The following is a 57,671-nucleotide window of genomic DNA, read 5'->3' on the forward strand; positions in this document are numbered from 1 at the left end:
TCCGGCGGTTCAGATGCTTCCTGAACCTCCTGAGCCGCTGGCCTGTAAGCCGTTGTGCCGTCTCAGTGGTTGCGCATTATAGACAGGCGACCCGGGAACGCAAGCAGTAATATCGACTTTTTTACTGCCTGCTTAAAGTTCGTGCGAAACGCTGTTTTTTAGCCCTGTTTAATCCGTGCTGGCAGCGCTTTCAGGCTGTCCAGTACCCAATCCGCCGCTTGCTCACCTTCAGCCGTCACCGGTTTACCGCTGCGGACCAGCACCTTTTTTCCGATCCCGGCAGCAAAAGCAGCCTGCATATCCTCAATCTTATCGCCAACCATATATGAAGCGGCCATATCAATGTTCAGATCCTGTTGAGCCGTCAGGAGCATACCCGGCTGGGGTTTGCGGCAGTCACAAGACTGTCGGAACGCTTCTACTATTGCATCCGGGTGGTGCGGACAGAAGTAGATGCCGTCCAGGTCCACTTCACGGTCAGCCAGTGACCAGTCCATCCACTCGGTAAGGTGCATAAACTGATCTTCGGTGAACATACCGCGCGCAATACCAGACTGGTTAGTCACCAGGACCAGCGCGAAGCCCATTTCCTTCAGTTCACGCAAGGCATCAATCACGCCGTCGATAAACTCAAAGTTGTCACTTTCAAAAACGTAACCGTGATCCACATTAATAGTGCCATCACGATCGAGGAAAATTGCGGGGACTTTCTCAGTCACGTAGGAACTCCTGCTTCAAAATTTGCCGTAGTGTATCGCATCATTGCGCTAAAAGAGAGAATGCCCGTTTGAATGACTTCGATTGATTTAGACGTCTGGATGCCCTACCATCCATTCAGTCCCGGTAATCAGGGATACCGTTTTTATTGAACGCCACGGATAACTCCCATCACGATAATAAATAAATCAATGATTAAACTTTCAAATATCACCAAAGTATTCCAGCAAGGGTCACGCAGCATTACCGCCCTGTCCGATGTCAGTCTGCATGTGCCTGCCGGACAAATTTATGGCGTGATCGGCGCTTCCGGTGCGGGTAAAAGCACCCTGATCCGCTGCGTCAATTTACTGGAGCGCCCTACGTCCGGCAGCGTGCTGGTTGATAACCAGGATCTCACTACGCTGTCGGAAGGGCAGCTCACCCTGGCGCGCCGCCAGATTGGCATGATTTTCCAGCACTTTAATCTGCTGAACTCGCGCACCGTTGCCGGTAATGTGGCGCTCCCGCTGGAGCTGGGTAACCTGTCGAAAGCCGAGATCAAACATCGCGTTACTGAACTGCTGGATCTGGTCGGCCTGGCTGACAAGCATGATTCATGGCCTGCCAACCTTTCCGGCGGGCAGAAACAGCGTGTGGCAATCGCCCGTGCGCTGGCCAGTAACCCGAAAGTGCTGCTGTGCGATGAAGCCACCAGCGCGCTGGATCCGGCCACTACCCGCTCCATCCTGGAGCTGCTGAAGGATATTAACCGCCGTCTGGGGATCACCATTCTGCTGATCACGCATGAGATGGATGTCGTAAAACGTATCTGTGACTGTGTTGCAGTGATCAGCAACGGACAGTTGATCGAGCAGGATACGGTGAGCGAAGTTTTCTCTCATCCGAAGACGCCGCTGGCACAGCAGTTTATCCAGTCAACGCTGCATCTGGACATTCCAGAAGATTACCTCAAGCGTCTGACGCCGGAAGCCAGTCCTACGACCGTTCCTTTATTGCGTCTGGAGTTTACCGGTCAGTCGGTCGATGCGCCGCTGTTGTCTGAGTCAGCCCGCCGCTTCAATGTGAATAACAATATTATCAGTGCGCAGATGGATTACGCCGGAGGCGTGAAGTTCGGCATTATGCTGGCTGAGATCCACGGTGACGCAGCCGACACCCAGGCTGCCATCGCCTTCCTGCAAGAACACCATGTAAAGATAGAGGTATTAGGTTATGTCTGAGGCGATGATGTGGTTAATGGGCCGCGGCATCTGGGAAACCCTGATGATGACCTTTGTCTCCGGCTTTTTCGGTTTTGTGCTTGGCCTGCCGGTCGGCGTTCTTCTGTATGTTACCCGCCCGGGGCAGATCGTGGCGAACGCAAAGCTTTACCGCGTGCTGTCAGCGGCGGTCAACATCTTCCGTTCTATCCCGTTCATTATCCTGCTGGTCTGGATGATCCCCTTCACCCGCATTATTGTCGGCACCTCGATCGGCCTGCAGGCAGCGATTGTTCCGCTTACCGTGGGTGCTGCACCTTTTATTGCGCGCATGGTAGAGAACGCCCTGCTTGAACTGCCCACCGGTTTAATTGAGGCATCACGCGCCATGGGGGCTACCCCACTACAGATCATCCGCAAGGTTCTGTTACCGGAAGCACTCCCTGGTCTGGTGAATGCCGCTACTATTACTCTGATTACCCTGGTCGGCTATTCTGCAATGGGTGGTGCTGTCGGTGCAGGTGGTCTGGGTCAGATTGGCTATCAGTATGGTTATATCGGTTATAACGCGACGGTGATGAACACGGTATTAATCCTGCTGGTTGTTTTGGTGTATTTGATTCAGTTCTGCGGCGATCGCATCGTTCGTGCGGTCAGTCACAAGTAAACACAACAGTAATTTCTCTCTATTTAAGGAAGGGATATGTCTTTTAATGTTAAAACGCTTGCCGCTGTCGGCGCGCTTATCGGTACCCTGGCACTGGCTGGCTGTGACCAGAAAGAGAAAGATCCAAACCACATTAAAGTGGGTGTGATCGTCGGGAGCGAACAGCAGGTTGCCGAGGTGGCAGCAAAAGTCGCTAAAGATAAATATGGTCTGGACGTTGAGCTGGTGACCTTCAACGATTATGTACTGCCTAACGAAGCGTTGAGCAAAGGCGACATTGATGCAAATGCCTTCCAGCACAAACCTTATCTCGATCAGCAGATCAAAGACCGTGGCTACAAGCTGGTGTCTGTCGGCAGCACGTTTGTCTATCCGATTGCCGGTTACTCTAAGAAAATCAAATCGCTGGATGAACTGCAGAACGGTGCCCAGGTCGCAATCCCTAACGATCCTACCAACCTGGGCCGTTCTCTGCTGCTGCTGCAGAAAGTGGGTCTGATCAAACTAAAAGACGGCGTTGGCCTGCTGCCAACCTCGCTGGATGTGGTTGAGAACCCGAAAAACCTGAAGCTGGTCGAGCTGGAAGCGCCACAGCTGCCACGTTCTCTGGACGATCAGCAGATCGCGCTGGCCGTCATCAACACCACCTATGCCAGTCAGATTAACCTGACACCGGCAAAAGACGGTATTTTCGTGGAAGACAAAGACTCCCCTTACGTGAACCTGATCGTCGCCCGTGAAGATAACAAAGACGCGGAAAACGTGAAGAAATTCGTCCAGGCCTATCAGTCTGATGAAGTGAATGACGCCGCGAACAAAGTGTTCAACGGTGGCGCAGTCAAAGGCTGGTAAGTTGCAACTGCGGGTGGTGCCTGCCACCCGCATTCTCATCGTCTCATTATCATACGTGCTTTAGTGCATGCTCTCCGCTTGTTATTTCTGCTCTGGCTTGGTTCAATAACGCCACTTTTACCGAACGTGAGGAATTCCCCATGCGTGTTTTACCGCTCTGTCTGTTAGCACTGTCGCTGACAGGGTGTTCGTTGCTGCCTAAACCCTATGAGCCCGTTAAACCATTTCCGCAGTCAACGCAAAACGACTCATCTCACTCTAAACCCGCAGCCCGCCCTGCTCCGGTAAAACTGTATACGGATGCAGCCGATCTGGTGAGCAAACCGTTCCGCGACCTGGGGGAAGTGTATGGTGATGATTGTCAGAGCAACGCACAGGATTCGCCACCCAATCTTGCGACAGCACGCAAACGCATGCAGATACGAGCCTCCGGCATGAAAGCAAATGCGGTACTCGTCCATAAATGTGAAATTGTTAGCGGCGCTCAGGGCTGCCTGCGTCAGGCCGTATGCCAGGGTTCTGCCCTGAAGGTCTCCAGCCAGTAACCCCCGCTTTTGTTCTGTACCGGGGGCAGTTGCGACCCCTGGTCCTGAACACCTACTGCCCCGAATCGGTGAAAGACAGCCCGCCTCAACCTATAAGATAATCCCTATATTTATCTTTGTATTCAACAAGTTATTTTATAAAAAAACCGATAGTGATAAACTCGCCACTTCAAATAACACTATACAAAGGAATTGTATAATGCGTAAATTAGCCTTTATTTTGGTATCATTAGCCCTGACTGGTTGTGCGCACACAGCAGACCAGAATGATCAAAAAAAATCCCAATCAAAACCCGAGGCAAAAAGCACTATGTCGGTTGTGACCTCTCACACCCCAGTAAAACTGCTGAGTCACCCTGACGAACTCGCGGGCAAACCTTTCCTGACATTAGGCCGGGTTACCGGTTCAGCCTGCCAGACCAGAGCCGCAGATTTTCCTACTGACATGAACATTGTGCGTCATCAGCTGCAGACCAAGGCGGCTACGCTTCACGCCAATGCTGTGCTGCTGAATAATTGTGAAATCACGGCCAGCATTGAGGGCTGCTATCGTCAGACCCTGTGCCAGGGTTCAGCCCTGAGAGTCGCCCAGTAGTGACCACATTTTCCTTCCAGCAAATCGGCAAGATTCATTCCCCGTGGAAGGAAAAGTTTGCTGTTCCCCGCCAGCCTGGCTTAATTCAGGATGGCGGCGGAGAGCTCCATTTCGATGCGCCTTATAATCATCCCGATGCGGTACGTGGCCTGGAAGCCTTCAGCCACCTGTGGCTGCTGTTTATCTTCCACCAGACGATGGAAGGCGGCTGGCGTCCAACGGTACGTCCCCCACGTTTAGGCGGTAATGCGCGTATGGGGGTCTTCGCCACCCGTTCAACCTTCCGTCCTAACCCGGTCGGGATGTCTCTGGTGGAACTGAAAGGAATTCGCTATGAGCGACAGCAGGTCATCCTCGAATTGGGCAGCCTTGACCTGGTTGACGGTACCCCTGTCGTTGATATCAAACCCTACCTGCCGTTTGCCGAAGCATTACCTGACGCACGCGCCGGTTTTGCCCAGCAGGCCCCTGTTGCCGATATGCCGGTGAGCTTTAGCCCCCATGCACGGATGCAGCTGATGCAGCACCAGCAGCGCTTTCCCCATCTTGAACGTTTTATTCATCAGGTTCTCGCCCAGGATCCGCGCCCTGCCTATCGCAAAGGCGAAGAGCCCGAGCGTGAATATGCTGCATGGCTGCTGGATTTCAACGTCCGCTGGCGTGTTATCCACCCAGGCACAGAAGTTATCGCCATCGACCCGCGTTAATTTCTCCCGGCACCTTTTGACTCTCCTGTCACACTGATACACTAGCGTCCACGTTTTTTTGGCTCTCTTTCCGTTCATATGGAATCGTAACTCATGCGTACTACTCAATATTTGCTCTCCACTCTGAAGGAGACACCTGCCGATGCCGAAGTGATCAGCCACCAGCTGATGCTGCGCGCTGGCATGATCCGTAAACTGGCATCCGGTCTTTATACCTGGCTGCCAACCGGTTTACGCGTGCTCAAAAAAGTTGAAAACATCGTGCGCGAAGAGATGAACAACGCCGGTGCGATTGAGATCTCTATGCCGGTTGTTCAGCCGGCAGATTTGTGGCAGGAGAGTGGCCGTTGGGAGCAGTACGGGCCGGAGCTGCTGCGCTTCGTTGACCGTGGTGAGCGCCCTTTTGTTCTGGGTCCGACGCATGAAGAGGTGATCACTGACCTGATCCGTAACGAACTCAGCTCTTACAAGCAGTTGCCGATAAATCTGTTCCAGATCCAGACCAAATTCCGTGATGAAGTGCGCCCGCGTTTCGGCGTCATGCGTTCGCGTGAATTCATCATGAAAGATGCCTACTCGTTCCACACCACCCAGGAATCCCTGCAGGAAACCTATGAGGCGATGTATCGCGCCTACAGCCAGAGTTTCACCCGCATGGGCCTCGACTTCCGCGCTGTTGATGCGGATACCGGCTCTATCGGCGGCAGTGCCTCACACGAGTTCCAGGTTCTGGCACAGAGCGGTGAAGACGATGTGGTGTTCTCTACCGAGTCTGACTACGCCGCTAATATTGAAAAAGCGGAAGCGGTCGCACCGGCCGGTGGCCGTGCGGCTGCCACCCAGCCAATGGAGCAGTTCGCAACGCCCGATGCGAAAACCATTGCTGAGCTGGTCGAACAATATGGCCTGCCTGTTGAAAAAACCGTCAAAACCCTGATGGTACACGCAACCAAAGAGAGCGGTCATAGCCTTGTTGCCCTGCTGGTGCGTGGCGATCACGAGCTGAACGAAATCAAAGCAGAGCATCTTGATATCGTTGCCTCACCGCTGACCTTTGCAACCGAAGACGAGATCCGCACGCTGGTGAACGCCGGTCCTGGCTCCCTCGGCCCGGTCGGGCTGAATATGCCCATCATCGCAGACCGCAGCGTTGCGGCGATGAATGACTTTAGCGCCGGTGCCAATGTTGACGGGCAGCATCTTAAAGGCATTAACTGGGAGCGCGATCTGCCGCTGCCGCGCGTCGCGGATATCCGCAACGTGGTTGAAGGCGATGCCAGCCCGGATGGAAAAGGCACGCTGCTGATCAAGCGCGGTATTGAAGTCGGTCATATCTTCCAGCTCGGCACCAAGTACTCTGAAGCGATGAAAGCGTCCGTACAGGGTGAAGATGGCCGTAATCAGATTATGACCATGGGCTGCTACGGGATTGGTATTACCCGCATCGTGGCGGCAGCGATTGAGCAGAACCATGACGAGCGTGGGATCATCTGGTCACCGGCGCTGGCACCTTTCCAGGTGGCGATTCTGCCGATGAACATGCAGAAGTCTTTCCGCGTGAAAGAACTGGCTGAAGAGTTGTATGCCACCCTGCGCGCCAGAGGCATTGACGTTATCCTCGACGACCGTAAAGAGCGCCCTGGCGTGATGTTTGCCGATATGGAACTGATTGGCGTGCCGCACAGCATCGTGATCGGCGACCGCAACCTCGACAGCGAAGAAGTGGAATACAAATCGCGTCGTAGCGGTGAGAAGCGCATGATCAAAACCAACGAAATCGTTGATTTCCTGGTGAGTGAACTGGCGGTTTAACCCGCTGACGCAGGCCGGAAAGACGGGCTGAGGTTACCGTTTCACTGATAAAAAAAGCCACCGCATGCGGTGGCTTTTTCATTTTAGGGTTGAACGACGTTTGCCTGCTCATGCAGCGCCCGCACCGTCTGGTGCCGCTGCCAGTAGTAACCCAGGGCATTTTTAAACCCTTCTATTTCCTTATTCAGGCCCGGCAGTGGGATCTCACTGCGCTTTTTGCCCTGTGCATTGGGTTGCACATGTTGCAGATACAACACTTCTTTCGTGAACCGTTTGATAACATTGATATTCTTGATGTTATCCCACGGCAGCAGTTCAGCCGTCTGCGGTTTAACAATGCCCAGATAAGTCAGTTCTATCGTACTGCCGTCTTTCAGCGTCCACGAGACCGGCGGGAAGTACTTAACAACCAGCGCCGTCTCCTCTTCCCCTTCAGGCTGATAGCGCCATGCCAGGCTCTCTTCATGTGCCGACGAGAAATCACGCTCGTATTTCTGCCACAGTTGCTGTTCTATTTCCGCTGCCACTGGCATCAGATCGACCCAGCTCTCTGCCGGCAACTCCGCCGCAATGGCAGCATAACCGGTTTCGTCAACGGTATAGCCCACGTTGTGCATACGGTCCGCCAGCGGTGGGTGTGAATCAAACGGGTGCGGCACGTTTGACTGACGCATCATACCGATAAAGTCAGGCGAGCTGACGTGCTGTGGCAGGCCCTGGGCAATCGCTTTACTGATCCCCAGCTCATTTTCATGCAGGGTTTTATTATCAAATAGCGTTTGCTCAACTTCGCTGCGGTAGCTGGCATACGCAGAAATCTTAATCAGTGACTCAACAATCGCGGCGGGGGTTACCAGGGTGGCAGCATTGCGGTCGGCAATGAACTCACGCTCACGGCTGTTACGCTGCCATGCCAGTTCAAACAGCATGCGATACAGGCAGAGAGGATAGTAAACCATCACGGTGGAGATATCGTTGCGCATCAAATGGATGTATTGATCGAAACGGTGCAGTTTGGGCCCCAGTAAGGCACCCGATGCGGTATCCCCCTCATGCAGGTGCGTGAGCTCATGCACCATCACCCCGTCGGCCTGCGAGGTGGTTAGCTGACGCAGCAAGGGGATACTGACGTAGAGCTTGCGGCCCTTCAGCATCTGCTGGTTGACGCTTAACGGTGCTTCAGTTACGTAAAAGTTAGTATCGATACCCGCAATAATATGGTCGGGGGGTGCCGTCCCTACCCGGGAAGCCAGCGCATCAATACGGGACCACAGCGCGGGTGCCGCGTCACGGGTTACGACTTCACCTTCAACATCGTCTTCTGCCGGCAGCTTTTTAAAGATGCCTTTGATCATATAAAACATCGCGGCCAGCACCAACAGCCCCATCGCCATGACCAGCTTCGGATAATAGGTTTGAGTAAAGAAAGCCGTTCCCCAGAAAGAAAGCCAGACCAGCATCCCACCCTGAACCAGCACTTCCAGCGCGCTCGTCAGCATCAGGAAGGGACGAGCCAGCTTCAGGCTTTGCAGCTGTCCCTGACGGTTTTTAAAGGCCAGCATGGTGAACAGGACGATCATCAGCAGAATGACAACGCCACCAGCCAGGGTCCAGAAAGCGACTTTGTCCATCATCCAGAACTGCCAGAGTTCTGACTTTTCTGCACAGACCGCATTCTGATAGTCGCGGAGATCGTCCGGCACCGCACCACAAACGCTGGAAGGCGGGTTCTGTTGCAGGAATTCCGTCAGTTTATTCACATCCTGACTCTGACTGCGCGCATCATCAATAAAGATTTGACTATATTCCTGATCGAGCTGACGCGTGCCGTATTCAGCAAATACCAGCGTAATAGCGGGGATCAGGAAAAGCGTCACTAAAACCCATAGGAATACTTTCGCATACCCTTTTTTCAATGCCATTAATTCGTTCAAAATAATTAACCCGCAAACTGTGTGTGAGAAGACAAAGCTGCTTATATCAGGCAATACCTAAAGGGGAATCTACCGACATTAATGGAAATGGCGTGAGATCCGTCTCTGGCGTGCGTCAGCTATAGAGTGTTAATAAGGTGGTAATACAGGCGTATAAGACGATATTTCAACAAAGTGAACAAGAGGTTAACGGCTTTTTAGGATTATTTACCTGAATTATTCTCTTTTTTCCTGTTGCGGAGATAAATATATTCTGTAAAAGCATTTTTAATTTGACTTAATTCCTACAAAGCCCCTTAAAGGGGCTTTTTTATTATATTCGCGTATTGTTACGTGCCCGTTTTATTTGCCGTCAGACGCCATGCGTGTGAACTTTTCATCGCCATTCCGCGACCGGCAATGGCTTCCAGGCCATTCTCAATCGGGCGAAAACGCAGTTTCTCGCCGTTAATAGCGACCAGCGTCAGCGTATCTGCGGTGCGGGCCCACTGGCCATACTGCGCGCTGCGCAGGGTATGCTCCCCTGTTGCACGCTGCTCCAGGACATAGCTGCCATCGGTGGCCAAAAACAGCGAGGACTCGCTGTCCTCACAGGCGGGTCCACACGGTAGCAGGCCGGTGTAACTCTGCTGCATGGGCTCCAGCGGCGTGGGTTGCTGTGCGTTCTGCCGGTTATGGCAGCCCAGCAGCCCTCCCAAAGCCAGAGTGGCAAATAATGTGAGAACAACTGCTTTCATGGTCGCTCCTGCATAAATAGATAACGATTCAGTCGCCGCGAACTTTACCGCGCAGCGATTTGGTTGAGGCTTTACGGGCTTTACCTTCCAGCCGGCGTTTTTTTGAAGCCATCGTCGGACGCGTAGCGCGGCGGGTTTTCTCTACCACGGTTAACTCCTGAATCAGGTTTTCCAACCGTTTGAGTGCCGCTTCGCGGTTCATCTCCTGGCTGCGATACTCCTGGGCCTTGATAATCACGATACCTTCCGGGGTAATCAGATGATGGCTGACCGCCATCATCCGCTCCTGATAAAACAGTGGCAGGCTGGATGCGCGAATATCAAAACGCAAATGGATCGCCGTCGAGCTTTTATTCACGTTCTGGCCACCGTTACCCTGCGCTCTGATCGCGGTGATTTCGATTTCGGCATCTGGAATAGTGACGCTACGTGACAATACAATCATACCCTTTTTCCTGCCTCCAGCCATGAATCAAACTGAATTTCCAGATGACTGCTGTCATCGGACAGCCAGATGGTGCCGTCCTGAATGGTGGCCTGCAACGTCATGGATCGTGAGGCCAGCTTAATCAGGGCACTGAGCTGTTCATCATTCAGGTAACGTATCGTCAGGTTATCATGCTGAGACAGCTTGCTCTGATGTTGCTGCCACCACGGCTGTGCGGCTCGCCAGTTATAGGTATACAACCAGACGTGCTGAGAACGGCTACAGGCTTTCTTGATCCTGCGCTCATCCGGCAAACCGAGGTCAATCCACACGTCAATACCGCCGTGATCGTTCAACTGCCAGATTTCAGGTTCGTCTTCTGCACTTAGTCCGCGGGTGAAGGTCAGGCGCTCATGCGCATGAACCAGCCAGGCCAGCAGGCGCAGCATCATGCGCTCTTCCGTTTCCGAAGGGTGACGGGCCAGCGTCAGCGTCTGGTCAATAAACACGTTACGGTCCATGTCTGCGACGTTAACCGTGGCTTTATAAATTGTTGCTTTCAGTGCCATAAGGATCCTTATCTCAGTTGCCCGCTATTGTAACCTGATGATGCAGCAAATCACCCGCTCACAGGCTGATTTCCCGTAAATGGCTGTGCTATAGTCGGATAATCGCCAGAGAAAACTCTGAAGGGGGTGCATGTGCAAAAGTATTGTGAATTAGTTCGCCGGAAATATGCCGAAATCGGCAGTGGCGATCTGGGATACGTGCCTGACGCACTCGCGTGCGTGTTGAAAGCACTTGATGAGGTAGCGGGCAATCCTGAGCTACACTCTTCCATCAGGGAAAAGGCAGCCTTTGCTGCCGCAAACTTATTGGTGAGCGACTATGTTGACGAAAGATGAAGCCTACAGACCGATCAACTGCGATGACTATGACAACCTGGAACTCGCCTGCCAGAATAACTGGATGCTGACACTGGCGTTAAAAGACGGTGAGCAGCTCAAGGCCAAAGCCAAAGATATGGTGTCGCGTAAGAACGTTGAGTACCTGAGCATTGAGATTGCCGGGGAAAATCGCCATCTGCGCCTTGACCATATCGCCAGCTTCAGCCACCCGGATCTCGGCACCGTGGTGGTCAGCGAATCAGACTAGTCACTTCCTGCCAGGCGGATCGCCGATCCGCCTTCCCTCTCAGGGTTTCAGCCCCGCATAGTACGCCGCCAGATCCTCAATGTCCTGATCGCTCAGTCCCGCCACAAAAGCTTTCATCACCTCTGCCTGTCCGCCGCTGCGGCCGCCGCTTTTGTACGCCTGTAGCGCCTGCGCCAGATAGGGTTGATGCTGCCCGGCAAGATTGGGGTAGATTGGGGCTGCAGCTTTTCCTTCCGCGCCGTGGCAGGCAAGACAACGGCCCGCTTTCTCCTGTCCGGCACTGCTGTTGCCCGCTGCCAGCACAGGCGCACTACCGATCAGCAGCAAAGCCGCTATGTTTCTGACGTAGTTCATTGCACTCTCTCGTCCTGTTTTATCGACACCAGTCCACTGACCAGCCGTTATCGGGGCTATCCGGGGCACCCTCGCGGGTGACAAAAACCCCCGCAGCCGCCATCAGGCGCTCGCCATAAAAAATCAGCGGCGTACGCTCACGCGCCCAGGGAGGAACAGCCAGTTCATGCCAGAGTTTTTTTAACGGCCGGCTGCCTGCCCGGCCGACAATATGAAACGCCCCCTGCGCCTTAAAACGCACGCTGACCGGTTCGTCCGGCTGCGGAAGGCGCAGTGTTACCGTCTCGCCGACCGGCCGCAGCAGCCCAAGACCTTCCGGCAAAACGAGTGGGCATGAGATATCTGTCCATGTCAGCCGGACTGCTGCCAGCGACGGCATCAGCGGCAGCCAGTAAAGGCGGTGGCGATAGCGACGCACCTCATACCCGCCCAGCCGGAGGCGCGGTTCAGCATCCTCACGGCTACAGGCCACTTCCTGCCAGAGACGGCGCAGGGCATCACGCGACGGCATACTGCCCTGATGACAGGCAATCCAGCGCCGCAACAGCGCAAAGCGCCGGGGCTCACTCATCTCAAGCAACGGGGCAACTGGCAACGTACCGGTGGAATCCATTAGCGATGACAGTGACTCCGCCAGCAGTTCGTCCAGTAACTGCTCCTGCTCACCGCACAGCGAGGCGCTGCGGGCAACGGCGTGGGAAAAATGTGGCCAGCGGGCATTCAGTAACGGCATGACTTGCAGGCGCAAAAAATTGCGGTCATAGCGCGGGTCGGCGTTACTTTCATCCTCAATCCACGTCAGGCGGTGTTCCTGCGCCCAGTCTTCCAGCTGCAGGCGACCGAACGACAGCAGCGGCCGCAGGTGGCGATGCTGCCCCATCTGGCGGTGTGCTGGCATGGCGGCCAGACCCGCCGGACCGCTACCCCGCTTCAGTGCCAGCAACAGGGTTTCACTCTGGTCATCCTGGTGCTGGGCAGTTAACAGCGTTTCTCCCGCCTGAAGCTGTTGACTGAAAACCTGATAGCGTGCGCCGCGTGCCGCGGCCTCAATCCCGCCGTGGCGCGTATCGACCGTAACATGGCAGACCACCAGCGGCACCTGCCACTGCAGGCACTGTTGCCGGCAGTGGGCCACCCAGTCATCCGCACGCGGGCTGAGTCCGTGATGGATATGCACCGCCCGCAGCTGCAAGGCAGGACGCTGGCGTCGTAACAGCACCAGCTGATGCAACAGCACGCTGGAGTCCAGCCCGCCGCTGTAAGCCAGCAGCACGCTGTGCTCGTTAACCAGTTGGGCTTCAAGATGGGCAATCGATGACATGGTCATTCCAGAATACAGGGGAGGCTATTATAACCCCATCAATCCTGATATATCTCCAGCGGCAGTCCATCCGGATCGTTAAAGAAGGTAAAAAGTTTGCCGGTGAGCGGATCGATACGCACCGCTTCACAGCGCACGCCCTGGTCTTCCAGAGACTGCTTCGCGGCCTCAACGTCATCGACACTGAAGGCAAGATGGCGCAAACCGCAGGCTTCCGGCTGGGTAGGACGCGCCGGTGGCTGGGGAAATGAGAACAGCTCAATCACATACTCACCGTTCAGCGTCAGATCGCCCTTCCAGGAGTCACGCTCTGCGCGATACACCTCTCCCATCAGGCCGAAACCCAGAATATCGCAGTAAAACGCCTTACTCACCGCATAGTCGCGGGCGATGATCGCTACGTGATGGATTTTTTTTAACTGTAATGCTGACATACTGGCTCCTGATTAATCAATGCCTGACGACCCTACCCGTCAGGCACCAGAGCAGCAAGGGTAAAATTCTGGATCTCCGGCTACATTCCGACGTCATTTTTCAGCACACGCACGCGATACTGGCCTTCGTCCGTCAGCGTGGTGCCGTGAATATCAGTTTCGAACCCCGGATAATGCTTACCAATGGCACACAGCATCAGCAGAAAATCGAGCACCGCCCGGCTCTCTTCGGTGATCATCTCACCGGGCATCACCACCGGCACACCAGGAGGGTACGGCAGGATCATATTGGCGGAGATGCGCCCGACCAGCGCAGAGATATCCACCGTTTCGATATTGCCCTTTACCTGCTGCTGGAACATCTGGTGCGGCGTCAGTTTCATCTCCGGCAGCGTGGCAAACGCCTTCAGCATCAGACGCGGCAGATCGTGCTGACGGATCAGCGTGTGGATCCCCTGGGCCAGATCCTGAATACGCATATTGCGATAGAAGTCAGGATCTTCCGCATACAGATCCGGCAGCATGTTTTTGACCCGCAGATTAAGATCGTAGGATCGCTTAAATTCGGTCAGACCGCGCAGTACGCTCATCGCTTTGGTTTTATCAATGCCGATGCTGAACAGGAACAGCAGGTTGTAGGGCCCGGTTTTCTCCACCACCACACCGCGCTCATCGAGGAATTTCGCCACCAGCGCTGCAGGTATCCCCTCTTCGGCCATGTCGCCCAGCTCACTCATCCCCGGTGTCAGGATGGTCACTTTGATCGGATCAAGGTACATATGATCGGCATCCGCATCGCGGAAGCCGTGCCACTCCTCTTCACCGGGCTGGATCGGCCAGCATTCCGGCTCATCCACGCCTTCCGGCTGCCAGATGTCAAAGAACCAGCCTTCTGACTCTTCGCGCAGGCGCTGGACTTCGCGACGAAAATGCAGGGCCCGCTCCACCGAACGGTTAATCAGGCGCTTACCCGGATTACCCCGCAGCATCGCCGCCGCCGTCTCGATGGAAGCGACGATGGCATAGTTGGGCGACGTGGTGGTGTGCATCATATAGGCTTCATTAAAGGTCTGTTCGTCGTAATCCCCTTTAATATGGATCAGTGAGGCCTGAGAAAATGCCGCCAGCAGTTTATGGGTAGACTGGGTTTCATAGATGACCTTGCCCGGCGTTCGCTCCCCGCTCATGCCGCTCAGCCCCTGATAGATAGGGTGGAAGTTGGTATAGGGCACCCAGGCAGAATCAAAGTGAATGGACGGCACGTCCAGTGTCTCTTTGATATAACGGGTATTGTACAGCAGCCCGTCATAGGTGGAGTTGGTGATCACCGCATGGACCGGCCAGCTGGCACGCGGCGTCTGTGCCACCTTCAGCGCAATACTCTCTTTCGTAAATTCGCGCTTCGGGATACCGCCGAGAATACCGAGTGCATTCCGCGTGGGTTTTAACCAGATGGGGATGATATCGCTCATCATCAGTAGATGAGTTAATGACTTATGACAGTTACGATCCACCAGCATCGTACTGCCCGACGGGGCGGCATACATCCCGACGATCTTATTCGACGTGGAGGTACCGTTGGTGACCATATAACTCTGCTCGGCACCAAACGTGCGTGCGACATACTCTTCCGCTTCGAGATGTGGGCCGGTATGGTCCAGCAACGATCCCAGTTCAGTGACGGATATCGAGATATCGGCCTTCAGGGTATTAGCCCCGAAAAAGTCGTAAAACAGACTGCCCACCGGGCTTTTCTGAAACGCCGTGCCCGCCATATGCCCGGGGGTACAGAAGGTATATTTTCCCTCTTTAACGTAGGTAAACAGGGCTTTGGTCAGCGGAGGCGTGATGGTATCGATATATTCGTCAGTATAATGACGGATGCGCTGGGCGATCTCTTCCGCTGCGTTCAGGGCGTATTCGAAGAACCAGATGGTCATGCGCATTTCATTAATGCTGACGTCCATCGTTGAGTGGGTGTTAATAAAGGCATAAAGCGGAAGATATTCGTTTAACTGGTTAATTTCACAGCACAGCTCCAGACTGTGTTCATCCCAGTCAAACACCACGCCGCAGATGCGCGGGTTGTGTTCAATCAGCTTCAGCAGGTCGCTGGCGTCGTGCGGATAAATGGTCTGAAAACCCTGGCTTTTTAAGGTAGTGTCCAGCTCACGGATGGGTTCATCTTTATAAAAGGCGTTATGCGGTCCCATGATCGCGATAATATTCAATGTGGTCTCCTGGTCTGTTTGCTCCAGTGTGTAAGCATAGTGGACGCAAAACAAAAAGGGCCAGACGATGTCTGACCCTTTGGGTAACGAATGGTGAACAATCAGGCGTAGCCGTAGCTCATCAGACGCTGATAGCGGCGATCGAGCAGCTCTTCTTTAGAAAACGTATCCAGATCGGCCAGATCGGCCAGCAGCTGGGCCTTCATCGATACGCCGATTGCCAGCGGATTACGATGCGCGCCGCCCAGAGGTTCCGGGATGACGGTATCAATCAGCTTAAGCTCTTTCAGACGCGGTGCAATGATGCCCATCGCTTCGGCGGCCAGCGGCGCTTTGTCGGCGCTTTTCCACAGAATCGACGCACAACCTTCTGGTGAGATCACCGAGTAGGTACTGTACTGCAGCATATTCACTTTATCGCCAACGCCGATAGCCAGTGCACCACCGGATCCCCCTTCACCGATCACGGTGCAGATGACCGGCACGGTGAGTCCAGACATCTCACGCAGGTTACGGGCGATAGCTTCAGACTGACCGCGCTCTTCCGCACCGACGCCAGGGTAAGCACCCGGGGTGTCAATAAAGGTGATGATCGGCATATTAAAACGCTCGGCCATCTCCATCAGGCGCAGTGCTTTACGGTAGCCTTCAGGCGCAGGCATGCCGAAGTTACGACGGATTTTCTCTTTGGTTTCACGCCCTTTCTGATGACCAATAATCATCACCGGACGCCCCTCCAGACGCGCGGTGCCACCGACGATAGCTTTATCGTCGGCATAGGCACGGTCGCCCGCCAGCTCGTCAAAGTCCGTGAACACATTGCGAACATAGTCCAGCGTATACGGGCGCAGCGGATGACGCGCAAGCTGCGCAATCTGCCAGGCACCTAAATCTGAGAAGATTTTACGGGTCAGCTCAACGCTTTTATCGCGCAGACGCTGAATCTCTTCATCCAGATTAATATCCAGTTTTTCATCCTGACGGCCAACCGACTTGAGCGAATCAATCTTCGCTTCAAGTTCTGCGATTGGCTGTTCGAAATCCAGGTAATTAAGACTCATAATAATCCTGTTTTAGTCAAACTCCAGTTCCACCTGCTCCGATCCTATCAACGATCGCAGATCGTTCAGCAAACGATCGCTCGGCGACACGCGCCAGGTTGCACCGAAGCGCAACTTCGCCCGCGCATCCTCTCTCTGATAGTAGAGATGTACCGGAATTGTCCCCGAACGATGGGGTTCCAGGGATTGACGGAGACGGTTCAAAAGCTGGTCATCAATTTGCCTGTCCGTCAGCGAGATAGCAAGCCCGCGTGCATATTTTTCACGTGCTTCATCAATGTCCATCATATCGCGGGCCATCATTTTAAGCCCGCCGTTGAAGTCATCGAAGCTGACCTGCCCACTGACGATCAGGATACGGTCCTTCTCCAGCATATGCTGGAACTTATCTAACGCATCTGTAAACAACATCACTTCCAGACGACCAGAACGGTCATCCAGCGTGCAGATGCCAATACGGTTGCCGCGTTTTGTTACCATCACACGGGCCGCCACCACCAGACCGGCTGCCGTGGTCATCTTACCACGCTCGGTCGGGTGCATGTCTTTCAGGCGCAGTCCACCGACATAGCGCTCAATTTCTTTCAGGTACTGGTTGATTGGATGACCCGTTAAGTAAAGCCCTAACGTTTCCCTTTCGCCATCCAGCTGGATCTGTTCCGGCCAGGGAGTGACATCCGAGTAGGACTTCTCCACCTGTTCCGGGGCTTCAGCCAGCACGCCAAACATATCGGCCTGACCGATGGCTTCCGCTTTCGCATGCTGATCGGCCGCTTTCAGTGCATCCGGTAGCGCACTCATCAGTGCCGCACGGTGCGGGCCCAGGCGATCAAAGGCACCGGACATAATCAGCTTTTCCAGCACCCGCTTATTCAGCTTCTTCGTATCTGTTCGGGCGCACAGGTCAAACAGTTCGCGGAAGTAACCGCCTTCATTACGGGCTTCAATAATCGCTTCGATTGGGCCTTCACCCACGCCCTTGATCGCGCCAATGCCGTAAACGATTTCACCCGCATCGTTAACGTGGAACTGATACTGCCCGGAGTTGATATCCGGTGGCAGCACTTTCAGTCCCATCCGCCAGCACTCATCGACCAGGCCAACTACTTTCTCAGTATTATCCATATCAGCGGTCATGACCGCCGCCATAAATTCAGCCGGATAGTGTGCCTTCAGCCACAGCGTCTGGTAGGAAACCAGCGCATAGGCGGCGGAGTGAGACTTGTTAAACCCGTAACCAGCGAACTTCTCCACCAGGTCAAAAATTTTAATTGCCAGCTCACCGTCGATGCCGCGCGATTTCGCGCCGTCTTCAAAGCCGCCGCGCTGCTTGGCCATCTCGACCGGGTTCTTTTTACCCATTGCACGACGCAGCATATCGGCACCGCCGAGGCTGTATCCCGCCAGCACCTGGGCTATCTGCATCACCTGTTCCTGATAGAGGATGATGCCATAGGTCGGTTCCAGCACAGGCTTCAGTGACTCATGCTGCCACTGAATATCCGGATAGGAGATCTCTTCACGCCCGTGTTTACGGTCAATAAAGTTATCCACCATGCCGGACTGCAGCGGGCCGGGGCGGAACAGGGCGACCAGTGCGATCATATCCTCAAAGCAGTCTGGCTTCAGGCGTTTGATCAGGTCTTTCATGCCGCGTGATTCAAGCTGGAAGACCGCAGTAGTCTCCGAGCGTTGCAGCATATCGAAACTTTTTTTATCTTCAAGCGGAATTGCCGCGATATCGATCGGTGGCTCACCCTGCTTTTCGCGGCGGGCGTTAATCATCGCCAGCGCCCAGTCAATGATCGTCAGGGTGCGCAGGCCCAGGAAGTCAAACTTCACCAGGCCGGCATATTCCACGTCGTTCTTATCAAACTGCGTAACCGGATGGTTGCCATTTTCGTCGCAGTACAGCGGCGCGAAGTCGGTAATTTTGGTCGGCGCGATGACCACGCCCCCGGCGTGTTTACCGGCGTTACGCGTCACCCCTTCCAGGATGCGCGCCATATCAATCAGCGCCTTAACTTCTTCATCTGCTTCATAAATTTCAGGCAGCTGAGGTTCGGCGGCAAAGGCCTTTTCCAGCGTCATCCCCGGGTCGGGCGGCACCAGTTTAGAGATGCGATCGACAAAACCATAAGGATGGCCAAGCACGCGCCCTACGTCGCGGATCACTGCTTTGGCGGCCATCGTACCGAAGGTAATGATCTGCGATACGGCCTGACGGCCATACATTTCTGCCACGTGCTCAATCACCAGATCGCGTTTTTCCATGCAGAAATCGACGTCGAAGTCAGGCATTGAAACACGTTCAGGGTTGAGGAATCGTTCAAACAGCAGATCGAATTCCAGCGGGTCGAGGTCAGTGATTTTCAACGCATAGGCCACCAGCGAGCCCGCACCCGATCCACGTCCCGGGCCCACCGGGACATCGTTATCCTTCGACCACTGGATGAATTCCATCACGATCAGAAAGTAACCAGGGAACCCCATCTGGTTAATCACCGTCAATTCAATGTCCAGACGTTCGTCATATTCACCGCGGCGCTCGGCGCGAACCTGCTCGTCCGGGAACAGGAACGCCAGACGTTCCTCAAGTCCTTCTTTTGATTTTGCCACCAGAAAATCTTCTGTGGTCATCTCACCGGTGGGGAACTGAGGCAGGAAATACTCACCCAGACGGATGGTGACGTTGCAACGACGGGCAATTTCCACGCTATTTTCCAGCGCTTCCGGAATGTCCGAGAACAGCTCGCACATCTCCTCTTCACTGCGCATGTACTGCTGCGGGCTGTAGTTGCGGGGACGTTTAGGATCGTCGAGGGTAAAGCCGTCGTGAATGGCAACGCGAATTTCATGAGCGTCAAATTCCGTTTCCGTCAGGAAACAGACTTCGTTAGTGGCCACCACCGGCACGCCCTGCGCGATCGCCAGCTCTACCGCCGCGTGGAGATACGTCTCTTCATCCTGACGGCCCGTACGGATCAGCTCAAGGTAGTAGCGATCGGGAAAATGGTGCTGATAAAAGGCCAGACACTCGATCACCTGCGCCGTGTTACCGCGCAGCAGCATTTTGCCAACATCGCCACGCCGCCCACCGGACAGCAGAATGATGCCCTGCTGATGTTCCACCAGCCAGTCACGATCGATTGTCGGGCCTGCGGGACCATAACCCCGCTGGTAAGCGCGGGAAATCAGCAGCGTCAGGTTTTGATAGCCTTCGTTATCGGCGGCCAGTACGGTGATTTGAGACAGCTCATCACCCATGGCTTCGCTGCTGACGTTGAAATCGGCACCGATAATGGGCTTGATACCCTGACTGTGAGCGGTACCGTAGAATTTCACCAGCCCGCACAGATTCGTGAAGTCAGTGATGCCGATGGCCGGCATCCCCATTTTTGCCGCGTTTTTCACCAACGGGCCAGTTTTCGCTAGCCCATCGATCATGGAGTAGTCACTGTGAACGCGTAAATGAATAAAACGAGGTTCGGCCATCTGAGATTCCGTTAAAACCAGGGATAAAAATTACAGCGTACGAACAACCGTTGCGCTGACGTCGGCATCCAGCAGCGCGTTACGCACAGGAACAAAACTGCGACGGTGCAGTGGCGTCGCGCCAAACCGGGCCAGTTTTTCCATATGCAGAGCGGTCGGGTAACCTTTGTGCTGGGCAAAGCCATATTCAGGGTAAAGCCGGTCCAGCTCGGTCATTTCACGGTCGCGCGTCACTTTCGCAACGATCGACGCGGCACTGATCTCACGCACCAGGCTATCGCCTTTAACCACGGCCTGACTGGGCATGGCCAGGACCGGGCAGCGGTTGCCATCTATCAGCACAAAGTCCGGCGTCAGATGCAGTCCTGCCACGGCACGCTGCATCGCCAGCATGGTGGCGTGAAGGATATTAAGCTGGTCGATTTCCTCCGGTTCAGCGCGTCCCAGGCTCCAGCTTAACGCTTTCTCGGTGATCTCATCAAACAGCGCCAGACGGCGTTTTTCCGACAGCTTTTTAGAGTCGGCAAGGCCGGCAATCGGCCGGGCCGGATCGAGGATCACCGCTGCCGTAACCACCGCGCCTACCAGGGGGCCACGCCCCACTTCATCCACACCGGCTATTAGCGTGGCGTTGGGATAGATAAATTCATTCATGGACACAGCTCCAGTACAGCCGCAGCAGCCTGCTCATCGGCGTTCCAGCGGATCTGATGATGCAGTTCAGCAAAGGTCGCCAGCAGCGCATCGCGGGTTTTACCTGCAGCCAGCAACGGCTCCAGCGCGGCGGCCAGCCGGTCAGGCTGACACTCATCCTGCAGCAGCTCTTTCACCAGCTCACGTCCCGCCAGCAGGTTAGGCAGCGAGACATACTCCGTTTTGACCAGGCGCTTCGCCAGCCAGAAGGTGAACGGCTTCATACGGTAGCCAACCACCATAGGGCATTTTGCCAGCATACACTCCAGCGCGGCGGTACCGGACGCCAGCAGTGCGGCATCGCTGGCCACCATGGCGGCCCGCCCTTTCCCATCCAGCAGGTGCATGATCAAATCAGGAGCCACTTCGGCTTTAATTTTCTCAAACTGTTCGCGACGGCGCGGGTTAACCAGCGGCACGACAATTTCCAGCGCCGGGTATTTAGCCCGTAATAATACCGCTGTTCGCAGGAAATCGGCACTCAGCATTTCTACTTCGGCCCCGCGGCTGCCAGGGAGCAGCGCCAGACACAGTGCGTCCGGGGCAATACCGAGCTCACGCCGTGCCGCCTGTTTATCCGGTTCAATCGGCATGGCATCGGCCATCGTATGGCCAATAAAGCGGCACGGCACGTTGAAACGATCGTAAAAGGCTTTTTCAAACGGCAGGAAGGCCAGCACCAGGTCCGTCGAGCGGCCAATCTTAAACACGCGCTTCTGCCGCCATGCCCAGACGGAGGGGCTGACGTAGTGGATCGTGCGGATGCCCTGCTGTTTCAGCTTACCTTCAAGGGTGATATTAAAATCTGGTGCATCAATGCCGACAAAGACATCGGGCCTGAGCGTAGTAAAGCGGCGGGTGAGGTCACGGCGGATATGCAACAGGCGACGCAAGCGGCCCAGCACCTCAACGATGCCCATCACCGCCAGCTCTTCCATTTCGTACCAGGCTTCACAGCCTTCGGCCTGCATCAGCGGTCCCGCCACGCCGACAAAACGGGCGTCAGGATGCTTTTCTTTCAGCGCACGGATAAGACCGGCACCAAGAATATCGCCGGAGGTTTCTCCGGCGACAAGGGCAATCGTTAAGGGATGCTTTGGCATGAGTTAACGAATCAGACCCCTTGTAGAACGGGCAAAGAAGTCGTAAAACGGCTGCACTTCCGGATGTGCCTGGGCGATCTCAGCGATCTCCGGTTTCACTTCGTCCAGCGTTTTCCCACTGCGGTACAACAGTTTGTACGCCGCGGTAATCGCATGGAGCGCATCTTTGCTGAAACCACGACGCTTCAGCCCGACCAGGTTGATACCAAACGGTGTCGCGTGGTTACCCTGAGCAATCACGTAAGGAGGAACATCCTGCGCGACACCCGAACAGCCACCCACCATGACATGAGCACCGATAATGCAGAACTGGTGCACCGCCGTCATACCACCAATAATCGCATGGTCGTCAACGGTAACATGACCGGCCAGGGTGGCGTTATTCGCCAGAATGCAGTGGCTTCCCACAACACAGTCGTGCGCAACGTGAGCGTTGACCATCAGAAGATTGTCATCACCCACTTTCGTCAACCCACCGGACTGCGCCGTACCACGATGGATAGTGACGCTTTCACGGATACGGTTACGGTCGCCGATCTCAACTCGTGTCGGTTCACCAGCGTATTTCAGATCCTGATTCGCTTCACCAATTGAAGCAAACTGGTAGATGGTATTGTCTTTACCAATAACGGTATGACCATTGACCACTACGTGAGACTTCAGAACCGTGCCTTCGCCGATCGAAACGTTTGCACCCACCGTGCAAAACGGACCAATCTGGACACCAGCGCCAATCACGGCGCCTTCTTCTACGATCGAGCTGGGGTGAATTACGGCGGTGCTATCAATCACGAATTAAGCCTCCCGGCTGCGAGCACACATCATCGTTGCTTCGCAGACAATTTTACCGTCTACGGTGGCCACACCTTTAAAGCGCGTCACACCACGGCGGGTTTTCTCGAAAGTGACTTCCATGATCATTTGGTCGCCAGGCACAACCGGACGCTTGAAGCGCGCATCGTCGATGCCGGCAAAGTAGTACAGCTCGCCCGGCTCAAGTTTCCCAACGCTTTTAAACGCCAGAATACCCGTAGCCTGTGCCATTGCTTCCAGAATCAGCACACCGGGGAAAATCGGTTTACCAGGGAAGTGGCCCTGGAAAAACGGTTCGTTAACCGAGACGTTTTTTACCGCACGCAGAAACTTGTTTTCTTCAAACTCAATCACGCGGTCAACCAGCAAAAACGGGTAACGGTGCGGTAAAAGTTCAATAATCTCTTCAATCTTCAGAGTATGAGTTTCAGTAGTCAAAATACTCTTCCTGTCCTAAAAATTCTGATGGCATCAATGACACGGCCCGCAACGATCATCCAATCGTCTGCAGGCCGCAAATTATATCTGTACGCTTACGCTTCCGCCTATTCTATTTATGAAAGCGGCGCAGCTTGGTGTTAACGTGCTTAGTCGTCTTTACCGACCTTGCGTTCGATGGCTTTTAAGCGCTTGCTTATTTCATCGATGTTCATCACCAGGGCTGCCGTTTTGCGCCAGGTTTTATTGGGCTGTAGCGGAATCCCGGAAGAGTATACTCCAGGTTCAGTGATTGGCCTCATCACCATTCCCATCCCTGTGACGGTAACTTTGTCACATATTTCCATATGACCATTAATCACGCTGGCACCACCAATCATGCAGTAGCGACCAATTTTCAGACTACCAGCCATGATAACACCACCGGCCACCGCGGTATTGTCGCCAATCACCACGTTGTGTGCAATCTGGCACTGGTTATCTATGATAACACCATTCCCTATATGGGTGTTATCAAGAGCACCGCGATCGATGGTGGTACAAGCACCAATCTCTACACGATCGCCGATAATCACCGTACCCAACTGTGGAATTTTCACCCAGTTACCGCGATCGTTAGCGTATCCGAAGCCATCAGAACCAATCACCGTGCCTGACTGAATCAGACAGTCAGCGCCGATTTCAATTTCATGGTAGACAGACACATTGGCCCAGAGACGCGTTCCGGCACCAATTTTGGTTCTTTTCCCGATAAAACATCCCGGGCCGATCACCACGTTGTCACCAAGGACCACGTCAGATTCGATCACCGCGTTGGCACCGATCGAAACGTGCTGACCTAGCTGCGCGCTGGGGTCGATCACCGCGCCAGGAGCGATATGGTTAGCCGGTTGCGGGGTAGTGTCCAGCAACTGGGCCATACGGGCGTAGGTCAGATACGGGTTTTTAACCACCAGCGCTGCGCCAGGGAAAAATTCCAGATCCGCTTCAGTGAGCACCACGGCTGAAGCCTGACAGGCTGCGAGCTGCTCGCGGTAACGGCTGTTTGATAGAAACGTGATCTGACCAGGTTGGGCGGATTGCATAGAAGCAATGCCGGAGATGGCGATATCGCCATCTCCGTGCAATTCTGCATCCAACTGCTGGGCTAAATCAGCCAGTCGAATTGAAGACATGACTTATTTAACCTGTTTCAGAACATCAGCAGTGATGTCTTTAGATTTAGCAGCATAGGCAACCGCGTTCTGGTCAATAACGACGTCGTAACCTTCGCTATCAGCCACTTTCTGCACGGCGTCCTGAATGCGGCTCAGGATTTTGTTACGCTCTTCCATCTGACGACGGCGATTGTCCTGCTCGAAAGCCTGCGCTTTGGTTGAGAACGCTTCACGCTGAGCCATCACGTCTTTTTCCATGCGGCTACGTTCAGACGCCTTCATGGTAGAGCCGTCACGCTGCAGACGCTGCATTTTGGTTTGCAGATCGCGTTCCATACCCTGCAACTCAGTTGCACGGCCTTTGAACTCGTTCTCCAGTTGTTTCGCAACGGTCGCACGCGCTGGTAACTGTTGGAAAATGCTGGAAACGTTCACCACTGCAATTTTATCAGCAGCCTGAGCACCAGCGGAAACCGCCAGAGCAATACCCAGACCTGCGGCACACAACAACTTTTTCACTATAAAACTCCTTACCATCAACGTTTGTGTCACGGACACATAGGTTGCGCTTACGTTGGTTGTCTCAGACACCGCGGTAAGCGCGATACTCTCTTGCTGTGCTTCCCTGCAGGTCCGAATTACCAGGTTTTACCAATGTTAAATTGGAACTGTTCGGCCTTATCTCCATCATACTTTTTGAACGGCTGGGCGTAGGAGAACACCAGCGGCCCCAGAGGTGACATCCACTGCAGTGCCAGACCGGCTGACATGCGGATGTTACTCGGATCGCTGTAGTCCGGGATACCGGCTGCACGCGTGGCTGCCGTGTTTTCCCATTTGGTGTCCCACACCGTACCCGCATCCACAAACAGTGACGTACGTACTGAGTTAGCATACTTCTCACTCAGGAACGGCGTCGGGGTGATCAGCTCTGCACTGGCCACGGCCATGGCGTTACCACCGATAGCATCATCAGAATTACAGACACGATTCACATCACTTCCTGAACAATCAGAAGAACCGTTGTTCAGGTAGGCGGCTTTAGGACCAATGTTATTGGAACGGAAGCCACGAACGGTGCTGGAGCCACCGGCATAGAAGTTCTCATAGAACGGCATCTCTTTACCGCTCAGGCCATCACCATAGCCCACGCGTCCACGACCTAACAGCACCCAGGTACGATCCTGATTCAGCGGCAGATACTGTTGCGTATCCAGCGTCGCTTTGTAGAAGGCGTTATCGGAGCCCGGGATGGTCACTTTACCGTTCAGGTTGGTACGGTTACCTGCCGTCGGGAAGAACCCGCGGTCGAGGGTGTTATACGTCCAGCCATAGTTAAAGGTGAAGTCATCTGCCGAGTAATCTTCGTCACCGGAAAGGCTCGGATTCTGCCCGACAGAACGCAGGTAACGCCACATGGCGATCTGCGGCTGCATGTTAGACAGGCTGTTATGCACATAGCCCAGTCCCACGCGCAGCGTGTTGTTTTCATTCACCGGGAAGCCCAGCGTGCCGTCTACACCATAACTTTTGTTGGTGTAGTCTGACAGGTCAGCGTCATCCGCTTTAAAGTCGTTGTAGAAGACGCGTCCGCCCAGGCTGACACCGTCGACCGTAAAGTACGGATCGGTCAGTGAGAACTCAGCATAGGTCTGGTAGTCGTTCTTGGTGCCGCTGATGCCGACAGTGTTACCGGTACCCAGCCAGTTATCCTGAGTCACGCCAACCTGGAAGCTGACACCGCTTTCGGTGCCGTAGCCGACGCCGAAGTTCAGCGTACCGGTGTTACGTTCTTTCACCTTGTAGACGACGTCAACCTGATCGGGTGAGCCCGGAACGCGCTGAGTTTCTGTATCAACGGTTTCAAAGTAACCCAGACGATTCAGACGCTCTTTGCCCTGCTCAACCAGATCGCTGCCCAGCCATGCCCCTTCCATCTGACGCATTTCGCGGCGCAGAACCGAATCCTTCGAAGTGTCATTCCCTTCGAAGCGGACTTTACGCACGTAGAAACGGTTGCCCGCATCGACATTAATACGCAGTTTAACGGTTTTGTTCGCGTCATCGATTTCAGGCTGCGTCTGCACGCGCGGATACGCGTAGCCATAACGGCCCAGCAGCTTCTTGATGTCGTCTTCAATGCGGGTCACTTTCGACCCGTTATACAGTTCGCCCGGCGTGACTTTACTCAGGGTTTCAATTTCCGCTGAGTGTCCTGCCAGATTACCGCTCACCGCGACGCCAGAAAGCTTGTACTGATCGCCTTCATTGATGTTAACGGTGATGTAGATACCTTTTTTGTCCGGCGTCAGGCTGACCTGAGTCGAATCAATATTGAATCGGGCGTAGCCGCGGTCCAGATAGAAGCTGCGCAGGGTTTCAAGGTCACCAGCGAGTTTCTGCTTCTGGTATTTACGATCGCCCACCACGTTCCACCATGGCACTTCATCACGCAACTGGAAGCGCGAGATCAGTTCATCAGAGCTGTACGCTTTATTACCCACGATGTTGATCTGCTGGATCTTAGCGGACACGCCCTCGGTGAAGACCAGCTTCAGGTCGACACGGTTGCGTGGCAGTGGGGTAACCACCGCTTTCACACTAGCGCTGTATTTACCGACGCTGTAGTAAAAGTCTTCCAGCCCTTTCTCAATCGAGGAGATGGTGGTGCGATCCAGTGCTTCACCTACGCGCACGCCTGACGCTTCCAGGTTCTGCTTCAGCATATCCTCTTTCACCGCTTTGTTACCGGAGAAAGTGATGCTGGCAATCGTCGGACGTTCTTTCACCTGGACGATCAGCGTATTGCCGTCGCGCAGGACCTGAACATCTTCGAAATTCCCGGTCGCAAACAGTGCACGAATGGTGTTACTGAGATCTTCATCAGAGACAGTGTCTCCAACGCGGACAGGCATACTGAGCAATGCCGCACCGACGGCGACTCGCTGCAGGCCTTCGAAATGAATATCATTCACTACGAATCCGTCTGCACCGTATACGGTTACGCTGCTAAACAGCAGCGACGCTATGAGCAACTTTTTCATCGCCATCGTTTTTATGCATTCTTCCTAACTGGTTCTCACGAACAGCTTACCGACTGGCAAACTATAGCCTTGAGAAATCATTGAATAGCGCAAGCCCCATTAACAGCACCAGCACAATCGAGCCGATACGATAACTGAAGTCCTGAACTCGCTCGGAAACCTGCCCTCCTTTGATCTTCTCAATCAACAGGAACAGCAGATGACCACCATCTAACACCGGCAGTGGGAACAGGTTGATTATCCCTAAATTCACGCTAATCAGAGCGAGGAACATCAGGTAGTAGATCAAACCATATTCCGCTGACATCCCAGCACCCTGGGCGATTGAAATCGGCCCGCTGAGATTGTTCAACTTCACATCACCGACAATCAGTTTGCCTAACATGCTTACCGTCAGCTTCATCAGTTGCCAGGTTTTCGCGCTGGCCTCACCGATTGCCGCAAACGGGCCATACTGGCGCACCGTTCTGTACTCTTCAGGTAGCGGAATAATGCGCGGTATCACGCCCGCAAACCCTTCTGCCTTGTTGTGTGGATTAACGTCTGGCGTCAGCGTCAAATCGACGGTGCTGCCCTGCCGTTCCACCTCAATGGGTATGTTTTTGCCCGGATTCTCGCGTACCGTGGCAACAAAACTCTGCCAGTGCTCCAAAGGCTGACCATCGACTTTAACGATCCTGTCGCCGGCTTGCAAACCCGCTCGACTTGCTGCTGAATCTTTCTGCACCTGCGCCAGCACCGATTCGATCTGAGGACCCCGGGGCTGGATGCCCAGTGATGTGACCGGATCCTGCTTGTCGGGTTCAAACTGCCAGCCCTGAAGATTCACCGTCTTATCACGGGTGTTATCACTGCCAAACGGAGCTACGGTGAAGGTGGTGTGCTGATCGCCAATCTTCGCTACCAGTGCCATTCGCACAGCATCCCAATCAGGCGTTTCGATACCGTCAACGGCTTTAAGTTCCGTGCCTGGGGTAATTTGAGCTTCAGCGGCGGGCGAACCGCTCACTATTTCGCCAACAACCGGGCGCACGCCGGGGACGCCGATAATAAACACCAGCCAGTAGGCAAAAATAGCAAAGATGAAATTCGCCACAGGGCCAGCGCTGACAATCGCGGCACGTTGCAAAATCGTTTTATTATTGAAGGACTGATGGCGAAGTTCAGGCGGCACGCTTTCGACGCGTTCGTCGAGCATCTTGACGTACCCGCCCAGGGGGATCAGCGCGATAACATACTCTGTGCCCTGCTTGTCACGGCGTCGCCACAGTGCCTTACCAAAACCGATGGAGAAGCGCTCGACTTTCACGCCGCAGCGGCGGGCGACCCAGAAATGGCCGAACTCATGCACGGTGATTAAAATCCCCAGCGCAACGATAAAGGCAGCAAAACTCCAGAGTATGCTCAACATAATGTTTCCCTACAGCGTCCCAAAGACCAGCAATAACAGGCAGGCGAACACCGGAACGGCCGCCGTGAGGCTGTCAATACGGTCAAGAATGCCGCCGTGGCCAGGGATCAGACTGCCGCTGTCTTTAATGCCGGCTTCACGTTTGAACATGCTTTCGGTTAAATCCCCGAGCACCGACGCCAGCGCAGCAATAATGGAGCAAATCAGCAGCGTCGATAGCGGTACCTGCAACGGAGCAAACACGCTGAACAGCCAGGAAATTAACGCCGAGGTGACCAGACCGCCAAAGAAACCTTCCCAGGTCTTGCCCGGGGAGACCTTCGGCGCCAGCTTATGCTTGCCAAACAGCTTACCAAACATGTAAGCCCCGGAATCGGCTCCCCAGACGAGGAACATCACGTACAACAGCCACCAGGCACCGGCATAGTGGTCAACGTCATAGTGATACTGACGCAGAGCCAGCATTCCCCAGAAGAACGGGACAATGGTCAGCAAGCCAAAGATCAGACGCAGCACGCGTGAATGACGCCAGAATGTGGCAGAACCGGGATAGGAGAGAACCAGCAGCAGCGCCACTATCCACCATCCCAGCGATACCCAAAGGGCACCGCCAATCTGAGGCAGATGCACTGAATGCTGGTACGCCGGGAGCGTAAACAGCATAAAGGCCAGCAGCAGGCCGCACAGCAAAGCCAGCCAGACGCGCTGAGAGCGCGCAGCAAAGCCTGCAAACTGACCCCATTCCCATGCGGCCAGCATACAGATCGCTAAAATAGTGATGGCAAACCCTAGCGGCGGCAGCAAAAAGAGGGCTGCAATGACGATAGGTATCAATATAAACGCGGTAATCAGGCGAGACTTCAGCAAAGATTACCCCCAGTGCGCTCAGGCGCCGCCGGGTGCTGCGCCGCCAAACCGACGCTCTCGTTGTGCAAACGCATTCAGTGCACCTTCAAAAACTTGTTCATCAAAATCAGGCCAAAGAGTATCGGTAAACCAAAACTCTGCATAGGCAACTTGCCAAAGCAGGAAGTTACTAATCCGATGCTCTCCCCCGGTCCTTATTACGAGATCCACAGGTGCCAGTTCATTCAGGCAGAGATAGGGGTGAAGCGTCTCTTCTTCGATCTGGTCCGGACGAAGAAGCCCTTCCTGTACCTGTTCTGCTATTTTTCTGACTCCATGGATAATATCCCAACGTCCGCCATAATTCGCAGCAATGTTGAGTGTTAGTCCATTATTTTGTTGAGTAAGTTCCTCAGCACGGCGAATACGCTCCTGGAGACGGGAGTTAAACCGACTGATATCACCGATAATTTTCAACCGGACATTATGCTTGTGCAGACTTTTCACTTCGCTGTCGAGTGCCCAGACGAACAATTCCATCAGTGCCAGAACTTCCTGATGAGGACGATTCCAGTTTTCACTACTAAAGGCATAAAGCGTGAGCGCATCAAGTTTATTGCTGACCGCAAAACTCACGGCGCGCCGCACGGATTTCACTCCCGCTTTATGACCAGAAATACGCAGCTTGCCCTGGTTTTTAGCCCAGCGGCCGTTGCCATCCATAATGATGGCCACATGGCGGGGGCCTGTCCCCTGCTGGTCATCGGTTTGTAATTTATTTTCGGACGACATAATGCGTAACTATTTCCTTATTCAGAAATATACCCTTCATATTTGAAGCTGCTACCGCAGGGGCTGCCGCATTCACCCCGGCCACTTAACTGCTTAAGCATCCGAACGTTCCTGCACCTGCCGCCTTGCTTCAGCACCAACGACGTTGGGTATGCAACGGCTTCTGAAATATCTCACCTGCCCGGCGTAAAGCGCGTGCGATTGCGCAAGTTTACCTGCTAAATCACGCCGTGATACCGGAACGGTGGGGCAAGACTATACCACCTCCGCCCAGCGCTCACAAATGGCGACGCGTTAAATCGCGCTGACCCGACCAGCCGCAAAACGGGGCAATAAGGCGCGTGCCGCAGCACGGGCTTCATGGTCGATAGCAATGACCTCGTCAACACTCTGAGGCTCCTGACAAGACAGCGTCTCCAGTACCGCGACATTTAATGCCGCAATATCGGTGAAGCGGATCGCTGATGCGAGAAACGCCGCAACGGCGATTTCATTTGCCGCATTCAGCGTCGTGGTCGCCGCCTGCCCCGTCATACTGGCATCAATAGCCAGTTTCAGACAGGGGTAGCGCGCGAAGTCAGGTTCAGCGAAGGTCAGGGCCGACATTCGGGTGAAATCAAGCGGTTGAGCGCCCGAAGTCACGCGCTGCGGCCAGGCCATTGCGTGCGCGATAGGGGTACGCATATCCGGCGATCCAAGCTGGGCAATCACACTGCCATCCCGATAGCGCACCATCGAATGGATGACAGACTGAGGATGCAGAACCACTTCCATCTGCTTATCCGTCGCATTAAACAGCCAGCGGGCTTCGATATATTCCAGGCCTTTGTTCATCATGGTGGCCGAATCAACGGAGATTTTTCTCCCCATCGACCAGTTCGGATGTGCACACGCCTGATCCGGTGTCATATGACCTAATTCTGCCAGCGGCGTGTCACGGAACGGGCCACCCGACCCCGTGAGGATAATACTGTCAATGCCATTATCTTCGAGAGAAGCGTACCCTAACTGCTGCTGGAGGGAAGCAGGCAAACTCTGAAAAATGGCGTTGTGCTCACTATCAATAGGTAGCAGCTGGGCTTTCGAGGCGCTGACGGCCTCCAGGAAAAGGCGGCCGCAGGTGACAAGCGACTCTTTATTGGCCAGTAAAACCTGTTTTCCGGCGCGAATTGCCGCCAGGGTAGGTAATAATCCTGCCGCACCCACAATCGCGGCCATCACCTGATCCACATCGTCCAGCGCGGCAAGGTCACAGGAAGCCTGATCCCCACTGAGCACCTCGGTGTCCACATGCAGATCTTTCAGACGAAGTCGCAGCGCGTCCGCCGACTGAACATCGGACATAGCGGCATAGGCGGGGCGGAATTCCAGACACTGCTCAACCATCAGTTCGACGTTACGCCCGGCAACCAGTGCTTTAATGGCGAACAGATGGGGGTTAGCGCGCACCACGCCCAGCGTGCTGGTGCCGATGGATCCGGTCGATCCGAGGATGGTCAATTGCTTCATGAGATTGCTCTGCGTAAACCCGCTCAGGGGAAGAATACCCTGTTGCCGGGAGAGTTAACAAACGCAAAACGCCGCCAGACCAGCCCTTCGTTCGAACGGCAATCTGTGCGGCGTTTACCGGGAGGAAGATGGGATCAGAAGTCCATCAGCTCCGCTTCTTTCTCGGCCAGCGCGCTGTCAATTTTCTTGATAAACACGTCGGTCATTTTTTGAACGTCTTCCTGACAACGGCGATCGTCGTCTTCACTGATCTCTTTATCTTTCAGCAGCGCTTTCACTTTGTCGTTTGCATCACGACGCACGTTACGCACAGACACGCGACCCTGCTCGGCTTCACCGCGCACGATTTTGATCAGGTCTTTACGACGCTCTTCAGTCAGTGCGGGTAGCGGAACGCGAATATCCGTCCCTGCTGACATAGGGTTCAGGCCCAGGTCAGAAGACATAATCGCTTTTTCAACGGCGGCGCTGATTGAGCGGTCAAAAACGTTGATTTTCAGCGTACGGGAATCTTCCACCGTGACGCTGGCCAACTGACGCAGCGGCGTCGCTGAACCGTAGTAATCCACCATGATACCGTCGAGAATGCTCGGCGACGCACGGCCGGTGCGAATTTTGCTGATATGGTTTTTGAATGCCTCGACGCATTTTTCCATGCGCGTTTCTGCATCTTTCTTGATGTCGTTAATCACGTGGGAACCCTTGGAATCTGTTTGATCCACCAGCCTCTGGCATCGCCAGAAGCCGTTCAAATACATTTAAAGATAATCCTGACAGGCAGAATATACCTTATTTTAACCCTTTTAACCGCAGACTGATATTAATGCGTAATCAGCGTGCCTTCTTTTTCGCCCATCACCACGCGGCGCAGTGCGCCCGGCTTGTTCATATTGAACACGCGGATAGGCAGTGAATGGTCACGCGCCAGGGTAAAGGCGGCCAGGTCCATCACTTTCAGTTCTTTATCCAGTACTTCAGTATAGGTCAACTGATCGTGCAGGACAGCATCCGGGTTCTTCACCGGATCGGAAGAGTAAACACCGTCAACTTTGGTCGCTTTCAGCACCACATCGGCTTCGATTTCGATACCGCGCAGGCAGGCTGCGGAGTCAGTGGTAAAGAACGGGTTACCGGTACCGGCGGAGAAAATCACCACGCGGTTGTTGCGCAGCAGGCTAATGGCTTCTGCCCAGCTATAATTATCACACACGCCATTCAATGGAATCGCTGACATCAGACGGGCGTTGACATAAGCACGATGCAGCGCATCACGCATCGCCAGGCCATTCATCACCGTCGCCAGCATTCCCATATGGTCGCCAACAACGCGATTCATCCCGGCCTGAGCCAGACCCGCACCACGGAACAGATTCCCCCCGCCGATGACCACACCTACCTGAATGCCCAGCTCTACCAGTTCTTTCACTTCCTGAGCCATACGATCCAGCACGCTGGCATCGATACCGAAGCCTTCAGCACCTTGCAGTGCTTCGCCACTCAGTTTAAGCAGGATACGTTGATATACGGGTTTTGCATTGGTCGCCATGGTATTTTTCCTGGAAGATATCGTCGAAAAGGGGTGTTAACTGTGTGCGGTATCATCCTAAAAGCATCAGAGAAATACTATTGGGATGAGACTGAAAATGCGCTGTCGGAAGACAGGCAAAAAAGAACCGCCATCTGGCGGTTCTTCTTAAGCGATTAAGACTGCTTGGACATCGCCGCGACTTCTGCCGCGAAATCTGTCTCAGCTTTCTCAATACCTTCGCCCACTTCAAAGCGGATGAAGTTGGTCACGTCTGCATTTTTCTCTTTCAGCAGCTGGCCCACAGTTTTGCTTGGGTCAATGACGAAAGGCTGACCGGTCAGAGAAACTTCGCCGGTGAATTTCTTCATACGGCCTTCAACCATTTTCTCTGCGATTTCTTTCGGCTTGCCAGACTGCATGGCGATGTCCAGCTGAACCTGGTACTCTTTCTCTACCACTTCAGCAGACACATCTTCAGGCTTAACGAATTCTGGCTTGCTGGCAGCAACGTGCATTGCCAGCTGCTTAACCAGCTCTTCGTCAGCGCTTTTAGCCGCGATCAGAACACCGATACGTGCACCGTGCAGGTATGAACCCAGCACGTCACCTTCCAGAGAAGACACGCGACGAATGTTGATGTTTTCACCGATTTTAGCAACCAGTGCAACGCGCTCTTCTTCGAACTGTGCTTTCAGCACATCAACGTCAGTGATTTTGCCGGCAACAGCCGCATCCAGCACTTTGTCAGCGAAGGCCTGGAAACCAGAGTCTTTAGCAACGAAGTCAGTCTGGCAGTTTACTTCCAGAATCACACCGTAGTTGCCGTCGATCTTGGTTTTGATCACGCCATCAGCAGCAACGTTGCCTGCTTTTTTAGCGGCTTTGATCGCGCCAGATTTACGCATGTTCTCGATCGCCAGCTCGATGTCGCCGTTGGCTTCGGTCAGTGCTTTTTTACAATCCATCATGCCAGCGCCAGTGCGCTCGCGCAGTTCTTTTACCAGAGCAGCGGTAATATCAGCCATTCTCTAATCCTCGGTTAGCGTGCATCTGTCAGCTGGCCAGTAATGGCGTTCGCTACAGATGCCAGGTCTCGGGAGAAACATTCTGCCCCGCTGAATTTTCCTTCATCTTCCAGGCCACAGAGATGCTGGCTGTCTTCGGTCCCGCCAGTCACTAACGGATGTCAGCGTCTGAACGGCCCTTAGTTGCCCTCTTTCCTGCAACGTGAAATCTAGCGGATAAATATGACATTCAGCAAAGCGAAGTCGAAAAAATAAAGGGGCCAATCAAGGCCCCTTCCTTACAGATTCACATCTGATGTACAAGGGCTCTCTAAAGAGCAAGCCTTATTACTCAGCTTCAGCGAAGGTTTCTTCTGCCTGCTGAGCCAGGTCCTGCGAGCGACCTTCACGTACAGTGGTAGCCACTGCAGTCAGGTACAGGCTAACAGCACGGATTGCATCGTCATTACCTGGGATAATGAAGTCTACGCCGTCTGGATCAGAGTTGGTATCAACGATAGAAAACACTGGGATACCCAGGTTGTTTGCTTCTTTGATAGCGATGTGTTCGTGATCTGCATCAACAACAAACAGTGCGTCTGGCAGGCCGCCCATGTCTTTGATACCGCCCAGGCTGTTTTCCAGCTTGGCCAGTTCACGAGCGCGCATCAGCGCTTCTTTCTTGGTCAGTTTGTCGAAAGTGCCGTCCTGAGACTGGATTTCCAGGTCTTTCAGACGTTTGATTGACTGACGAACAGTTTTCCAGTTAGTCAGCATACCACCCAACCAGCGGTGATTAACGAAGAACTGGTCGCAGCTCAGAGCGTGCTCTTTTACCGCTTCGCTTGCAGCGCGCTTGGTACCAACGAACAGGATCTTACCTTTACGGGAAGAGATCTTGCTCAACTCAGCCAGAGCTTCGTTGAACATTGGTACAGTTTTCTCAAGGTTGATGATGTGAACTTTGTTACGTGCGCCGAAGATGAATGGCTTCATTTTCGGGTTCCAGTAACGGGTCTGGTGACCGAAGTGTACACCGGCCTTGAGCATGTCGCGCATGGAAACAGTTGCCATGATTACCTCTATAGATATAGTTTGGGGTTAAGCCTCCACGTATCCCATACAACCGACCCATCGGCTCTTTCGAACCAGCAAGGCACCCCGGCGTAGGTGTCGATACGTGTGTGTTATTTACACATAGTGAGATTTATGCGTTTCTGAGCCTGGCGATGAAACTCACCGAACAGAGAATCGTCGGCGCGCTTTATACCATAAACCAGCGAGGGTAGCCAATACTTGTTACCTTTTTAGTCCGAACAGGAAAGCGGATCCCCCCTCCCGGTCCGTTGACGCCACAAACTGCATTGGCAGCATCCGGGCAGGCTGATACCATTACAGCACTTTCTTTATTATTGTCGAACATGACGACAAATTCGGACCTGATGAATGGCTATTTCAATTAAAACCCCTGAAGAAATCGAAAAAATGCGTGTGGCTGGCCGTCTGGCTGCCGAAGTGCTTGAGATGATTGAAGAGCACGTTAAGCCCGGCGTCAGCACGGGTGAGCTGGATCGCCTGTGCCACGATCATATCGTGAATAAGCAGCATGCCGTCTCCGCCAGCCTCGGCTACCACGGTTTTCCTAAGTCGGTATGTATCTCCGTTAACGAAGTGGTGTGTCACGGTATTCCCAGCGATGACAAAATCCTCAAAGATGGCGATATCGTCAATATTGACGTTACCGTGATCAAAGATGAGTATCACGGCGACACGTCCACCATGTTTATCGTCGGTAAGCCGACCATTCAGGGTGAGCGCCTGTGCCGCGTCACGCAGGAGAGTCTCTATCTGGCCCTGCGTATGGTGAAGCCAGGCATTCGTCTGCGCACCCTGGGCCGTGAGATCCAGAAATTTGTTGAGGCACAGGACTTCTCCGTGGTACGTGAATACTGCGGCCACGGCATCGGCAAAGGCTTCCATGAAGAGCCACAGGTGCTGCACTACGATGCCGATGATGGCGGCGTAGTGTTACAGCCCGGAATGGCTTTCACCATCGAGCCGATGGTCAATGCCGGTGATTACCGCATCCGCAGCATGAAAGATGGCTGGACGGTAAAAACCAAAGATCGCAGCTTGTCCGCACAGTACGAACACACTATTGTGGTAACCGAAAACGGCTGCGAAATTATGACCCTGCGTAAAGATGACACCATTCCGGCGATTCTGGTCGCAGAATAATGTGCAGGGGCTGACCTTCTTCATTCGGTCGGTCCGCAATCAGCATATGAAGCCGGCGACTGCCGGCTTTTTTTATGGGCTCACGAGCAGATCCCTGGTGGAGCGGTGAAATGAACAAAGACGTGACGGAAGCCAGCATCCTGAAAAAACTCACCAAAGCGCCCCGCCGCTGGGAAGATGCGGAACTTAATCGCGACACGCTCAGGCATCATCTGGATGTTTTCCAACAGCATCTCGCCGCAGCCTTTGACGCCGGACAGAATGCAGAAACCCTGATTGATGCGCGCACGCTGTTTATTGACCGCCTGCTCAGACGTCTCTGGCGCTTCTTTGGCTTCCCGGAAAAAGAGGGGATTGCCCTGGTGGCTGTCGGCGGCTACGGTCGGGGTGAGCTGCATCCGCTGTCAGACATCGACGTTCTTATCCTCAGCCGCCAACCGCTGTCAGAGGAAGATGCCCGACGTACCAGCGAATTACTGACCCTGATGTGGGACCTGAAGCTCGAAGTCGGCCACAGCGTACGCACACTGGAAGAGTGTCTGCTGGAAGGGCTTTCAGACCTGACGGTGTCCACTAACCTGATTGAATCACGGATGCTGACCGGCGACCTGGCCCTGTTCCTTGAGTTGCAAAAAAATGTCTTCAGTGACGGCTTCTGGCCCTCCGACCGCTTCTTTGCCGCTAAAATTGAAGAGCAGCAGGAGCGCCACCAACGCTACCACGGCACCAGCTACAACCTTGAGCCGGATATTAAAAGCAGCCCTGGCGGCCTGCGCGATATCCACACCCTGCTATGGGTGGCCCGCCGTCACTTTGGTGCCACCTCACTGGATGAAATGGTGGGCTTTGGCTTTCTCACCGAGGCTGAACGCAATGAACTCAACGAATGCCAGAGTCTGCTATGGCGAATTCGCTTCGCCCTGCACCTCACCCTGCCCCGTTACGACAACCGTTTGCTGTTCGATCGCCAGCTGAACGTTGCACAGCGCCTGAATTATCAGGGTGAAGGCAACGAACCCGTCGAGCGAATGATGAAGGATTTCTTCCGCGTCACCCGCCGCGTCAGCGAGCTGAATCAGATGCTGTTACAGCTGTTCGATGAGGCGATTCTGGCGCTACCGACGGACGAGAAACCGCGACCGCTGGATGATGAATTTCAGCTGCGCGGTACGCTGATCGACCTGCGCGATGAGACGCTGTTCGCGCGGCAGCCGGAATCGATTATGCGCATGTTTTATACCATGGTGCGCACGCCAAAAATTACCGGTATCTATTCCACCACCCTGCGCCACCTGCGCCATGCCCGCCGTCATTTGAAGCAGCCGCTGTGTACCATTCCAGAGGCGCGGACGCTGTTCCTGTCCATTCTGCGTCATCCGGGTGCCGTCAGCCGCGCTTTAGTGCCGATGCATCGTCACAGCGTGCTGTGGGCCTATATGCCACAGTGGAGCAATATCGTCGGCCAGATGCAGTTCGACCTGTTCCACGCCTATACGGTGGATGAGCACACGATCCGCGTATTGCAGAAGCTGGAAAGTTTTGCCGACGAACGCACCCGCCCCCGCCATCCGCTGTGCGTTGAGCTCTGGCCCCGCCTGCCGCAGCTGGAGTTACTGCTGATGGCGGCCCTGTTTCACGATATCGCGAAAGGTCGCGGCGGCGATCACTCCATCCTCGGGGCGCAGGATGCGCTGGAGTTTGCTGAGATGCACGGTCTTAATTCGCGTGAAACGCAGCTGGTGGCCTGGCTGGTGCGTCATCATCTGCTGATGTCGGTGACCGCCCAGCGCCGCGACATCCAGGACCCGACCGAAATTCAGCAGTTTGCCGAAGTGATGCAGAACGAGAATCGTCTGCGCTACCTGGTCTGCCTTACCGTAGCCGATATCTGCGCCACCAATGAAACGCTGTGGAACAGCTGGAAACAGAGCCTGTTACGGGAACTGTTCTTCGCCACGGAAAAACAGCTGCGCCGCGGCATGGAAAACAGCCCGGATCTGCGCGAACGTGTGCGCCATCATCGTCTGCAGGCCCTCGCCCTGCTGCGTATGGATAACATCGATGAGGAAGCCCTGCACAGCATCTGGGGCCGCTGCCGCGCCGACTACTTCCTGCGCCACACGCCAAACCAGCTGGCGTGGCACGCCCGTCACCTGATGAATCATGACCTGACACAGCCGCTAATCCTGGTCAGCCCGCAGGCGACGCGCGGCGGCACGGAGATCTTTATCTGGAGCCCGGACCGGCCGTATCTGTTTGCCGCCGTGGCGGGAGAGCTGGACCGGCGAAACCTGAGCGTGCATGACGCGCAGATCTTTACCAGTCGTGACGGCATGGCCATGGACACCTTTATTGTGCTGGAACCGGACGGCAGCCCGCTGGCCACCGATCGTCATGAGATGACCCGCCAGGCGCTGGAACAGGCGATCTGTCAGACCAGCTGGCACCCACCGCGCACCCGCCGCCAGTCCGCCCGCCTGAAGCATTTCAACGTGGATACGGCGGTGAACTTTTTACCCACACACACTGACAGGCGAACGTATCTGGAATTAGTGGCGCTCGATCAGCCCGGTTTGCTGGCGCGGGTAGGAGAAGTCTTTGCGGATTTAAATGTGTCGCTGCACGGCGCACGCATCAGCACCATCGGTGAACGCGTGGAGGACTTATTTATTCTGGCTAACGGCGATCGGCGTGCATTAGATGCCGATTTGCGCGAACGCCTACAACAACGGTTGACAGAGGCCCTTAATCCAAACGATAAAGTGTGACCCAGATTGACTTTTTAACCGTGCCGGCGCGGGATCTGCTGCAGCGGAATCGTTTTCGTTATAAAGCGCACGGCAAAACCAGGAAGAGATGATTTATGCAACAGTTACAGAGTGTTATTGAGGCCGCCTTCGAGCGCCGCGCAGACATTACCCCGGCGAACGCCGACAGCGCAACGCGTGATGCCGTCAATCAGACCATCGCCCTGCTGGATAGCGGTGCTCTGCGTGTGGCCGAGAAGATCAACGGCGAGTGGGTCACTCACCAGTGGCTGAAAAAGGCGGTACTGCTGTCATTCCGTATCAACGATAATCAGGTGATGGAAGGCGCAGAAAGCCGCTATTACGACAAAGTTCCGATGAAGTTTGCCGATTATGATGACGCGCGCTTCAAAAAAGAAGGCTTCCGCGTGGTGCCACCGGCAGCCGTTCGTCAGGGCGCGTTCATCGCACGTAATACCGTACTGATGCCGTCGTATGTCAACATCGGTGCCTACGTTGATGAAGGTTCCATGGTTGATACTTGGGCCACCGTAGGCTCCTGTGCACAGATCGGTAAAAACGTACACCTGTCTGGCGGCGTGGGCATCGGTGGCGTACTGGAACCTCTTCAGGCTAACCCTACCATCATCGAAGACAACTGCTTTATTGGTGCGCGTTCAGAAATTGTAGAAGGCGTGATCGTCGAAGAGGGCTCGGTGATCTCAATGGGCGTCTATATCGGCCAGAGCACCAAAATTTTCGACCGTGAAACCGGTGAAGTGCATTACGGCCGCGTTCCTGCGGGCTCCGTCGTGGTATCAGGCAACCTGCCGTCAAAAGACGGAACTTACAGCCTGTACTGTGCAGTCATCGTCAAAAAAGTGGATGCTAAAACCCTGGGCAAAACCGGCATCAACGAACTGCTGCGCACCATCGACTAAGCATCGTACGGGCCACACCAGTGGCCCGTAAAGCTATCTTTCCACCTCCAGCAGTTACTACCTCTTTCACTACGCGAAACAAGTGGTGCTATTGTGCGCAATCCAGGCGTATAATCCGCGCCAGAAAAACATTGTTCTTAAATTAACCGATCCTTTACCGTTTGACGGATAGCGACGACTCTGATCGCATCTGGATCGAAAGTCTCCTAAAAGGAAAATGCTATGTACGACAATCTTAAAGGGTTGGGTATCTCTTCACCTGAAGATATCGACCGTTACAGCCTGCGTCAGGAAGCCAATAACGACATCCTGAAAATTTATTTCCGCAAAGACAAAGGCGAGTTTTTTGCTAAAAGCGTGAAATTCAAATATCCCCGTCAGCGCAAAACCGTAGTCGCCGATAACGCCAGCCAGGGTTACAAAGAAGTTCAGGAAATCAGCCCGAATCTGCGCTATGTGATTGATGAGCTTGATCAGATTTGCCAGCGCGACCAGGTCGAAGTCGATTTGAAACGTAAAATCCTTGATGATCTGCGTCATCTGGAAAGCGTTGTTTCTCACAAAATCGCTGAAATTGAATCGGATCTGGATAAACTGACCCGTAACGGTCGTTAATGTCCCCGCTGATATAAAAAAAGGGTGACCCTATTTGGGTCACCCTTTTTTGTCCGGCCCGTTTTTTCCGACTGGCCCGGTGGGCAGACCGTTTTTTAAGGTCCGCCCTTTTTTAGTCATTACTGCATCAACAGGTAAATACTGGCGTCACCACGCTGAATATTCAGCGCCAGCACCGATGGTTTGGTGTCGAGGATTTTACGCAACTCACCCAGATTCGCGATCGGCTGCTGATTCACACCCAGAATCACATCATCTTTTTTCAGGCCAATCCGCGCAGCGGCAGAGCCAGGCTTCACATTGTCGACTTTCACGCCCTTATTGCCTTTTACATCGTAGTTGCTGAGGTCTGCACCTTCGATACCGTTATAGATGGTACCGGAGTCGACTTTATCCGCACTACTCTGCTGCAGTGCCACATTGACGCTCATTGGCTTACCGTCACGGATCAGGCCCAGTTCCATTTTAGTGCCGACCGGCAACGAACCAACCTCTGCGCGAAGGGCTGCAAAGCTGGAGATCGGTTTATTATTGATAGAGACAATGACATCACCGGCTTTAATCCCGGCCTGAGCCGCTGAGGACTTCGGCAACACCTGGCTGACGAAAGCACCGCGCTGGGCATCGACTTTCATCGCTTTCGCCAGTTCTGAGTTCAGCTCGGTCCCCATAATCCCCAGCTCACCGCGTTTCACCTGGCCATACTCGACCATCTGAGACGTCAGGTTTTTCACCATATTACTCGGGATGGCAAAGCCAATGCCGATATTGCCACCGTCCGGTGCCAGAATGGCGGTGTTAATTCCGATAAGTTCACCCTTAAGGTTGACCAGTGCGCCCCCGGAGTTACCCCGGTTGATAGCGGCATCGGTCTGGATAAAGTTTTCGTAATTTTCCACATTCAGACCGCTGCGGCCGAGTGCAGACACAATACCTGATGTCACGGTTTCACCCAGGCCATACGGGTTGCCGATCGCTACCGTGTAGTCACCGACGCGCAGATTATCGGAGTCGGCAATCTTAATCGCCGTCAGATTTTTCGCATCCTTCAACTGGATGAGCGCAATATCTGAACGCGGATCTTTACCAATCACTTTCGCATCATAATGACGACCATCGCTTAACTGCACCTGAATTTTGGTGGCGTTATCCACTACGTGGTTGTTGGTGACCACATAGCCTTTTGCGGCATCGATAACCACGCCTGACCCCAGTGCGCGGAAGGTTTGCTGCTGGTCAGCACCGCCATTGCCGTTGCCTTCAGGACCGCCGCCCTGGCACATTGGGGAACCCAGGAAGGGAGACCCCTCCTGACAGAATGGCGAGTTGCCGCCAAAGAACTGCTGGAACTGCTGGGACATACGCGGTGTGCGTACCGTGGTGCTGCCTTCAACATTGATACTGACGACTGATGGCATCACCGTTTCCAGCATCGGTGCCAGGCTCGGCAGCGGCTGAGTTGCAGACGAAGAGGCCGTTTCCGCAGCGCTGGCAGCTAACGGGTTTAATGCCAGACCCAGGCTCAAAGCCAGAGCGCTCAATACTAACGTGGTTTTTTTCATTAGTCGGATTCTCAAGATAATTCAGTGAAGTAACCATTGCTGTGGTTGTCGTTGTGATATTGAGATTAATTTTTTAACGCTAAGTTCATGTTTAAATATGGGGCAATAGTAAAAAAATATTGTCCTTCTTTACAATTCTTAGCGCTTATCACCGTTATTCCACCGCCATCAGGCGTCGGTACTCATCCCAGGCATACTGATCGGTCATGCCGCTGATGTAATCCTGTAACAGCCGTACGCGATAATAGTATTCCCAGATAGCACTCTCCTGTGGGTTTTTATCCATTGACGCTACCGCCTCCGTGTAGGCAAGGCGAAAACGTGTCGACAGTTTATGGAAAAGGCGGGTTTCAATCGGGTAGCCTTTTAAATAATCCTGTGCGGTCAGTTCGCTAAACTCATCCTGAGAGAGCAGCAGTAACGGTCGGTAGATATCCAGCAGCCCGCTGATCACGCGATAACCCTGCAGCTCCAGCTGTTCGACTTCAGGGTGATTAAACACATGACGAAACGCGACTTTTTTAAAGACTTCCAGCAACTGACTGTGGGGGCTGCCGTCCTCCAGCAGCGCTTCATTAAATTCTCCGTGATACACGTCAGGAAGATGATCAATAAAGCGGCTTGCCGCGTGGGGAACCAGCTCTGCCACCGTATTCACGCGTAAATACATAAAGAACTGATCTTCGCTGCACAGCGTGGTCCGTGGATTCCGCGATTTTTCCAGCGCGCGGGTGACGACGGTAGCAAAAAGATCGTCTGCCTGGTGGTCTGGCCAGAGCTGAAATAAGTGCTGATATAACTGTTCAACGGTGAAGATGTTTTTTTCGACAGCATCTTCCAGGTCGGCCACGCAATAAGAAATATCGTCGGCGGCTTCCATAATATAAGTCAGAGGGAAGCGGCAGTGTGGCTCAAGCTCTAATTGCTCACGCAGTCGGGTAATATATTCCTCTTCCGCCAGATAATATCCCGGCTTTTTCATTAAATAGCTGTGGCTCGCGGGCACCGGCCCGTGATGCCAGGCCGGGCGGGTATATTTTAAAATGCAGCCCACCTGCGCCCAGGTGAGATTCATCTTCATCAGAGTATGGACCATGCGGATCGCCTGGGCATTCCCTTCAAAATGCGAGAGATCCTGACGCACTTTCTCACGGAGCTCATTAAGCCCGTCGTCACGCTGATGCAGTACCGGCGGCACACAACGATCCTCGCGCCCGCCATCCGGCACCCAGTCTGCATCCAGCTGCTGACGGAACCAGTCATTGATCGCCGACTCGCCAAAGTGGCCAAACGGTGGATTACCAATGTCGTGCATCAGGCAGGCCATTTCAACAATGCTCTCAAACGGGGCGGTCAGTTCCTTCAGCCCCAGCCGCTCAAGCTGCCCCATCTCCTGCAGGCGTGTCAGCACTTCCTTGGCAATATAGCGCCCCACCTGCTGTACCTCCAGCGAATGGGTCAGCCGGGTACGCACCGCAGCGTTCCGCTCCAGCGGGAAGACCTGGGTTTTTTGCTGCAAGCGGCGGATAGCCGCCGAATTAATGATACGCCCGCGATCGCTTTCAAAAATACGCAGGATTTCATGTTCATTCTTCGGCCCCTGATAAGGGCGAAACAGACGCTGCCAGTTAATCTTTTTGCGGAAGTCGATCCCGGTCATACCTTATTCCCTCTGGTTTACGACGCCGTGATTATCGCAGTACCGATTAGCGGATTATTTCTCTAGAGCTGCCATGATAGACTATGCGCTGAAATGAATGGCAAATTCCACTAATTCAGAGAGTATCCCTATGAAAGCAGGCATTATTGGCGCAATGGAACAGGAAGTGACGCTCCTGCGTGACAAAATTGAAAACCGTCAGACCCTGACGCTGGCAGGCTGTGAAATTTACACGGGTACGCTGAACGGGGTCGAGATTGCCCTGCTGAAATCGGGTATTGGTAAAGTCTCAGCGGCACTGGGCACCACCCTGCTGCTGGAGCTGTGCAAACCCGATGTCGTGATCAATACCGGTTCTGCCGGGGGGCTTGCTCCCACGCTGAAAGTGGGTGATATCGTGGTCTCCGATGAAGTGCGCTATCACGATGCCGATGTAACCGCCTTCGGCTATGAGCCCGGCCAGATGGCAGGCTGCCCGGCCGCCTTTAAGGCAGATGAAACGCTGATTGCCGCGGCTGAGCAGTGCATCGGTGAACTCAACCTGAACGCCGTGCGCGGCCTGGTCGTCAGCGGCGATGCTTTTATCAACGGTGCTGCACCGCTGGCGCGCATTCGTACCACCTTCCCGCAGGCAATTGCAGTTGAGATGGAAGCGACGGCAATCGGCCACGTTTGCCACCAGTTCGGCACCCCGTTTGTGGTGGTCCGCGCGATCTCCGATGTGGCAGATCAGGCGTCGCACCTGAGCTTCGACGAGTTCCTGGTGGTGGCTGCACAGCAGTCTTCCCTGATGGTCGAAACCTTACTGACTCACCTGGCCCGTGGCTAAACGCCTTGGGTGGCTGGTTCTGCTGTGGCTGACCTGTGCCGCCGCTGTTCAGGCCGCCCCCCGTGTAGTCACCCTGGCCCCCAACCTCACTGAACTGGCCTTTGCTGCCGGCATCACCCCCGTTGGGGTCAGCGCTTACTCCGATTTCCCGCCGGCGGCGCAGCAAATCGAACAGGTGGCTAACTGGCAGGGGATCAACGTTGAAAAGCTGCTCAGACTGAAGCCTGATGTGGTGATCGCGTGGCGGGGCGGGACACCGCAGCGCCAGGCCGATCAGCTTCAGGCGTTGGGCATCCGCGTGATCTGGCTGGCTCCGGACTCCATCGCGCAGCTCACGGACAGCCTGCGCCAGCTGGCTGCGTACAGCCCACACCCTCTGCGGGCCAGGCAGGCGGCGGCAGCGCTGCAGGCGCAGTTTGACCGCCTGCGCCAGCGTTACCAGTCACAGCCGGTGAAGCGGGTCTTTTTACAGTTTGGCCTTAAGCCCCTGTTTACCGCATCGGGCCATACCCTGCAGGATGAAGTCTTACGCCTGTGCAAAGGGGAAAATATCTTTGCCTCTGCGTCGGTGCCCTGGCCACAGGTCAGCCGTGAACAGGTTTTATTACGCCAGCCCGCCGCCGTGGTGGCGCCCGGCGACAGCGCGGATGCCCGGCAGATTGCACTGTTCTGGCAACCTCAGCTCACCGTGCCGATCGTGGTCATTAATGATGACTGGATAAGTCGCGCGGGACCACGTATGATCCTTGCTGCGCAAAAATTGTGCAGCGAATTAGCCACCGCCCCTCTTCCGTCACACTCATAATCACCGCAAAAGGTGAGTAAAGATCCGGCGGTAGCTGCCGTTAACTAAGTGTAACGGCGATTTTTCGTTCGTTTTTTATCAGGGTATTTTGCCCTGTTTTATATACCAGGAAATAGCACCATGAAAACCCTTTATCTGGCCCTCGGGCTGATGATGACGGGTCACGTCTTTGCTGCCTCAACCACCGGCAGTATTGGCGTGAAATTAACTATCTACTCACAGTGCAGCGTAGACGGGAGCACACTTTCTGCTTCACGCCTGCCCGGCGTTGCGTGTGGATCGCAGCCTGATGCACAGCCAAAAATCACGCAGGACGTTATCATGCGCGATGGGGTAAAGCGTCAGGAGGCAAGGTTAGTGACCGTCGAATGGTAATTTACCCATTCGGCCTCAGGCTACCCGTGCGTAAGCCGCACGCGGAGACCTGGCGTAGTTTGGGTAAAAAAAATGCTTCCCGGCAGCGGGAAGCATTTTTGTTTTGCAGGGCATTTAAATGCTAAATGAGGAGCCACAGCCACAGGTGGTTTTGGCATTCGGGTTGGTCACGATAAAGCGCGATCCCTCCAGGCCTTCAGTATAATCAACTGCACCACCGACCAGATATTGCAGGCTCATCGGATCCACGACCAGCGCAACACCTGATTTCTCAATGGTCATATCCCCATCGTTAATCTTGTCGTCGAAGGTAAAACCGTACTGAAACCCGCTACAACCACCACCGGTGATATAAACGCGCAGTTTCAGATCCGGGTTGTCCTCATCGGAAATCAGGTTTTTGACTTTACTCGCCGCAGCTTCAGTAAATTGCAGGGGCAGGACTACATCGTCGCTCATAGGTCACTCCAGTATACATACAGGCCGGTGCCTGACAGGTCACAATTCGACCATAATTAGTGTCATTATCTAACACACTGGTATAGCAATCAAGTTCAGGCTGTACCACCCTGTGCGGTAGCGGCTTCATTTTCACGCTGCTGCTGCTTCGCTAAGGTGCGGGCAAGCAGAGAAGAATACAAGGGTTGCCCGCCGAGAAACTGGGCCAGCAGCGTCGCCCCCAGGCAGGTAATGATCATCGGCAGGATCAGCTGATAGTTGTCCGTCATCTCCAGCACCAGAACGATACCGGTGAGCGGGGCCCGCACGGAGGCGGCAAACAGCGCGCCCATACCGGCGATGGCAAACGTCGCAGCCTGCAGATGATAGTCCGGCAGCCAGGCGGCCGCACAGAGGCCAAATGCCGTGCCCAGCAGCGTGCCCAGCGCCAGCATCGGGGCAAATATACCGCCAGGCGCGCCAGAACAGAAGCAGAGTAGCGTGGTCGCCAGCCGGACAATAAACAGAAACAGCAGCATGCCAATGGAGAAATTGCCCGCTGCCGCCAGCGGGATCAGGCTGGAACCGCCCCCAGCAGCCGCTGGTAACAGCAGGCCCAGCACTCCGCATCCGCCCCCCAGTAAGGCCCCCACCAGCAGTACCTTGCTTAAACGACCGCCGTGCAGACGCTGAAACAGATCCTGGATACGGAAAATAAACTGATTAAACGCCACACCCACGACGCCAAATATCATCCCGAGCAGCAGATAGAGCCACAGCGTATTCACCGGCGCATCGGCGAGTCGACCAATTTCAATAACTGCATTTTCCCCGTTAAAAATACGGAACACGATGCTCGACATAATCACGCCAACGAACACCGCCTTAATGGAAATCAGGCTGTAGCGGAACTGCAAACGCATCTCTTCTATAATAAACAGGATCCCGGCCAGCGGCGCGTTAAAGGCCGCCGACAGACCCGCCGCCGCACCGGTCGCCAGCAGGGAATGGCGGGCCTCGGTACTTTTCATGCGGAAGATATCGAGCAACATCCGCCCGATATTCCCCCCCAGCTGTACCGTTGGTCCCTCCCGCCCGAGCACCATCCCGGCCCCCAGCGTGCCCATGCCGCCGATAAATTTCACCGGGATCACCCGCCACCAGCGCACCGGACGCAGCTCCTCCAGCGCACCTTCAATTTCAGGGATACCCGACCCCGCCGCTTCGGGCGCAAAACGCCGTACCAGGTAATAGCCGCCTGCGGCCAGCAGGGCTGAGGCGAAAAAGGCCAGCACGATCATGACCAGCGGCTGACCTTCGAAGGCGAGCACTCCGCTGGTACGCAGGAAAATGATTCGATTTACTGCCTTTTCAAACGCCACCCCGACCAGACCGGTCAACGTGCCAACCATGCCCGCCATGACCAGAATGGTCAGTGGGGTTTTATCACGCCGCAGCAGCAGACGCAGAAAATCACCGCGACGCACAGGCACCACGTTGAGCTCATCGGTAGAAGTCGATTGCTGATTCATCGTTCGTTCATTTCAGGGTAAAGATGGGTCAATATATTACCTGTTCCAGTCATGAACACCCGCGCTTTAATTCTCTCTAATCGTGTCATAAACAGCATCAGCCTTTGGCTGCTCCGCCAAGTTCCCTTAGAATAGACGGGTTTTTCCATGAATGATCAGGAGCGGTTCCATGAGTAAGTCTGAAAATCTGTACGCTCAGGCGCAGCAGTTAATTCCCGGTGGCGTGAATTCACCGGTACGTGCCTTTAACGGCGTTGGCGGCGTGCCGCTGTTTATCGAACGTGCTGACGGAGCCCTGCTGTACGATGTGGACGGCAAAGCCTACATCGATTATGTCGGCTCCTGGGGCCCGATGGTGCTGGGCCATAATCATCCCGCCATCCGTCACGCGGTCATTGAAGCGGCCGAACGCGGCCTGAGCTTCGGTGCGCCGACCGAGATGGAAGTTAAAATGGCTGCGCTGGTGACCGAACTGGTCCCGACGATGGATACGGTCCGCATGGTCAACTCCGGTACCGAAGCCACCATGAGCGCCATCCGCCTTGCTCGCGGCTTCACCCATCGTGACAAAATTATTAAGTTTGAAGGCTGCTACCACGGCCACGCTGACTGCCTGCTGGTCAAGGCGGGGTCAGGCGCACTGACGCTGGGCCAGCCAAACTCACCGGGCGTACCGGCTGATTTTGCGAAGCACACCCTCACCTGCACCTATAACGATCTCACGACGGTACGCGCCGCCTTTGAGCAGTATCCGCAAGAGATCGCCTGTATCATCGTGGAGCCGGTTGCGGGCAACATGAACTGCATCCCGCCGCTGCCATCGTTCCTGCCAGGCCTGCGTGCGCTGTGCGACGAGTTTGGTGCCCTGTTGATTATCGATGAAGTCATGACCGGCTTCCGCGTGGCGCTCGCTGGCGCTCAGGCTCACTATGGCGTTAAGCCCGATCTGACCTGCCTCGGTAAAATCATCGGCGGCGGGATGCCGGTCGGTGCCTTTGGTGGCCGCCGCGAAGTGATGGACGCGCTCTCTCCTACCGGGCCGGTCTATCAGGCCGGTACGCTGTCCGGCAATCCGATTGCGATGGCGGCCGGTTTTGCCTGTCTGACCGAAGTGGCCCGCCCGGGCACGCACGAGGCGCTGACGCGTCTGACCACGCAGCTGGCCGACGGCCTGCTGGCAGCGGCAAAAGCGGAAAAAATTCCCTTCGTGGTTAACCATGTTGGCGGCATGTTCGGGCTGTTCTTTACCGATGCGGAAAGCGTCACCTGCTATGCGGATGTGACGAAGTGCGACGTGGAGCGCTTCAAGCGTTTCTTCCATCTGATGCTGGCAGAAGGCGTCTATCTGGCACCCTCGGCCTTTGAAGCGGGCTTTATGTCACTGGCACACAGCCCGGAAGATATTCAGCGCACGATTGATGCCGCACGCCGCAGCTTTGCAAAGCTGTAAAGCGGAATAACGGCCGGGCAAAAATGTTGCCCGGCCCGGCCTTGCCGCCATGCGCCAGCAGGGCCGACCCTTTCCGGTCGGCCCTTTTTTACACCTTGCGTAGCAGATAGATAAAGTACGGCGCACCGATAAAGGTCGCCAGCAGCCCTGCCGGGATCTGATCCGGGAAAGCCAGCATCCTTCCACACCAGTCTGCCGCCACCATCACACCGCCCCCCAGCAGCGCAGCCATCACCTGCTGCGGGAACGCCCGGCGGAAGCCAAGCATTCGCGCAATATGCGGTGCCATCAACCCGACAAAGCTCAGTGGGCCGATAGTCAGCGTTGCGGCCGCAGTCAGCACGGCGGCCAGCAGCAGCAGCGTCAGTCGCGAGGGCGTCAGCGCGATCCCCACCGCCCGGGCGGTCGCCCCTCCCAGCGGCAGTATGGTCAGCCAGCGGCGACACAGCGGTACCAGCGCCAGCAGAACCCCCATGATGATCAGCGTGCGCTTCGCCTGCAGGACATCAATGTTATAGGTCGACCCGGAAATCCACGTCAGCAGGTTCGCCATACGCGGATCGCCGCTGGCCAGCAGCAGCATCATTAGCGTAGTAAAGGCGGTACTCAGAGCCATCCCTGCCAGCAGCATCCGCTCTGGTGAGAAACCGCCGCGCCCGGCGGCCACCGAGATCACCAGCAGCGTCAGTGCGGCACCCAGACTGCCCGCCGGCAGCAGCCAGCCAAAGGCATCGCCCGGCACGATAAACAGCATCACCACCACGCCAAACGCCGCGCCGGAGCTGATCCCCAGCACTTCGGGGCTGGCCATCGGATTACCGGTCAGCCGCTGTACAACACAGCCTGCGACGCCCAGCATCATTCCGGTCGCCATCGCCGCCACCATCCGCGGCCAGCGCCACGGTAACAGCTGTTGCCACAGTTCACCGCTGGCCCACACCCAGCCGTGTGCATCGCGGCCAAAGCTTAACGCCACCGCCATCAGCAGCAGCAGGACGCCGCCACCGATCGCCGCCCACCACAGCAGGTTTTGCCGCTCGGAAGGCACCCGATCCCCCTGGTCCATCGCCGGTGGAACAGAGCCGGTGCGCAGGCGTGGCAGCAGCCACAGCAGCAGCGGCGCACCGATGACGGCGGTCACCGTCCCGGTGGAGATCTCGCCCATATGGGGGGTCAGCCACAGCACTATCTGATCGGCCAGCCACAGCAGCAACGCCCCGATGACCGGAGCCAGTATCAGACGGCTGATCAACCGACGGAAGCCCAGCATCTTCGCCAGCAGCGGCGAAAACAGGCCGATAAAGCCGATAATGCCGACTGCATTGACCAGCGAAGCACTGATTAAAATCGCCAGGCCCAGCACGCCGATGCGCGCCAGCGAAAGAGCCAGCCCCAGATTTTTTGCCACGCCATCGTCCAGCCCCATCAGGGTCATCGGGCGCAGCAGGAGCAGGGTCAGCAACAGTCCGCCGAGCAGACGCGGCCAGAGGAACGCCACGTTACTCCAGTCCATCTGATTCAGCGAGCCGCTGCTCCACAGAAACATATTCTGTAGCTGATCGTGATTGAAGATGGCAAAGATCTGGTTCGCCGCGCCGCAGTACAGCGACACTACCAGCCCCGCCAGAATCAGCGTGACCGGCGACATGCGTTTACCCCAGGCAACGCCAAAGACCACGATCCCCACCAGCACCGCTCCCGTCATGGCTGCCAGTTGCTGCGTAACCATTCCACCCGTGACGCCCCACAGCGTAACCACGGTCAGCCCCAGCTGGGCCCCGCTGGCCACGCCCAGGGTCGCCGGTTCAGCCAGCGGATTGCGCAGCACCTGTTGAAACAGCAGGCCGACCAGCCCCAGTCCCGCCCCTGCCAGCAGTGACAGCGTCAGGCGCGGCATCAGGCTGTAGTGAAACACCATCTGTTCAATACGGTTGTTATCCGGGGTCAGGAGCGCCGTCAGCCAGAGCTGATGCGGCAGGCGCTGCTGCAGATTGACCAGCGTCAGGGCCAGTGCCGCGGCAAACAGCGCGGCGGGCAGCAGGAGCGGCAAACGAGAATGACGCATCATTTCACCTCCAGTGCATGGTCAAGGCTGGCGATCAGCTGCATGGCTGACAGTGTGGCACCGTAGAACCACACGCGGGGCATCGCTTTAAAGCGGCCGCTACGGACAAACGGCAGGGATTGCCAGAGCGCCGTCGACGTCACCTGGTCAACAATCGCCTGATTATCGTGCTCAAAGCCGATGGCATCGACATCACCCAAATCCGCCAGCCTTTCAATACCCACGATCACACTCCCCCAGAAGCTACTTTCTGCTTTCCAGGCATTTTCAAGCCCCAGATTATCCAGCACTTCCTGGAACAGCCCGTTGGCGGTGAAAACAATCACATGGCGCGGGTCAACAATGGACAGCAGCAGCAGCGGGCGCGGCGGACGATGGGCCAGTTTATTTTTCAGACCGGCCATCTGACCATCCAGATCGGCCAGGTGCGCCACCGCCTGGGGAACCCGGCCGATGTGCTTCGCCAGTACCATCAGCGAATGACGCGCGCTGGTCAGCGGCTTGCCCGTTCCCCCCTCGTTAAAGGTGAAGCCCAGACCCGGTGCTATACGCATAAAGCGTGACGGATCCGGACCATACCCCTGGGAATAGAGGATCAACGTCGGTTTCATCTGGGTAATCAGTTCAAGATTGGGTTCGGTACGCAGCCCGACATCCACCACCGATGCGGGCAGAACAGGCTCGCCCACCCACTGCCGATAACCAGTCAGTTCGGCGGCCCCTGCAGGGATCACGCCAAGGGCCATCAGCAGCTCAAGCGGCAGCCACTCCAGCGCAATAATGCGCTGTTCGCCCAAGGCCTGAGCCCTGAGAGGAAACTGGGCCAGCAGCGGGGAAAAGGCCAGTGCCGTCAGCAGACGGCGACGCACAATATCCGGCATCACAACATCCCATATTTAATAAACAAAACTCACCGGCGCGCCACCCTGCGGGTGCGGCAAAATCCCCATCGGAATACCATAAATCTGTTCCAGCACGCTCCCGGTCATGATCGCCTCAGGCCCTCCCTGGGCAATCATTTCGCCGCCGCGCAGCGCGACCAGATGGTCGCAGTAGCGCGCCGCCATATTGATATCGTGCAGCACCGCAATCACCGTCAGGCCGCGTTCACGGCTCAGACGCTGGATCAGCGCCAGCACGTCTACCTGATGGGCGATATCCAGCGCGGAGGTGGGTTCATCAAGCAGCAGGCAGCGGCTGTTTTGTGCCACCAGCATGGCGATCCACGCACGCTGACGTTCTCCCCCGGACAGGCTATCCACCAGACGTTGTGCAAAAGGTTTCAGCCCGACCAGGGCGATAGCCTCTTCGACCCGCTCCCGATCGTCCACGCCGAAACGGCCCAGCGCCCCGTGCCAGGGATAGCGCCCCACCGCCACCAGCTCACGTACCGTCATGCCTTCCGCCGCAGGCAGCTGTTGGGGCAGATAGGCGACTTCCCGCGCAAACGCCTTGCTCTGCCAGCTGGCCACGGGCCGATCGTTGAGTAAGACCTGCCCTGCCGATGCCGCATGATGGCGACCCAGCATTTTCAGCAGGGTCGATTTTCCGGAACCATTATGGCCGATCAGGCCACAGACTTTCCCGGCGGGGAAAGCCAGCGACAGCGGCTGTAACAGGGTACGGCCTGGCACGCTAAAGCTGACACGGTCCAGGGTGAAGGTCGTTTCGGTGGAGTGCTGTTGCATGGTGATCTTCTGATTGGCGGGCGCGGCGGACCGCGCCCGGTTAGACATTTAGAAACGGAAGGTCGCCGTAGCGACAATCTGGCGCTCCGCGCCCCAATAGCAGGCATGCTCACGGTAGCAGCTGGCAACATAATTACGGTCAAACAGGTTATTCACATTGATGCCGATGGAAGAACCTGGCAGGCCGAACCGCCCCAGATCATATTTCACTGCAGCATCAACCAGCGTATAGCCTGCGACGTCAAAGTTTTGGTCCTGCTTGTCGCCGTTGCTGTCCTGATGGCGATACAACCCCTTGCTTTCACCCACATAGCGCAGCCCGCTCCCCAGCGTCAGGCCGGAGAGTGCCGTCTCATTGAAGGTGTAATCACCCCACAGGGACGCCATATGCTTAGGCACCTGCACCGGCGTTTTGCCGCGCAGATAGTTGTCTTCGGTGTATTCCGCATCGGTATAGCTGTAGGACGCCGTGATGTTGATGTTGGCATTCACCGCAGCTTTAGCTTCAAACTCGAATCCACGTGAGCGAATTTCCCCGCCCTGCACGCTGAACAGCGGTGCCGCCGGGTCACCCATCAGGTTATTGTTTTTGGTCAACTGGTAAATCGCCCCGGTCAGCACGATCGGGCGATCTTTCGGCACATATTTCACGCCGGCTTCATACTGTTTGGCGCGCGAGGGCGTAAAGGTCTCTCCACCCAGAGTGGTGCCGCTGTTAGGTATAAACGACTCACTGTAGCTGAAATAAGGGGCGATACCGTTATCGAAGACATAGTTCACCCCACCGCGCCAGGTAAAGGCCTGATCGTGGGTTTTATTCTCACTGACGTTGCGATCGAATGCTGACATGGTCAGATAGTCATAGCGCCCGCCCAGGGTTAACACCCAGCGGTCCCACTCCATCTGATCCTGCGCGTAAAGACCGGTCTGTTCCTGTTTGTTCAGGTACTGATACGGGTTATACAACACGGTTGGCTGATCGTTGCCGTACACCGGATTCAAGGCATCCAGCGGCGCGGCTGCGCCAAAAATAGCATCGATATCGTTGCGTGAACGCTGATAATCCACACCCATCAGCAGCGTGTGATCCACCTGCCCCGTAGCAAACGTAGCCTGCGCCTGAGTATCGACGGCGAACTGATTCAGCTTTTCCTGAGAATGCGCATAGCCACGATCGATGGTGTTATTGGCGGTATTCAGGCCGTTGCCATAAATGCTCAGGTAGTTGGTGCGCATCTGGGCGTAACGCAGGTTCTGACGCACGGTCCAGGTATCATTAAAGGCATGGTCAAAACTGTAGCCGACCATTTTGGTGTTTCGCGAAATCTTGTTGCTGTCTTCGCCTTCATCAAAGTCCGTTGGCAGCTTGTGCTGATTGCCGTTGGCGTCGGTAATCGGTACGACCGTGCCTTCACGCGGCAACCATCCGTAATAGCCGGTTTCCGGTTCATTCTGGAAGTAGCTGAGGAAGGTAAAGTTCGTGTTCTCATCGGGCTGCCAGCTGAAAGAAGGGGCAACGGTATAACGCTTCTCTTTATTCATCTGCTGCTGCGCATCGGCACTGCGGGCCAGGCCTGTCAGGCGATAAGAGAATTCGTCGTTATCATCCAGGGCACCGCCAAAGTCAAATCCCGTGGAAAACAGGTTGTCGGTGCCCATCTGGAACTGAACTTCACGTAAAGATTCTGTGGTCGGGCGCTTACTCACCATGGACACGATGCCGCCGGGATTACTTTTCCCATACAGCACGGATGTCGGGCCGCGCATCAGTTCAACGCGCTCCAGGAAATAGGGGTCAACGGCAAACTCTGAGTAATTGTCACCCTGTAGTTTCAGCCCATTGAGATACTGATTGGTATTTGTCTCACTAAAACCGCGGATGGATAAGGCATCAATCACGTTCGACGCACCGCGGTTACCCACCATCACCCCGGTGGTATAACCCAGCGCTTCCTTTACCGATAAAGGCTGATGCGTCTGCATTTCCTGACTGGTAATGACTGACACTGACTGCGGATTTTTCTCGATCGGCGTGTCGGTCTTGGTGCCAGTGGCGCTGTGTTTTGCCGCAATCGTCGGGGACGGGCCCCAGGCACTTTCCTGCGGTTCGCTGCCGGCGGTGGCCGTCACATTGAGGGTCTGTTCGGCGGCAGCAAAGGCGGTACCGCTGGTAAGAGACAGGGCGACAAACACCGCCAGCTGTCGTTTTGCTGTTTTCGCGTGGTTAAAATCAGTGGATAAATCGCGCAGATTGGCCATTTAGCATTTCTCTGAAAAAAGATTGTTGAATGTGAAACGAAACGATAATTATTATTATAACGGCCGGATAATATGCGAAACAAAGCCTGCTCTGCAAGGAAAAATGCCCCGCACAACTGGCTACACAACCCGCACGGGCATTGGCCTGGTCGCTAAAATACGCGTAATTTTTGACTGCCGGGAAACGTCATTTCCCGGCAAAAAAGAGGATGGATTTTGGTCTGGCAGAAAAAATTAGCGATTAAGCTCCTGTTTTACTTCTTTTAATGCCGTCATAAAGGCAGGCAGGGTTTGCAGGCGTGCAAACTCTACGGCTCCGACATAGCGTCCCGCATTGACATCACTCTGCCAGTGCGCACCACAGATGACCCGGCTCTGACCAAACTCCCAGGCTCGCTTTGCCAGTTCCTGTGCACGTTCCGGCTTCGCCTCTGCCAGCACCAGTCCCAGCAGTGTTCCGTAGCTGGTGTGGCCGGAGGGGTATGAGCCGTTTTTACGCAGCGCCGCCTCGTCACCGGGCTGGCAGGTATGGTGACCGAAAACGACAAAAGGTCGTGTGCGCATATAATATTCTTTCGCGCCGTCAGGCGCGTAGGTCCCCCCCATCAGCAGCAGGTTCTTTAGCATTGTCCAGGTGGCGGGAGTCTGCGCCTCACTCAGCGTGATGCCCAGCGCGGGGGAAAAGGTTTTGGCGATACTGGCCGCGTCCAGCCGCGCATCCTCCGTTGCCTGCTGCCATCGCGGCGTTCCTTTCATCGCATATCCCGCCTGGTAGGCCGCTTTATCAAGCGCAAAGGCGGGATCATTTTTGGCCGGCGGCGGCGGCAGATAATACTGGCTGTTTACCGCACCGGCGGCAGAATGAAACGGTGTGAACCCGTCGACAGTTTTGGCCTGAGCCGGGGTGTTAGCCAGCAGTACGCCACCGAACAGGAGGCTGGAGAACAGAATGGTGTGTTTCATTTTTAAGATCCTTTTAAAGTAATCAGCGCCCTTATCCTTGCTGAGAGCCGCCGGTAAAAAAGAGAGCCGGATCTTATTTTATGGTGCCATCTGGCATTTTATGGAAATTTAGCATGTAAAATCAAAAGCTTTAACGCGTGAACTTTAACTGTAATAGTTAATAAATCCCCATGATTCAGACGAAAAAAAAGCCGGTTTCCCGGCTTTTTCATTCAGCACTGCCCTTACTGGCCGAACATGTCCTTGATCCAACCGGCCACACCGTCAGCATCCTTCTGCTCATTTTGCTGGCCTGGCTGTCCCTGCTGAGTCTGCGGATTTTGCTGATTCTGCTGCTGCAACATCTGCTGCTGCTGCTGAACCTGCTGTTGCTGCTGCTGGCATAGCGCATTCGCATCGGTGGTCCAGACCGGCAGACTGCGCCAGCTGCTGCTGGCGCTGCCGCAAACAAAGTTACCAGCTGAGTCCACGTTCATTGGCGAGATATCTTCCGGCGGCGTGAGCATCAGCGGCATCGGAGCCTGATTCTCCAGATAGCGGCGATAGAGCTGCATCGCACCGCTGGCACCGTACAGCTTGGTAGGCTGGTTGTTATCACGACCAATCCAGGTGATCGCCACCTCTTTGCCATCAATACCGGCAAACCAGCTGTCCACCAGGTTGTTAGTGGTCCCGGTTTTACCCGCCAGGTGGGCTTTCGGGAACTTCGCGCCCAGAGCACGGGCGGTGCCGTGGTCGGCGACCTGCTGCATGGTATACAGCGTCAGATAAGCTGCCTGCGCCGGAACCGCACGCTCCGCCTGTGGGAAGCTCTGATACAGCACGCTGCCGTCTTCGGCAATCACGGAACGCAGTGCCGACAGTGGCGCACGGCTGCCGCCGCTGGCAATGGTCTGGAACGCCTGAGCCACTTCGACCGG

At 55.0% G+C, this 57,671-nt stretch carries 53 protein-coding genes (1 of these 53 running past the window's edge); 17 read left to right on the forward strand and 36 right to left on the reverse strand.

The window, feature by feature from the left end; genetic code table 11:
- Positions 1-158 precede the first annotated feature (158 nt).
- Positions 159-719: a D-glycero-beta-D-manno-heptose 1,7-bisphosphate 7-phosphatase gene (gmhB, locus tag IFU29_RS11515; protein ID WP_191934062.1), complete on the reverse strand. Its 561-nt coding sequence runs from the start codon at positions 717-719 to the stop codon at positions 159-161.
- Between the two features lie 189 nt (positions 720-908).
- Between gmhB and metN the strand changes: the two genes are divergently transcribed.
- From metN to proS, 7 genes are all read left to right on the forward strand, one after another.
- Positions 909-1,940, forward strand: coding sequence for a methionine ABC transporter ATP-binding protein MetN (gene metN, locus IFU29_RS11520; protein ID WP_191934063.1), 1,032 nt, complete (start codon positions 909-911; stop codon positions 1,938-1,940).
- Positions 1,933-2,586: a methionine ABC transporter permease MetI gene (locus tag IFU29_RS11525; RefSeq protein ID WP_062747046.1), complete on the forward strand. Its 654-nt coding sequence runs from the start codon at positions 1,933-1,935 to the stop codon at positions 2,584-2,586. The genes metN and IFU29_RS11525 overlap by 8 nt, the downstream gene beginning before the upstream one ends.
- A gap of 36 nt (positions 2,587-2,622) precedes the next feature.
- Entirely contained in the window at positions 2,623-3,438 is an 816-nt protein-coding gene (locus tag IFU29_RS11530; RefSeq protein ID WP_062747048.1) for a MetQ/NlpA family lipoprotein, read from the forward strand.
- Positions 3,439-3,578: 140 nt separating this feature from the next.
- Positions 3,579-3,983 (forward strand): Rcs stress response system protein RcsF, encoded by a 405-nt coding sequence (gene rcsF / locus IFU29_RS11535; RefSeq protein WP_191934064.1) that lies wholly within the window; start codon positions 3,579-3,581, stop codon positions 3,981-3,983.
- Between the two features lie 199 nt (positions 3,984-4,182).
- On the forward strand, positions 4,183-4,578 hold the full coding sequence (gene rcsF / locus IFU29_RS11540; protein ID WP_191934065.1) for an Rcs stress response system protein RcsF: 396 nt from the start codon (positions 4,183-4,185) through the stop codon (positions 4,576-4,578).
- A complete protein-coding gene (gene tsaA / locus IFU29_RS11545; protein ID WP_191934066.1) occupies positions 4,578-5,285 on the forward strand; it encodes a tRNA (N6-threonylcarbamoyladenosine(37)-N6)-methyltransferase TrmO in 708 nt (235 codons plus the stop codon). Before rcsF (IFU29_RS11540) ends, tsaA begins: the two co-directional genes overlap by 1 nt.
- Before the next feature lie 93 nt (positions 5,286-5,378).
- Entirely contained in the window at positions 5,379-7,097 is a 1,719-nt protein-coding gene (gene proS, locus IFU29_RS11550; RefSeq protein ID WP_191934067.1) for a proline--tRNA ligase, read from the forward strand.
- Between the two features lie 83 nt (positions 7,098-7,180).
- Here proS and IFU29_RS11555 read toward each other — a convergent pair whose 3' ends face one another.
- From IFU29_RS11555 to IFU29_RS11570, 4 genes are all read right to left on the reverse strand, one after another.
- The gene (locus IFU29_RS11555) at positions 7,181-9,019 is read right to left on the reverse strand and encodes a M48 family metallopeptidase (RefSeq protein ID WP_191934366.1); all 1,839 of its coding nucleotides are present in this window, start codon (positions 9,017-9,019) and stop codon (positions 7,181-7,183) included.
- A 341-nt stretch (positions 9,020-9,360) separates the two neighbouring features.
- Complete coding sequence (locus IFU29_RS11560) at positions 9,361-9,768, reverse strand: copper resistance protein NlpE N-terminal domain-containing protein (RefSeq protein WP_191934068.1); 408 nt, start codon at positions 9,766-9,768, stop codon at positions 9,361-9,363.
- A 28-nt stretch (positions 9,769-9,796) separates the two neighbouring features.
- Entirely contained in the window at positions 9,797-10,213 is a 417-nt protein-coding gene (arfB, locus tag IFU29_RS11565) for an alternative ribosome rescue aminoacyl-tRNA hydrolase ArfB (protein WP_191934069.1), read from the reverse strand.
- Entirely contained in the window at positions 10,210-10,764 is a 555-nt protein-coding gene (locus IFU29_RS11570) for a YaeQ family protein (RefSeq protein WP_191934070.1), read from the reverse strand. The genes arfB and IFU29_RS11570 overlap by 4 nt, the downstream gene beginning before the upstream one ends.
- 132 nt (positions 10,765-10,896) lie before the next feature.
- Between IFU29_RS11570 and IFU29_RS11575 the strand changes: the two genes are divergently transcribed.
- Positions 10,897-11,100, forward strand: a complete 204-nt coding sequence (locus IFU29_RS11575; RefSeq protein ID WP_062747067.1) for a YaeP family protein — start codon at positions 10,897-10,899, stop codon at positions 11,098-11,100.
- The gene (gene rof / locus IFU29_RS11580) at positions 11,084-11,350 is read left to right on the forward strand and encodes a Rho-binding antiterminator (RefSeq protein ID WP_191934071.1); all 267 of its coding nucleotides are present in this window, start codon (positions 11,084-11,086) and stop codon (positions 11,348-11,350) included. The genes IFU29_RS11575 and rof overlap by 17 nt, the downstream gene beginning before the upstream one ends.
- Before the next feature lie 39 nt (positions 11,351-11,389).
- Here rof and IFU29_RS11585 read toward each other — a convergent pair whose 3' ends face one another.
- From IFU29_RS11585 to rpsB, 21 genes are all read right to left on the reverse strand, one after another.
- Positions 11,390-11,704 carry a c-type cytochrome gene (locus IFU29_RS11585; protein ID WP_191934072.1) on the reverse strand — a complete coding sequence of 105 codons (315 nt, stop codon included), beginning with the start codon at positions 11,702-11,704 and terminating at the stop codon, positions 11,390-11,392.
- A 19-nt stretch (positions 11,705-11,723) separates the two neighbouring features.
- Entirely contained in the window at positions 11,724-13,025 is a 1,302-nt protein-coding gene (tilS, locus tag IFU29_RS11590) for a tRNA lysidine(34) synthetase TilS (protein WP_191934073.1), read from the reverse strand.
- Between the two features lie 38 nt (positions 13,026-13,063).
- The gene (locus IFU29_RS11595; protein WP_191934074.1) at positions 13,064-13,459 is read right to left on the reverse strand and encodes a VOC family protein; all 396 of its coding nucleotides are present in this window, start codon (positions 13,457-13,459) and stop codon (positions 13,064-13,066) included.
- An 80-nt stretch (positions 13,460-13,539) separates the two neighbouring features.
- Positions 13,540-15,690, reverse strand: a complete 2,151-nt coding sequence (locus tag IFU29_RS11600; RefSeq protein WP_191934075.1) for a lysine decarboxylase LdcC — start codon at positions 15,688-15,690, stop codon at positions 13,540-13,542.
- 101 nt (positions 15,691-15,791) lie between these two features.
- Positions 15,792-16,751 carry an acetyl-CoA carboxylase carboxyl transferase subunit alpha gene (gene accA / locus IFU29_RS11605; RefSeq protein WP_191934076.1) on the reverse strand — a complete coding sequence of 320 codons (960 nt, stop codon included), beginning with the start codon at positions 16,749-16,751 and terminating at the stop codon, positions 15,792-15,794.
- A gap of 12 nt (positions 16,752-16,763) precedes the next feature.
- A complete protein-coding gene (dnaE, locus tag IFU29_RS11610) occupies positions 16,764-20,246 on the reverse strand; it encodes a DNA polymerase III subunit alpha (RefSeq protein ID WP_191934077.1) in 3,483 nt (1,160 codons plus the stop codon).
- 30 nt (positions 20,247-20,276) lie between these two features.
- Positions 20,277-20,900, reverse strand: a complete 624-nt coding sequence (rnhB, locus tag IFU29_RS11615) for a ribonuclease HII (protein ID WP_191934078.1) — start codon at positions 20,898-20,900, stop codon at positions 20,277-20,279.
- Positions 20,897-22,042: a lipid-A-disaccharide synthase gene (lpxB, locus tag IFU29_RS11620; protein WP_191934079.1), complete on the reverse strand. Its 1,146-nt coding sequence runs from the start codon at positions 22,040-22,042 to the stop codon at positions 20,897-20,899. Before lpxB ends, rnhB begins: the two co-directional genes overlap by 4 nt.
- Before the next feature lie 3 nt (positions 22,043-22,045).
- Entirely contained in the window at positions 22,046-22,834 is a 789-nt protein-coding gene (lpxA, locus tag IFU29_RS11625; protein ID WP_191934080.1) for an acyl-ACP--UDP-N-acetylglucosamine O-acyltransferase, read from the reverse strand.
- 3 nt (positions 22,835-22,837) lie between these two features.
- The gene (gene fabZ / locus IFU29_RS11630) at positions 22,838-23,293 is read right to left on the reverse strand and encodes a 3-hydroxyacyl-ACP dehydratase FabZ (RefSeq protein ID WP_062747091.1); all 456 of its coding nucleotides are present in this window, start codon (positions 23,291-23,293) and stop codon (positions 22,838-22,840) included.
- A gap of 149 nt (positions 23,294-23,442) precedes the next feature.
- Positions 23,443-24,468, reverse strand: a complete 1,026-nt coding sequence (lpxD, locus tag IFU29_RS11635) for a UDP-3-O-(3-hydroxymyristoyl)glucosamine N-acyltransferase (RefSeq protein ID WP_191934081.1) — start codon at positions 24,466-24,468, stop codon at positions 23,443-23,445.
- A gap of 3 nt (positions 24,469-24,471) precedes the next feature.
- Complete coding sequence (gene skp, locus IFU29_RS11640; RefSeq protein WP_062747096.1) at positions 24,472-24,969, reverse strand: molecular chaperone Skp; 498 nt, start codon at positions 24,967-24,969, stop codon at positions 24,472-24,474.
- A gap of 119 nt (positions 24,970-25,088) precedes the next feature.
- Entirely contained in the window at positions 25,089-27,500 is a 2,412-nt protein-coding gene (gene bamA / locus IFU29_RS11645) for an outer membrane protein assembly factor BamA (protein ID WP_191934082.1), read from the reverse strand.
- 55 nt (positions 27,501-27,555) lie between these two features.
- Positions 27,556-28,905 (reverse strand): sigma E protease regulator RseP, encoded by a 1,350-nt coding sequence (gene rseP, locus IFU29_RS11650; RefSeq protein ID WP_191934083.1) that lies wholly within the window; start codon positions 28,903-28,905, stop codon positions 27,556-27,558.
- Between the two features lie 9 nt (positions 28,906-28,914).
- On the reverse strand, positions 28,915-29,772 hold the full coding sequence (cdsA, locus tag IFU29_RS11655) for a phosphatidate cytidylyltransferase (protein WP_191934084.1): 858 nt from the start codon (positions 29,770-29,772) through the stop codon (positions 28,915-28,917).
- Between the two features lie 18 nt (positions 29,773-29,790).
- Complete coding sequence (gene ispU, locus IFU29_RS11660) at positions 29,791-30,543, reverse strand: (2E,6E)-farnesyl-diphosphate-specific ditrans,polycis-undecaprenyl-diphosphate synthase (protein WP_062747107.1); 753 nt, start codon at positions 30,541-30,543, stop codon at positions 29,791-29,793.
- A 294-nt stretch (positions 30,544-30,837) separates the two neighbouring features.
- Complete coding sequence (gene ispC / locus IFU29_RS11665) at positions 30,838-32,052, reverse strand: 1-deoxy-D-xylulose-5-phosphate reductoisomerase (protein ID WP_191934085.1); 1,215 nt, start codon at positions 32,050-32,052, stop codon at positions 30,838-30,840.
- 134 nt (positions 32,053-32,186) lie between these two features.
- Positions 32,187-32,744, reverse strand: a complete 558-nt coding sequence (frr, locus tag IFU29_RS11670) for a ribosome recycling factor (protein ID WP_191934086.1) — start codon at positions 32,742-32,744, stop codon at positions 32,187-32,189.
- A gap of 128 nt (positions 32,745-32,872) precedes the next feature.
- Positions 32,873-33,598 (reverse strand): UMP kinase, encoded by a 726-nt coding sequence (gene pyrH, locus IFU29_RS11675; protein WP_062747112.1) that lies wholly within the window; start codon positions 33,596-33,598, stop codon positions 32,873-32,875.
- A gap of 155 nt (positions 33,599-33,753) precedes the next feature.
- Positions 33,754-34,605 (reverse strand): translation elongation factor Ts, encoded by an 852-nt coding sequence (gene tsf, locus IFU29_RS11680; protein WP_062747115.1) that lies wholly within the window; start codon positions 34,603-34,605, stop codon positions 33,754-33,756.
- A gap of 327 nt (positions 34,606-34,932) precedes the next feature.
- Positions 34,933-35,658 carry a 30S ribosomal protein S2 gene (rpsB, locus tag IFU29_RS11685; RefSeq protein ID WP_062747118.1) on the reverse strand — a complete coding sequence of 242 codons (726 nt, stop codon included), beginning with the start codon at positions 35,656-35,658 and terminating at the stop codon, positions 34,933-34,935.
- A gap of 372 nt (positions 35,659-36,030) precedes the next feature.
- Between rpsB and map the strand changes: the two genes are divergently transcribed.
- The 4 genes from map to IFU29_RS11705 all read left to right on the forward strand — a co-directional run bounded on the left by map (position 36,031) and on the right by IFU29_RS11705 (position 41,125).
- The gene (gene map / locus IFU29_RS11690; protein WP_191934087.1) at positions 36,031-36,822 is read left to right on the forward strand and encodes a type I methionyl aminopeptidase; all 792 of its coding nucleotides are present in this window, start codon (positions 36,031-36,033) and stop codon (positions 36,820-36,822) included.
- A gap of 110 nt (positions 36,823-36,932) precedes the next feature.
- The gene (glnD, locus tag IFU29_RS11695; protein WP_191934367.1) at positions 36,933-39,590 is read left to right on the forward strand and encodes a bifunctional uridylyltransferase/uridylyl-removing protein GlnD; all 2,658 of its coding nucleotides are present in this window, start codon (positions 36,933-36,935) and stop codon (positions 39,588-39,590) included.
- A gap of 95 nt (positions 39,591-39,685) precedes the next feature.
- Positions 39,686-40,510 carry a 2,3,4,5-tetrahydropyridine-2,6-dicarboxylate N-succinyltransferase gene (gene dapD, locus IFU29_RS11700; protein WP_062747124.1) on the forward strand — a complete coding sequence of 275 codons (825 nt, stop codon included), beginning with the start codon at positions 39,686-39,688 and terminating at the stop codon, positions 40,508-40,510.
- A gap of 222 nt (positions 40,511-40,732) precedes the next feature.
- Positions 40,733-41,125: a DUF3461 family protein gene (locus tag IFU29_RS11705; protein WP_062747126.1), complete on the forward strand. Its 393-nt coding sequence runs from the start codon at positions 40,733-40,735 to the stop codon at positions 41,123-41,125.
- A 119-nt stretch (positions 41,126-41,244) separates the two neighbouring features.
- Here the strand turns inward: IFU29_RS11705 and degP are convergent, their stop codons facing one another.
- The gene (gene degP, locus IFU29_RS11710) at positions 41,245-42,687 is read right to left on the reverse strand and encodes a serine endoprotease DegP (protein ID WP_191934088.1); all 1,443 of its coding nucleotides are present in this window, start codon (positions 42,685-42,687) and stop codon (positions 41,245-41,247) included.
- 154 nt (positions 42,688-42,841) lie between these two features.
- The gene (dgt, locus tag IFU29_RS11715) at positions 42,842-44,347 is read right to left on the reverse strand and encodes a dGTPase (RefSeq protein ID WP_191934089.1); all 1,506 of its coding nucleotides are present in this window, start codon (positions 44,345-44,347) and stop codon (positions 42,842-42,844) included.
- A gap of 130 nt (positions 44,348-44,477) precedes the next feature.
- Here dgt and mtnN point away from each other — a divergent pair, with 130 nt between their 5' ends.
- The 3 genes from mtnN to IFU29_RS11730 all read left to right on the forward strand — a co-directional run bounded on the left by mtnN (position 44,478) and on the right by IFU29_RS11730 (position 46,356).
- Positions 44,478-45,176 (forward strand): 5'-methylthioadenosine/S-adenosylhomocysteine nucleosidase, encoded by a 699-nt coding sequence (gene mtnN / locus IFU29_RS11720; RefSeq protein ID WP_191934090.1) that lies wholly within the window; start codon positions 44,478-44,480, stop codon positions 45,174-45,176.
- Positions 45,169-45,981 (forward strand): vitamin B12 ABC transporter substrate-binding protein BtuF, encoded by an 813-nt coding sequence (btuF, locus tag IFU29_RS11725; RefSeq protein WP_191934091.1) that lies wholly within the window; start codon positions 45,169-45,171, stop codon positions 45,979-45,981. The genes mtnN and btuF overlap by 8 nt, the downstream gene beginning before the upstream one ends.
- Positions 45,982-46,101: 120 nt before the next feature.
- On the forward strand, positions 46,102-46,356 hold the full coding sequence (locus IFU29_RS11730) for a hypothetical protein (protein ID WP_191934092.1): 255 nt from the start codon (positions 46,102-46,104) through the stop codon (positions 46,354-46,356).
- 114 nt (positions 46,357-46,470) lie between these two features.
- Here the strand turns inward: IFU29_RS11730 and erpA are convergent, their stop codons facing one another.
- Together erpA and clcA are read right to left on the reverse strand one after the other, a co-directional pair.
- Positions 46,471-46,815 (reverse strand): iron-sulfur cluster insertion protein ErpA, encoded by a 345-nt coding sequence (erpA, locus tag IFU29_RS11735; protein WP_191934093.1) that lies wholly within the window; start codon positions 46,813-46,815, stop codon positions 46,471-46,473.
- 95 nt (positions 46,816-46,910) lie between these two features.
- A complete protein-coding gene (clcA, locus tag IFU29_RS11740) occupies positions 46,911-48,326 on the reverse strand; it encodes a H(+)/Cl(-) exchange transporter ClcA (protein ID WP_191934094.1) in 1,416 nt (471 codons plus the stop codon).
- A gap of 169 nt (positions 48,327-48,495) precedes the next feature.
- On the opposite strand from clcA, the gene hemL reads away from it, so the two are divergent.
- The gene (gene hemL / locus IFU29_RS11745) at positions 48,496-49,776 is read left to right on the forward strand and encodes a glutamate-1-semialdehyde 2,1-aminomutase (RefSeq protein ID WP_191934095.1); all 1,281 of its coding nucleotides are present in this window, start codon (positions 48,496-48,498) and stop codon (positions 49,774-49,776) included.
- An 88-nt stretch (positions 49,777-49,864) separates the two neighbouring features.
- On the opposite strand, the gene fhuB is transcribed toward hemL, so the two are convergent.
- The 6 genes from fhuB to mrcB form a co-directional block, all read right to left on the reverse strand.
- On the reverse strand, positions 49,865-51,841 hold the full coding sequence (fhuB, locus tag IFU29_RS11750) for a Fe(3+)-hydroxamate ABC transporter permease FhuB (protein WP_191934368.1): 1,977 nt from the start codon (positions 51,839-51,841) through the stop codon (positions 49,865-49,867).
- Positions 51,841-52,722, reverse strand: coding sequence for a Fe(3+)-hydroxamate ABC transporter substrate-binding protein FhuD (gene fhuD / locus IFU29_RS11755; RefSeq protein ID WP_191934096.1), 882 nt, complete (start codon positions 52,720-52,722; stop codon positions 51,841-51,843). Before fhuD ends, fhuB begins: the two co-directional genes overlap by 1 nt.
- A gap of 15 nt (positions 52,723-52,737) precedes the next feature.
- Positions 52,738-53,529 carry a Fe3+-hydroxamate ABC transporter ATP-binding protein FhuC gene (gene fhuC, locus IFU29_RS11760; protein WP_191934097.1) on the reverse strand — a complete coding sequence of 264 codons (792 nt, stop codon included), beginning with the start codon at positions 53,527-53,529 and terminating at the stop codon, positions 52,738-52,740.
- A 48-nt stretch (positions 53,530-53,577) separates the two neighbouring features.
- Positions 53,578-55,788, reverse strand: a complete 2,211-nt coding sequence (gene fhuA / locus IFU29_RS11765) for a ferrichrome porin FhuA (protein ID WP_191934098.1) — start codon at positions 55,786-55,788, stop codon at positions 53,578-53,580.
- A 234-nt stretch (positions 55,789-56,022) separates the two neighbouring features.
- On the reverse strand, positions 56,023-56,751 hold the full coding sequence (locus tag IFU29_RS11770) for an acid phosphatase (protein ID WP_191934099.1): 729 nt from the start codon (positions 56,749-56,751) through the stop codon (positions 56,023-56,025).
- Between the two features lie 224 nt (positions 56,752-56,975).
- A protein-coding gene (gene mrcB / locus IFU29_RS11775; RefSeq protein ID WP_191934100.1) for a bifunctional glycosyl transferase/transpeptidase crosses the window boundary here: on the reverse strand, positions 56,976-57,671 show its 3' end. Its footprint extends 1,845 nt past the window's final position; 696 of the gene's 2,541 nt are visible here — the last part of the coding sequence; its start codon lies off the right edge, out of view; its stop codon occupies positions 56,976-56,978.

The sequence above is a fragment of the Erwinia persicina genome (assembly GCF_014838825.1).
GTDB classification, from domain to species: domain Bacteria; phylum Pseudomonadota; class Gammaproteobacteria; order Enterobacterales; family Enterobacteriaceae; genus Erwinia; species Erwinia persicina_A.

Excerpts from the sequence above, each read along its gene's own strand:
- metN (WP_191934063.1), top strand. The coding sequence starts at position 909 with ATGATTAAACTTTCAAATATCACCAAAGTATTCCAGCAAGGGTCACGC.
- IFU29_RS11525 (WP_062747046.1), top strand. The coding sequence starts at position 1,933 with ATGTCTGAGGCGATGATGTGGTTAATGGGCCGCGGCATCTGGGAAACC.
- IFU29_RS11530 (WP_062747048.1), top strand. The coding sequence starts at position 2,623 with ATGTCTTTTAATGTTAAAACGCTTGCCGCTGTCGGCGCGCTTATCGGT.
- rcsF (WP_191934064.1), top strand. The coding sequence starts at position 3,579 with ATGCGTGTTTTACCGCTCTGTCTGTTAGCACTGTCGCTGACAGGGTGT.
- rcsF (WP_191934065.1), top strand. The coding sequence starts at position 4,183 with ATGCGTAAATTAGCCTTTATTTTGGTATCATTAGCCCTGACTGGTTGT.
- proS (WP_191934067.1), top strand. The coding sequence starts at position 5,379 with ATGCGTACTACTCAATATTTGCTCTCCACTCTGAAGGAGACACCTGCC.
- IFU29_RS11555 (WP_191934366.1), bottom strand. The coding sequence starts at position 9,019 with ATGGCATTGAAAAAAGGGTATGCGAAAGTATTCCTATGGGTTTTAGTG.
- IFU29_RS11560 (WP_191934068.1), bottom strand. The coding sequence starts at position 9,768 with ATGAAAGCAGTTGTTCTCACATTATTTGCCACTCTGGCTTTGGGAGGG.
- arfB (WP_191934069.1), bottom strand. The coding sequence starts at position 10,213 with ATGATTGTATTGTCACGTAGCGTCACTATTCCAGATGCCGAAATCGAA.
- IFU29_RS11570 (WP_191934070.1), bottom strand. The coding sequence starts at position 10,764 with ATGGCACTGAAAGCAACAATTTATAAAGCCACGGTTAACGTCGCAGAC.
- rof (WP_191934071.1), top strand. The coding sequence starts at position 11,084 with ATGTTGACGAAAGATGAAGCCTACAGACCGATCAACTGCGATGACTAT.
- IFU29_RS11585 (WP_191934072.1), bottom strand. The coding sequence starts at position 11,704 with ATGAACTACGTCAGAAACATAGCGGCTTTGCTGCTGATCGGTAGTGCG.
- tilS (WP_191934073.1), bottom strand. The coding sequence starts at position 13,025 with ATGTCATCGATTGCCCATCTTGAAGCCCAACTGGTTAACGAGCACAGC.
- IFU29_RS11595 (WP_191934074.1), bottom strand. The coding sequence starts at position 13,459 with ATGTCAGCATTACAGTTAAAAAAAATCCATCACGTAGCGATCATCGCC.
- accA (WP_191934076.1), bottom strand. The coding sequence starts at position 16,751 with ATGAGTCTTAATTACCTGGATTTCGAACAGCCAATCGCAGAACTTGAA.
- dnaE (WP_191934077.1), bottom strand. The coding sequence starts at position 20,246 with ATGGCCGAACCTCGTTTTATTCATTTACGCGTTCACAGTGACTACTCC.
- rnhB (WP_191934078.1), bottom strand. The coding sequence starts at position 20,900 with ATGAATGAATTTATCTATCCCAACGCCACGCTAATAGCCGGTGTGGAT.
- lpxB (WP_191934079.1), bottom strand. The coding sequence starts at position 22,042 with ATGCCAAAGCATCCCTTAACGATTGCCCTTGTCGCCGGAGAAACCTCC.
- lpxD (WP_191934081.1), bottom strand. The coding sequence starts at position 24,468 with ATGTCTTCAATTCGACTGGCTGATTTAGCCCAGCAGTTGGATGCAGAA.
- bamA (WP_191934082.1), bottom strand. The coding sequence starts at position 27,500 with ATGGCGATGAAAAAGTTGCTCATAGCGTCGCTGCTGTTTAGCAGCGTA.
- rseP (WP_191934083.1), bottom strand. The coding sequence starts at position 28,905 with ATGTTGAGCATACTCTGGAGTTTTGCTGCCTTTATCGTTGCGCTGGGG.
- ispU (WP_062747107.1), bottom strand. The coding sequence starts at position 30,543 with ATGTCGTCCGAAAATAAATTACAAACCGATGACCAGCAGGGGACAGGC.
- ispC (WP_191934085.1), bottom strand. The coding sequence starts at position 32,052 with ATGAAGCAATTGACCATCCTCGGATCGACCGGATCCATCGGCACCAGC.
- pyrH (WP_062747112.1), bottom strand. The coding sequence starts at position 33,598 with ATGGCGACCAATGCAAAACCCGTATATCAACGTATCCTGCTTAAACTG.
- tsf (WP_062747115.1), bottom strand. The coding sequence starts at position 34,605 with ATGGCTGATATTACCGCTGCTCTGGTAAAAGAACTGCGCGAGCGCACT.
- rpsB (WP_062747118.1), bottom strand. The coding sequence starts at position 35,658 with ATGGCAACTGTTTCCATGCGCGACATGCTCAAGGCCGGTGTACACTTC.
- map (WP_191934087.1), top strand. The coding sequence starts at position 36,031 with ATGGCTATTTCAATTAAAACCCCTGAAGAAATCGAAAAAATGCGTGTG.
- glnD (WP_191934367.1), top strand. The coding sequence starts at position 36,933 with ATGAACAAAGACGTGACGGAAGCCAGCATCCTGAAAAAACTCACCAAA.
- dapD (WP_062747124.1), top strand. The coding sequence starts at position 39,686 with ATGCAACAGTTACAGAGTGTTATTGAGGCCGCCTTCGAGCGCCGCGCA.
- IFU29_RS11705 (WP_062747126.1), top strand. The coding sequence starts at position 40,733 with ATGTACGACAATCTTAAAGGGTTGGGTATCTCTTCACCTGAAGATATC.
- degP (WP_191934088.1), bottom strand. The coding sequence starts at position 42,687 with ATGAAAAAAACCACGTTAGTATTGAGCGCTCTGGCTTTGAGCCTGGGT.
- dgt (WP_191934089.1), bottom strand. The coding sequence starts at position 44,347 with ATGACCGGGATCGACTTCCGCAAAAAGATTAACTGGCAGCGTCTGTTT.
- mtnN (WP_191934090.1), top strand. The coding sequence starts at position 44,478 with ATGAAAGCAGGCATTATTGGCGCAATGGAACAGGAAGTGACGCTCCTG.
- IFU29_RS11730 (WP_191934092.1), top strand. The coding sequence starts at position 46,102 with ATGAAAACCCTTTATCTGGCCCTCGGGCTGATGATGACGGGTCACGTC.
- erpA (WP_191934093.1), bottom strand. The coding sequence starts at position 46,815 with ATGAGCGACGATGTAGTCCTGCCCCTGCAATTTACTGAAGCTGCGGCG.
- clcA (WP_191934094.1), bottom strand. The coding sequence starts at position 48,326 with ATGAATCAGCAATCGACTTCTACCGATGAGCTCAACGTGGTGCCTGTG.
- hemL (WP_191934095.1), top strand. The coding sequence starts at position 48,496 with ATGAGTAAGTCTGAAAATCTGTACGCTCAGGCGCAGCAGTTAATTCCC.
- fhuB (WP_191934368.1), bottom strand. The coding sequence starts at position 51,841 with ATGCGTCATTCTCGTTTGCCGCTCCTGCTGCCCGCCGCGCTGTTTGCC.
- fhuD (WP_191934096.1), bottom strand. The coding sequence starts at position 52,722 with ATGCCGGATATTGTGCGTCGCCGTCTGCTGACGGCACTGGCCTTTTCC.
- fhuC (WP_191934097.1), bottom strand. The coding sequence starts at position 53,529 with ATGCAACAGCACTCCACCGAAACGACCTTCACCCTGGACCGTGTCAGC.
- fhuA (WP_191934098.1), bottom strand. The coding sequence starts at position 55,788 with ATGGCCAATCTGCGCGATTTATCCACTGATTTTAACCACGCGAAAACA.
- IFU29_RS11770 (WP_191934099.1), bottom strand. The coding sequence starts at position 56,751 with ATGAAACACACCATTCTGTTCTCCAGCCTCCTGTTCGGTGGCGTACTG.